Genomic DNA, 55,396 nt, shown 5'->3' with positions numbered 1-55,396 from the left:
GGCGGAATCACCAGTACTTCGAGGCGTGAATCGTTCAGCGCCGTGATGGTCTCGCCAATCGAGGGCTCGAAGTTCCAGCCCAGCACCACCACACGGTCCCAGCCGCCCAGCAGGTTGTCGCGCTGGGCGATGGCTTTCTTGAGCGTGGCCGCACCGGTGAGCTTGTTCGGCGAATCGGCCAGCACCAGCGTCTTGCTGCTCTTGCCCGAGCCACCAAACGCCATGCCAGCAATCTGCCCCAGATTGCGCTGCGGGTTGACGTCCGGCGGCAGCGGCAGCGCGCCGTACAGCGACAGCACGATCTGCGACAGGTCGCCGATGCGAAAATCGCGCCCCAGCGTGGCCTTGGCTGCTTCCACCTGGTAGTCGCCGATGGCCTGATAGAGAAAGGGCTTGGCGTCCTGGTCGATCAGCCGCTTGCGCATGATCATGCAGGCGGGCTTGCCGAGGTCGGTGGTGATCCAGCGGCGGTTGAGCTTTTCGGCTACTGCGGCTGTGGTGCCGGAACCGCCGAAGAAATCTGCGACTAAGGCCCCTTCCTGAGTACTCAGAGACAGTACGCGCTCAAGTAGAGCCTTGGGCTTTTGCGTGTCGAAGTCAAGCCGCTCATTTGCTACGGGATTGATAACAAAAACGTCAGTCCACAAGTTTTGAACCGGCTGCCCTTCATACTCATCAAGAAATATTTTTCTGTAAATCCGATCACCTTGATCACGTGGCGGAAAGTAGAGTTTTCCTCGCGCGTCCCATTCCTGCATCACATCAAGAGCTATCGACCAACCATTTTTTGGTGGTGTGTAGCCTTTGTAATCGTAAATAAGGTTAGGTCTTGGATTCGGACTCACGATGGGCGATTTCATGTATCGCTTACCCGTGGCCTCATCGATGTTCGTAAACCGCTCCTCAATGTATCTTTTGACGTCTGGCGTATCTCTTGCATAAATTGGATTGACGGTATAGGAGTCACTTTTCGCATACCAATACAAGTAGTCTGTCACTACGCCAAGGCGGTTTGACGGATTCGCGCTACCGCCTTTGCGTTTCCAGATAATTTCATTAATCAAGTGATCTCTGCCAAATACCTCATCCATCACCATCTTCACGTAATGCCCCACATGCCAGTCCAGATGCACATAAATCGAGCCGGTATCTGCCAGCAGCTCGCGCATCAGGATCAGCCGAGGCGTGATCATGGCCAGGTAGGAGGCCGTGCCGTCGCTCCAAGTGTCGGAGTAAGCGAACTGCTCGATCACCGTGGGCTTTTGCTCCAACTCTACGCCGGGTAATGTGACCTTGGTGCGGTAGTCGGCCTTGCTGTCAAACGGCGGGTCGATATAGATCAGATCGACCTTGCCGCGCAGGCTGGGCGTGTGCTCGTCGCCCGCCAGCAGCGCGGCCATGGCCAGCAGGTTGTCGCCGTAGATCAGGCGGTTGGTCCAAGGCTGCCCTTCGATCAGTTCAGGGCGAACGGATACATCATCCAGCAGGGGCTGTGGGTTGGCCAGCAGGCTGGCCTGGCCGGGTGCAAATACTTCCCGCTGTGCTGCGCGGCCCTGGGCCGTGACCCAGTCCTGCGCCGCGCTGTCTTTGGCGGGCAGTACCACTTCACGTGTTTGCAGCGTGACGCGCTGGCGGCTTTCAATGCTTTCAAGGATGCGCTCGGCGGTCTTGCGTCCTGTGGCGACGATCTCGGGTAGTTGTTCGAGCAGGGATTTGGGCATGAAAGCGGAATGATTCAGATGAGCGTGACTGAAAAGTACGTTTAAAACGTAACTATCAGTTCATGTTACCTGAACGAGCACAAGGATCACTAGCGTGACTACATGGATGACGCCAAGGCTCAATTTGCGGAACGGTTACGTGAGGCCATGACGGCTGCGGGCTACGACCCCAAACCCGCGGTGCTGGAGCGCGAGTTCAACACCCGTTACTGGGGACGGCCGATGACGCTGCATGGCGTGCGGCGCTGGCTACGCGGCGAAACACTGCCCAGCCAGGAAAAACTGTTGGTGCTGGCCGAGTGGCTGGGGGTGCCGCCGCAACGGTTGCGCTTTGGTGAGGATGTGACGAGCCAGATACAGCGCCGCCGTGCGCGCTGGGATAGTGGTATCGGTTACCAGGATCGTGACATTTTTGAGGCGTTTCTCAAGCTGCCGGTGCCGCAGCGCAAACTCATCCGCGAGGTGATCCTGACCTTTGCCAAGGTGCACGCCGCACAGAATTCCGCGAAGGCCGATGCCGCTGTGTGAATTGACGGGGTTTGTGCCGAGGTTACTCACGTTTCGATAGCAAGAGGCCTATGTTTGGTATGGGCTTGAATCGTTTTTTAGTTCAAAATTGCAGGCAGGAGTAAAGTCCGGACTGAAGCCCTAAAATCCCTTTATTCATGGAAGCCCAACGCATTACTGTTGCATTGATCGACCGCTCGGCTGGTTTTGAAACCAGTCCCGAGCGTGTACGTCTGGGCGATTTGGCGAATTTTTCTGCCGATGTCGCCACTTTTTTGCGCGGGGAGGGCAAGGAGATAGACACAAGCGCACTGGAGGTGGCCATCAAACATGGTTCGCTGGCCATTGAAACCGCGCCCGTGCCGATGGCTCCCCGGTTGTTCAGTGATTTGCGCGCCTTATTGAATAGCGAGTTGCTGGACGGCGTGGATGTCAAGCGGCGCGAGGTCATGGAACGCTGGCAGAAGGCCGCCCGCCATACGCGCGAACTGGCCTATCGCATCGCAGCCCCTTTTCTGGATCGCCCCATCTTGGTGAGCGCTGAGTCTGACTATCACGCCGACGACGCGGACCAGTGGGTACAGGTGGAGCGTTACGTTCGCGGCGAGATTCAGGATTTGGGCGGCGTGACGAAGGCTAACGCGCATGTGCGGCTCCCCGATGGCAGCACTCTAAAAGTGACGGCTGAGCGTGAAGTCTTGCGTGATGACACGGTGAACCGCCTATACAAGACGGCCATGTTGCGCATTCGGGCTGAATACAACGTGCTTACGCGCGAATTGCGCAACGCCAGACTCGTGGCGTTTGTGGAGTACACCACGCATGTTGATGAAGAGGCGCTGTCGCGTCTCACACGCCGCGGAGCTCAAGCCTGGAAAGATGTGCCCGATGCAACGGCCTGGGTCGATGAGTTGCGCGGGGGTGCTCATTGAACAGCGTCTTGCTGGATACGAGCTTCTTGATCAGCTTCAGCGATCCGGCGCGTGCCCACCACACGGTTGCGGTTCAGTACTACCGTGAATGTGTGCAAAGGCAGGTGCCGATGTACCTGTCCACCATCGTGATTTCAGAATTTCAGGTCAAGCAGGCCATCAACGATCTGCCTTTACGCAATTTTGTAGTGCTGCCGTTCAATGTGGACCATGCCATGAGGTGCGGGCTCCTGATTCGTGATCTGGCCCGAGACCCTTCCGACGATCGCGTGCGGGTCAAGGACGACTTCAAGTTGATGGCGCAATGTGACTGCGAGGGAATCGGTCACGTGATTAGTGAAGATGCGAGCACCTTGGCCAAGTATCTTGACCGTTCCCGCGAGAGTGGCGCTGTTTCCGCAAAAGTAGTTTTACTACGCAACGGGTTTGATTCAACGTGGTTTGAAAACGGCCAGACGCGGCTGGTGCCCTGACATCTGGAATGAGTTTTTGCTATTGAATAAATAGCTATCTGTCTTCGCCCCGCATGGGCTTCTGGTTGATTTGATGCTGAACTTCAGCTGCCAGCCACCCCCTGTACCTCGCGCTGCGCCTGCTGCTCGCGTTGCGCCTGCTGCGCGCGCTCCGCGGCCAGCTGTTCCTCGAACTGCTGGCGCCCGCGCTTGACCACCGCGATCAGCTTGGCGCGATCCTTGTAGTACGGGTGCATCTCCTCGAACAGCGCCAGGTTGTGCTCGCGAAAGCGCCGGGCGCTCTGGCGCGCCGCCTCTGAAGTCTGACCCAGCAGTTCCAGCACGGTGCGCGCGCTGCGCAGGCTGGACTCGAACAGCTCGCGCTCGACCCGCATCACGCCGCGGTCGCGCAACTGGTTCCAGTGGGTGACATCTCTGGCACGGGCCACCACTTCCAGCTGCGGGAAGTGCTCGTGCAGCAGATCGACAATTTCCAGCGACTGCTCCACCCCATCGACCGCCAGCACGAAAATTTTGGCCTGGGCCGCGCCGGCGGTGCGCAGCAGGTCGAGCCGGGTCGCGTCGCCATAGAACACCTTGGAGCCGAAGGCGCGCGCCGCCTCGATCATCTCGGCATCGTGGTCCAGCACGGTGGCGGGGATGCCTTCGGCGGCCAGCACGCGCCCGACGATCTGCCCGTAACGGCCGAAGCCCGCGATGATGATGGGCGCGCTCTGCGGCTCCGAGATTTCTTCCAGCACCGGCACATTGCAGTTCGCGTAGCGCGGCAGCAGCCATTTGTCGACAGCCACCAGCAACAGCGGACTCAGCAGCATGGATAGCGCCACGGCGCCGATCAGGAGCGAGGCGGTCTCGGGCGCAAACACGTGGGCACCGGCCGCGGCCTGGAACACGACGAAGGCAAACTCGCCGCCCTGCGCCAGAAGGAGCGTGAACACCGGGCGCTCCTGGAACGGCACGTCCATGGCACGCGCCAGTGCCCAAATCACCACCAGCTTGAGCGCCAGAAAGCCGAACAGGATGGCCGCCATCAGGCCCGGTGACTTGAGCAGCACGCCAAAGTCGATGCTCATGCCCACCGCCATGAAGAACAGCCCGAGCAGCAGGCCCTTGAACGGCTCGAGGTCGGTTTCCAGCTCACGCCGGTACTCGCTCTCGGCCAGCAGCACGCCGGCCAGAAAGGCGCCCAGCGCCATGGACAGGCCCACGAACTGCATCAGGGCCGCGATGCCGACGACCAGCAGCAGCGAGGCCGCGGTAAAAATCTCGGGCGTCTCGCTGCGCGCGATCCAGCGCAACAGCGGGCGCAGCAGCAACCGGCCACCGAGGATGATGCCGCCGATGACGGCTACGATTTTGATAGCCTCCAGTGTCCGGTGGGTCACGGCGACTGCCTCATTGGGCTCCGTCACCACGGCGAGCAGCGGCAGCAGCGCCAGGATCGGAATGGCGGCCACGTCCTGGAACAGCAGGATGGAGAAGCCGGCCTGCCCGCTGCTGGTGCGCAGCAGGTTGCGCTCGCCCATCACCTGTAGCGCAATCGCGGTGCTGGACAGCGCCAGTCCGAGCCCGATCACCACGGCCGTCTGCCAGCGCACGCCGAAGGCCACGGCCGTGGCGCCGATGGCCAGCGCACAGATCAGCACCTGGGCGCTGCCCCAGCCAAAAATCGGGCGGCGCAGGCTCCACAGGCGATCCGGTTCGAGCTCCAGCCCGACCAGGAACAGCATCAGCACCACGCCGAATTCGGCAAAGTGCAGGATGTCCTGCACATTCGTCACCAGCCCCAGTCCCCAGGGGCCGATCGCGATGCCCGCGACCAGGTAACCGATGATGGCGCCCAGGCCCAGCGCGCGCGACAGCGGCACCACCACAACGGCGGCGGCCAGGTAGATGAAGCTGTTGGTGAGCCAGGCGGGCGCGTGTTCCATGGTGGTGTTCCGGTCTTGTGGTGGTGGACGCTATGAGTGCGGATTAAGCCACCGCCCGACCCGGCGTGTCACGGGCTGGACATCGCGGGCACGCCCCAGCCCTTACAGTGACGCCATGAAAACCTTTCAAACCCTTTCCGAACTGGCGTCCCTGGTGGGCCAGGAAGTCGCGGTCAGCGACTGGATCACCATTACGCAGCAGCAGGTCAACCTGTTCGCCGAGGCGACGGGCGATCACCAGTGGATTCATGTGGACGTGGAAAAAGCCAAGGCGGGCCCGTTCGGCGGCCCGATTGCGCACGGGTTTTTGACGCTGTCGCTGCTGCCGAGGTTTTTCGAGTCCTCGTTCGAGGTCGTGCAGTCGCGCATGGGCGTGAATTACGGGCTCAACAAGGTGCGCTTCATGGCGCCGGTGCCGGTCGGCAGCCGCCTGCGCGCGCGCATGAAGTTGCTGTCCAGCACGCCAATCGACAACGACGGCATCCAGATGACCTGGGAAGTGGCGATCGAGCGCGAGGGGCACGCCAAGCCGGTGTGCGTGGCCGAGTCGCTGTCGCGGCGCTATCCCTGAACGATCAACGCAGGCCCGGCTACCTGTAGCCGGAAAGAAAAAACCCGCAGCGGTTTCCCGCGCGGGCTTTTTTGCTGGCATGCGGGCTTCGGCACGCGCGGTCGGCTGACTACATCGAAGCTTCGCCGTGGGGGATCTGGCCAGCGCGCAGCGCCGCGATCGTCTGAGCGCGCACCGTGGCGCGGGCCAGCTCGGAGGTTGCCTTGGGGGCCTGTGCGGCGACGCGGTCGACTTCGCCGTTGTTGGGGTTGCGGGCCGCTGCAATGGCCTCAGCCTTGACTTCGGCCTTGACTTCAGCCGCGGGGCGCGTGGACTGGAACGGGCTGCGGTTCTGCAGGTTGAAGTCGGCGGGGCCGGCATGAGCGCCGATGCTGGCCAAGGCGGCAAAAGCGGTAGCGGTGAAAAGTTTGGTGGCGTTCATGATGAATTTCCTTTGGCAATGGTTAGACATTTCCGGGCAGGGCGGGCTCTGTTGAATGTCCCGTCTCGTCCAGCCTCGGTGAGTCGTCTCGTGGTTTCGGCTCATCGATGGCTGAACTATAGGGTAATTACTGACATCAATAAACGGCATGGTTATCAATTAACTATTCCCAATAATGAAATAATAGATGTCTTGAAACAACCCTGCAAAGGCACATATGGACCGACTTTTATCGATGCGGGTGTTCCAGCAGGTGGTTGATCAGGAGGGCTTCGCAGCAGCGGCACGCTCCCTGGGCATGTCGGCCGCCGCCGTGACCCGGCTGATCACCGATCTCGAGCAGCACCTGGGCACCCGGCTGCTGCAGCGCACCACGCGCAAGCTCTCGCTGACCGACGCGGGCCAGTCCTATCTCACGCGGGTGCGCAACATCCTGAGCGCCGTGGATGAGGCGGAGGCGTCCACGCGCGAGCAAACGGACGAGATGGCCGGGCTGCTGCGCGTGCACACCCAGCCGGTGATGGCCGTGTACATCCTGGCGCCGCTGGTGACCGAGTTCCGCCGCCGCTACCCGAAGGTGGTGCTGGACATCACGGTCGATTCGGTCGCGATGCCGCCGATTGAAGATTTCGACCTGACGATTCTGGGCGCTGGCGCCCATTACGACGCCAATGTGGTGGCGCGGCCCGTGATCGTGTCCGAAGGGCTGCTGTGCGCCTCAACGGACTATTTGCGCCGTGCCGGTACGCCGCGCGAGCCCGAGGACTTGCAGCACCACGCCTGCCTGCGGCTGCGCCAGACGGGCGACCGGCAACGCGAATGGCGGCTGATCAATCCGCAGGAGGCAGACCGTGAGGTGAACGTCGAGGTCACCCCGGCGCTGGTGGCAAATCACACCGACACCTTGCTGCGTGCGATGCTGGACGGGGCGGGCATCAGCGCGCAGCCGCTGGACCTGGTGGCGAACTACCTTCGCGACGGCCAGTTGCAGCGCGTGCTGGCGCCCTGGATCACCGGCCGCTTCACCCTGTATGCGGCGCTGCCCAGCCGCAAGTATGTGCCGGCCCGCGCCCGGGCCTTCATGGAGTTCCTGATCGAGCAGACGCGTCTGAAGGCCGCGCAGGCCGAGCAGAGCCGGCCCGCGGAGTCGGTTGAGCCAGCGCCATGACATAGGCGGCTGGGATGTGGCGACAGCCGTGTGGGGTGGCTGGCGCATGTCAGCCGCTGTCAACCCCCGGCGGCCGGGGCGAAGCGGTTTTGCCGCCAGGCCTCGAACACTGTCACCGCCACGGCGTTTGAGAGGTTCAGGCTGCGCTGGCCGACTTGCATGGGCAGCCGCAGGCACTGCGCAGGGTCAAAGGATGCCCGCAATGTCGGCGCCAGGCCCCGTGTTTCCGAGCCGAACACGAGCCAGTCGCCGGGCGCGAAAGCCACGTCGTAGGGGCTGCACGTAGCGTGCGTGGTCAGCGCGAACATGCGCTCGGGCGCCGGCCGTTCTGCGGCCACGAAGCTCGCCCAGTCGGCGTGCCGGCGCACCTGTGCGTACTCGTGGTAATCCAGCCCAGCGCGCCGCAGCAGCTTGTCGTCCATCGAAAACCCCAGCGGCTCGACCAGATGCAAGGTGCAGCCGGTGTTGGCCGCCAGCCGGATGATGTTGCCGGTGTTGGGCGGAATTTCGGGCTCGACCAGGACGATGTGAAACATGCGGTGATGTTAAGCCGCCGCCGGCCGCCGCGACGGGCCGCCCCGAGCAAGGCCAGCCCCCTCGGGGGGCAGCGCAGTACGCGAAGCGACAAGCGTGGGGGCCACCTTCAGCCCGGGTCATCGGTGCGGGCAACCACCAGCGCCGTGATGTGGGCGGCACCGGCCTGGCGCAGGACGTGCGCTGCGGCGTAAAGCGAGGCGCCGCTGGTCATCACGTCGTCGACCAGCACCACCCTCTGGTCGTGCACGCGCGCAGCGCGCAGGGGGTCCAGCGCGAACGCGCCCGCGACGTTGCGCTGGCGCTCGGCGCGCCCCAGCGGGCGTTGCGACGGCGTATCGCGAATGCGCAGCAGCAGCGCGCTATCGGTCTTGCCCGGCGCGAGCTCGCGCGCGAGTGCCAGCGCCTGGTTGAAGCCGCGTTCGCGCAGGCGCTCGCTCGACAGCGGCATGGGCAGCAGCAAATCGCAGCGCTCGAGCGCGGGCTCCACCCAGGGCGCGCTGCGCAAGAGCGTGGCAAGCGCCGCCGACAATCCAGGGTTGCTATTGAATTTATAGCTTGTGATGCAGTCCGACCAGGGGTAAGCGTAGGAAACGGCGGCGAAACAGGCATCCAGCGGGGGTGGCGATTTGAGGCATTCGCCGCATTCACGTGGTGCCCCGTCCCGGTACGGCGGCACGGGCAGCGCACAGGTGGGGCAGCGCGGCACCGGCTGGGCGAATCGCACCACGCAGGCTTCGCAGACTGGCTGCGCGGGCCACGCGCGGCACACCATGCACTGGCTCGGCAGTGTGGTCATTGCCCTGGTCAGCAAGTCGCGAAACATCAAGTCAATATACTCGCGACGCTGCCGCCTGCACGGCGCCCACGCTGCCATGTCTCAAGAACAATCACGCCCCCCCACGATCGACCCGCCCGCCGCCGCGCGCTGGGCCAGGGCCGCCCCGGCGCTGTCGCCCTGGCTGCACGAAGAGGTGGGGCGCCGCATGGAAGACCGCCTGCAGTGGATCAAGCTGCAGCCCACCCGGTGGGTGCACTGGGCGCCGGTGCGCGGTGGCCTGCAGACGCACGCGCTGCTCGCCCGCCGCTACCCGGGTGCTGAATGTTTTGTGGTTGAAGCCCAGGAACGGCGGGCGCAGGTGGCTATTAAATCAATAGTAAAGCCATGGTGGAATCCCGCCGGCTGGGCGGCCGCGCCCACCCGCTTCGAGATGCCGTCCGACGCCAGCGTGCAAATGCTCTGGGCCAACATGGCGCTGCACGACGCCGCCGCGCCCGAGGCGCTGATCGCGCAGTGGCATCGCGCGCTGGCGACCGACGGGTTCCTGATGTTTTCCTGTCTCGGGCCGGACACCCTGCGCGAACTGCGCGGCCTGTACCAGGCGCTGGGCTGGCCCCCCGCGGGCCACGAGTTCACCGATATGCACGACTGGGGCGACATGCTGGTGCATGCCGGCTTTGCCGAGCCGGTGATGGACATGGAGCGCATCACGCTCACCTACGAGACCCCGGCGCGACTGTTGCAGGACTTGCGCGAACTCGGCCGCAATCTGCATCCACAGCGTTTTGCGGCGCTGCGGGGACGGCGCTGGCAGCAACAGCTGGAGCGCGAGATGGCTGCGCGGCTGGCCGATCCGCAGCAAGAGGGCCGGCTGGCGCTGACCTTCGAGATCATCTACGGCCATGCCCTCAAGCCGGCGCCGCGCCTGACGATCCGGCCGGAAACCTCCCTCTCGCTCGATGAAATGCGCGCGGCGCTGCAGCAGCGCAAAAGGGCGGCCCAGGCTTGACCGCAGCGCGCTCTACCGACGCAGGGGTTACAAGTGTGTCGGCTACAATCGTCGCGAGTTGATTTTTAAGGGAATGTCCCCGGATTTCCTGCTGCGCTGGCGGTATCTGGCGAGGCGGCAGGCAGATGGACTTGGCGCGTGTCAAACTTGGTGTTTCGCTTCGCAACGATTCAGGGCCAGAACATCCACTGGTTCCTGAAACGCAACTGCTCGGTGTCCCCGGCCCAACTGGCTTGGGTGTACCTGTCGTTATGCGTGGTGTCGCTGGGTATCGGTGCGGTGTTCTGGTTCCAGGGCGCCACACTGGTCATGCCGTTTGCCTGGGTCGAGTTGCTGGTGGTGGGGGTTTCTTTTAGGGTTTACGCGCGTCATGCCACCGATGGCGAGAAGATCTCGCTGCAGGGTGCGCAACTGGTGGTTGAACTGGAGAGTGCCGGCAAGCTGGAGCGCGCTGAGTTCAATCGCGAGTGGGTGCGGGTTGAGCCCCGCACCGGTGACAGGTCGTTGATCGAGGTGTCGGGTCAGGGGCGGACGGTTCAGGTGGGGCGCTACGTGCGCCCCGAATTGCGTCCGGCGCTGGCGCGCGAGATCAGGATGGCGTTGCGTGGTGCTTGAATCGGGTCCGCTGGAGCCCGCAAGCCGGCCAGGCGCGGCAGACATGGCGTCAGGGCAAGAGAAAACAAGATTGGTTTAATTGAGGCAATGAAGAAGTGAACATGATCAAGAACATTTTCAGCAAGTTGGCTTCAGGCCTTCGAATCCCCGGCCTCTGGCTGGCAGCCTGGGCCAGCACGGCGGCTTATGCGGCCAAAGATCTCCCGGGTGGCCCGTCACTGTGGGAGTTGAACCTGCAGCCCGCGGTCACCAGCATTGCCGAAGAACAGCGCTGGCTCCATGACGGCTTGATGATCGTGTGCGCCGTGGTCTTCGTGGGCGTGTTCGGCGTCATGTTCTATTCCATCTGGAAGCACCGCAAGTCCGTGGGACACAAGGCCGCAAGTTTCCACGAGTCGGTCACGGTCGAAATGGCCTGGACGATCATCCCGTTCGTCATCCTCATCCTGGTAGCGCTGCCGGCGACCAAGGTGATTGTGGCGGAAAAAGACACCACCAATGCCGACCTGACCGTCAAGGCCACGGGGTACCAGTGGAAGTGGGGTTATGACTACCTCAACGGGGAAGGCGAGGGCATTGGGTTTCTCTCCACACTGAATCCGACGCACCGCGAGATGTCGAGCAATGGCGCCAAGGGCGTGATGCCGGACGACTACCTGCTCGATGTGGACAACCCGCTGGTGGTGCCGGTCAACAAGAAGATCCGCATCATCACCACGGCGAATGACGTGATTCACTCGTTCTCGGTGCCGGCTTTCGGCATCAAGCAGGATGCCATCCCTGGTTTTGTCCGCGACACCTGGTTCCGGGCTAACAAGGTCGGCACCTACTACGGCGAATGCACCGAATTGTGCGGCAAGGAACACGCCTACATGCCGATCCAGGTGAAAGTCGTGAGCGCGCAGGATTATTCCAAATGGGTCGACGGCGAGAAAAAGAAGATGGCCGCAGCGGCGGACGATCCGAACAAGGTCTGGACGCTGGCCGATCTCGTGAGCCGGGGCGAAAAGGTGTACACCGCCAACTGCGCGGCCTGCCACCAGGCCAACGGCAAGGGTGCCGGGCCGATCAAGCCGCTGGACGGCTCACCCGTGGTGCTCGACGCCGACAAGAACGCCCAGATCAAGACGGTGCTGGAAGGCCGCCTGAATGGCGCCATGCCTTCATGGAAGGCGCTCAGCGACACCGATATCGCCGCCGTGATCACGTATACCAAGAACCACTGGTCGAACAAGACCGGGCAGGTGGTGCAGCCGACTGACATCAAGGCCGACCGTAGCTGAAGTCGCCGGAAATCATTGAAGAAGTATTGAGAAGGAAATCCCGATGAGTGCAGTTCTTGACAATCACGGACACGGCGACCACACGCTTGACGATCACCACGCTCATGTCCCGACGGGCTGGCGCCGCTGGGTCTTTGCCACCAATCACAAGGACATCGGCACGATGTACCTGCTGTTTGCTTCCACCATGCTGCTGGTGGGCGGCGCGATGGCCATGGTAATCCGCGCCGAGTTGTTCGAACCGGGCCTGCAATTCGTCACCCCCGAGTTTTTCAACCAGCTCACCACCATGCATGGCCTGATCATGATTTTCGGTGCCATCATGCCGGCCTTTGTGGGTTTTGCGAACTGGATGGTGCCGCTGGAAATCGGTGCTTCCGACATGGCGTTTGCGCGCATGAACAACTTCAGCTTCTGGCTGTTGGTGCCGGCCGCCGTGATGCTCGTGGGAGGGTTCTTCATGCCCGGCGGTGCGCCGTCGACGGGCTGGACGATGTATGCCCCGCTGTCGCTGCAGATGGGCATGTCCATGGACTCCACCATTTTGGCGATACACCTGATGGGCGCCTCGTCCATCATGGGTTCGATCAATATCATCGTGACCATCCTGAACATGCGCGCGCCGGGCATGACACTCATGAAGCTGCCGATGTTCTGCTGGGCCTGGCTGATCACTGCCTATCTGCTGGTTGCCGTGATGCCGGTGTTGGCCGGGGCTGTCACCATGACGCTGATGGACCGGCATTTCGGCACCAGTTTCTTCAACTCGGCCAACGGCGGCGACCCGATCATGTACCAGCATATCTTCTGGTTCTTCGGCCACCCCGAGGTTTACATCATGATCCTGCCGGCCTTCGGCATCATCAGCATGGTGATACCGGCGTTCGCGCGCAAGAAGCTGTTTGGCTACGCGTCGATGGTGTACGCCATCGCGTCGATCGCGATCTTGAGCTTCATCGTCTGGGCGCACCACATGTTTGCCACCGGCATGCCGGTCACGGGGCAGTTGTTCTTCATGTACGCCACCATGCTCATCGCGGTGCCCACGGCGGTCAAGGTGTTCAACTGGACCGCCACCATGTGGCGCGGCTCGATGACTTTCGAGACACCGATGCTGTTTGCCGTGGGATTCATTTTCGTGTTCGTCCTCGGGGGCTTCAGCGGCCTGATTCTGGCGCTGGCACCGGTCGACCTGCAGTTGCATGGCACTTACTATGTGGTGGCCCATTTCCACTACGTCCTGGTGGCGGCCGCCCTGTTCGCCATGTTCGCCGGCTACTACTACTGGTGCCCCAAGTGGACCGGCGTGATGTACAACGAAACGCGCGGCAAGATTCATTTCTGGTGGTCGCTGATCTCGTTCAACGTGGCGTTTTTCCCGATGCACTTCCTGGGGCTGGCGGGCATGCCGCGCCGCTATGCGGACTACCCGATGCAGTTTGCCGACTTCAACATGGTGGTTTCCATCGGCGCGCTCTTCTTCGGTGTCGCACAGGTGTATTTCTTCTTCTTCATCGTATTGCCGACCATGCGCGGCAAGGGTGAAAAAGCGCCGCAAAATCCGTGGGAAGGCGCCGAAGGCCTCGAGTGGGAAGTTCCCTCTCCCGCCCCGTTCCACACCTTCGAGACACCGCCCAAGCTCGATGCGACGGCGACCCGCATCATCGGTTGAGTGACGAGTCATGACGCCTGAGCAAAAGAAAAACAACCTGCGCCTGGGGCTGATCCTGGCGACGGTCGCTTTGGCGTTTTTCGTCGGCTTGCTCGTCAAGACCGCATATTTCTGACGTAGCGCGCCACCCGCCATGAGCATTCGACGTGAAAACCTCAAGATGATGGCCAAGCTGGCCGTCGTCACGGCGGTGATGTTCGGCTTTGGCTTTGCGCTGGTGCCCTTGTACAAGGCCATCTGCGAGGCCACGGGCGTCAATATCCTGGCGCGCGGCGAAAATGATGTGCCCACTCCCCTGAATGCCGGCGGCAAGGGTGCTAGGGCGCTGTCGAACAGCCAGGCCGACCTGAGCCGCACCATTACCGTGGAGTTCGACGCGAATGCGCGCGGACCATGGTCGTTCAAGCCGGCCGAGCGTTCGATGCAGGTGCACCCGGGCATCCTGACCACCGTGATGTACGAGTTCCAGAACACGCAGGACCGGCGCATGTCGGCGCAGGCCATTCCCAGTTATGCGCCGCGCCAGGCTGCCGCGTACTTCAACAAGATCGAGTGTTTCTGCTTCAGCCAGTGGACCCTGAATGCGGGCGAAAAGAAGGACTGGCCGGTGGTCTTTGTGATCGATCCCAAGCTGTCGAAGGACGTGACCACCATCACCCTGTCGTACACGTTTTTCGAGGTGGGCGCGAAAACGCCCCCGCCTCCGGCGGATTCCGCCGATGCCACCGGGCAGATCGATGTGAGGCCGAAAAACTCATGAGCTCCCCCGTCGTCAAGCCTGCTGCGCCGCGCAAAGGTTCGTTCTGGCACAGCGTCAAAACCATCGGCTGGGCGTTCCTGGGCATCCGCAAGAAAAGCGGCTACCAGGAAGACCTGGCCAGAGCCAACCCCTTTCACATCGTTGCGGTGGCGATCGGGGCGGTCGCGATCTTCGTCATCGTGCTGATCAGCATCATCAAATGGGTCGTGCTCAAGTAGTCCGGCCCGATCATTTAAAGTCCAAAGAAAACTCGAGAGATTCAGGAGCAGACATGAGTTCAACACCCACCAGCACAGCCCCTTATTACTTTGTGCCGGCGCCTTCGCGTCATCCGGCCATGGCCGCGCTTGGCCTGTTCTTTGTGATTCTGGGGGGCAGCCAGTGGCTCAATGCTCATACTTGGGGGATGTACCTGTTCATTTTCGGCATTCTCTGGTGGCTGGGCGTGCTGTACCAGTGGTTCCACGACGCCGTCCATGAGAGCGAAGGCGGCAGTTATGGCCACAAGGTGGACTTGTCTTTCCGCTGGAGCATGAGCTGGTTCATTTTCTCGGAAGTGATGTTCTTCGGCGCCTTCTTTACCGCCCTGTGGTGGGCGCGCGCGCACTCGGTGCCGGCGCTGGGCAATGTGGAAAATGCCCTGTTGTGGCCCGACTTCAAGGCGGTCTGGCCCAGCATGGCGGCGGGCACCACGGCGTCTCCGGCGAACCTCGTCGCCCCCTTTGCCACCATGACGCCATTCTGGCTGCCGACCATCAATACCGCGCTGCTGCTATCGTCGGCCGTCACGGTGACCATTGCCCACCATGCGCTGCGCGCCGGCCATCGCGGACGCACCATTGCGTTCATGTGGGTCACCGTGCTGCTGGGCGCAACCTTCCTGTGCGTGCAGGGCTACGAGTACTTTCATGCCTATACCGAGATGAACCTCAAGCTGACGTCCGGTGTCTATGGGTCGACCTTTTTCATGCTCACGGGTTTCCACGGCTTCCACGTGTTTGTGGGGATGCTGATGCTGCTGTTCATTACCTTGCGTCTGATGAAGGGCCATTTCACTGCGGAGCGGCACTTCGGCTTCGAAGGAGCGGCCTGGTACTGGCACTTCGTTGACGTAGTCTGGCTCGGCCTGTACACGCTGGTGTACTGGCTGTAACGCGCGCCAGTCGAAAAAAGCGCCGTGAGGCGCTTTTCTGCTTTGCTGGGGGGCGGTCAATTATTGGCCGGCAGCGATGCCGGTAGGCTGGATGTACCCGAGCTTCCAGGCAAGCAAAATGCAGAGGAACAAAAGGATGGAAAACCCGATGCGAAACGCCAGCGCGCGCGCCATGTTGCGGCCCCGGCGCTTGTCGTCTTGCGCCGTTCCCCCGCGCATCATGAAAAATAGCGCGGAGCCCAAGCTGCCAAGAATGGCGACGAATGCAAGGATGACAAGGTATTTCATGGAGTCCATTATCCTGTGACGGCACGCTCTTCGCTGCTGCGATTCTGGCTGTTGAGCCTGTGCGCCCTGATCGGCATCGGCGTCACGCTGTCGCTTGGCCGCTGGCAATTGTCCAGGGCGGCCCAGAAGGAGGAGCTGCAGAGACAAATTCACCAAGGGAAAATCCGTGAAACCATTGATACACGGGAGCTTCTAGCTACGAAAAATATAGCATCCGAGTTATACCGGCCGGTCACACTGCGCGGTACCTGGCTGGCGCACCGGACGGTATTTCTCGACAACCGGGAGATGGATGAAAAAGCCGGTTTTTTTGTGATCACCCCCTTGCAGCTGGAGCACAGCGAGGCGGTGATTCTGGTGCAGCGGGGCTGGGCCCTGCGCAACTTCCTCGACCGCACCGCGCTGCCCCGGGTTGATACACCGGCCGGCCCGGTGCAGGTGAGCGGCCGGATTGCCCCGCCGCCTTCCAAGCTTTTCGAGTTCAAGGGTGCCGATACGGGTGTCATACGGCAAAATCTGGATCTGCCGCAGTTTCGTATTGAAACCGGCCTGCGGCTGCTGGACGTCACGGTACTGCAGACCGGTGCCCCGAGCGAGGGTTTGCAGCGTAACTGGCCGCCGGTCAATTCGGGGGTTGAAACCAACTACGGTTACGCATTTCAATGGTTTTCCCTGAGTGGCCTGATTGCAATTCTTTATGTCTGGTTCCAAATTGTCCGACGCTTTATCGCCCCCACACGCCGGCGCCCCCCGGTCTGAGTCCCATGACCAGCCGCTGGGGCTGACCGTGCACTCGATGCCGGCGCCACAGGAGTCGATGCTGGCCGACGCACAGCGCACCAGGCGCGGCCGCTGGCAAATGATTGCCGTCATGCTCGTGTGCGCGGCGCCGGTGATCGCTTCCTACTTCACCTACTACGTGGTCCGCCCCCAAGGCCGGGTCAACTTCGGCGCGTTGATCGAGCCGCAGCGCCCGATTCCTGCGGTAACCGCCCGCACGCTGGCCGGCCAGAGTGTGCCGCTGCGCTCGCTCGAGGGCCAGTGGCTGCTGCTGAGTGTGGCCGATGCTGCATGTAACGCCGACTGCCAGCAGCGGCTGTACCTGCAGCACCAGATGCGCGTGAGCCTGGGCAAGAACATGGACCGTGTGGACTGGGTCTGGCTGGTGGCCGACGACGCGCCGGTGCCTGCAGTCTTGCTTCCGGCCCTGGCGGACGCGACCGTGCTGCGTGTTCCGCCGGCGACGCTGTCGCAATGGTTGCCGCCGGCCGCCGGGCATGACCTGCGTGAGCATTTATATGTGGTCGACCCGATGGGCAACCTCATGATGCGGTTTCCGGCGCATCTGGAAATTGCCAACGCCGGCAAGGCCAAAGGCGACCTGGACCGGCTGCTGCGCGCTTCCGCGGCGTGGGACAAGGCCGCGCGCTGAGGCGCGTGACGAAGGCACACCCATGGCTGCTCAACCGCTGTACGACCTGTCACCACTGGCGCAACTGCTGCTGGCGGGCATCCTGGCAGCCCTGGGGCCGCTGGTGTGGGTCTGGCTGCGCAACCGGCAATCCTCCAGTGCGCGCTGGCTGCAGGCCTTGACGTTGCTGACCCTGTTCCTCACGTTCGATCTGGTGCTGTTTGGCGCGTTCACGCGGCTCACGGACTCCGGCCTGGGCTGCCCCGACTGGCCGGGCTGCTATGGCAATGCCAGCCCGGTCGGCGCCACCGCCGCCATCACGGCCGCGCAGACTGCCATGCCCACCGGTCCGGTGACCCACGGCAAGGCCTGGGTCGAGATGATCCACCGCTACCTGGCCACTGGCGTCGGCGTGCTCATCCTGACGCTGACCGTCACCGGCTGGGTGCAACGGCGCCGCGCTGCCCGCGCGGGCGGTTCCGCTGCGAGTTCCACCATCAATCCCTGGTGGCCCACGGTGACCCTCTTGTGGGTTTGTCTGCAGGGCGCGTTTGGTGCGCTCACCGTGACCATGAAACTGTTCCCCGCCATCGTGACGCTGCATTTGCTGGGCGGCATGGTGCTGCTGGCCCTGCTGTGCGCGCAGGCGGTGCGCGCGACGCAGGCACTGGAGGGCGGCGCTGCTGCGGCGCTGCCCATCTCAACGCGCCTGCTGCTCGGGCTGACCTGTGCGCTGACTGCCTGCCAGATTGCGCTGGGCGGCTGGGTCAGCACCAACTATGCGGTGCTCGCATGCACCCAGTTCCCCATGTGCCAGAACAGCTGGTGGCCTGCCATGAATTTTCATCAGGGGTTTCAGATCTGGCGCGGCCTGGGCCTGACGCCGGACGGCGGCCATATTGATTTTTCCGCGTTGACCGCGATTCACTTCACGCATCGTTTGTTTTCGTATGCCGTGTTCCTGGCCCTGGGCTTGCTGGCCTGGCGCCTGCGCCGCACCGCCCTGCGCCCGCAGGCGCGCTGGATCGCCGCCCTGGCGCTGTGCCAGTTTGCCACGGGCCTGAGCAACGTGGTGCTGGGCTGGCCGCTGGTGGCCGCGGTGTCGCACACGGGTGGCGCCGCGGCGCTGGTGGTGGTGCTCACGTGGTCCTGGTTCGCCAGCCGCAGCGCGCCTCGCCCAGCGGCGGACGCGGCCCTCAATCCCGCCACGGCGTCCCAACGTTCTCCCTCAACAAGGCTATCCGCATGAATACCGTGGCCAGCGCGACCCCGATGTCGCATTTCAAACAGTATTACGCGCTGACCAAGCCGCGCGTGATTCAGCTCATCGTGTTTTGTGCATTGATCGGCATGCTGCTGGCGGTTCCCGGCCTGCCGTCGGCCGCCGATGTGCAGCGCGCCCTCATTGCCTGCGTGGGCATCTGGCTGGTGGCCGCGGCCGCCGCCGCATTCAATTGCCTGGTCGAGCACAACATCGACGCCAAGATGAAGCGCACCGCGTGGCGCCCCACGGCCAAGGGCGAACTCGGTGACGGGCAGGCCCTGTTGTTTTCGGCAGTGCTGTGCTCGCTGGGCTCGTGGGTGCTGTATGTGTGGATCAACCCGCTGACGATGTGGCTGACCTTTGCCACGTTTGTCGGCTACGCGGTGATCTACACCGTGATCCTCAAGCCGCGCACCCCGCAAAACATCGTCATCGGCGGGGCCTCGGGCGCGATGCCGCCACTGCTGGGCTGGGCCGCCATGCGCGGCGACGTGGGGCCGGAGGCGCTGATCCTGTTCCTGATCATTTTTCTGTGGACGCCGCCGCACTTCTGGGCGCTGGCGCTGTACCGTGTGGACGACTACCGCAAGTCGGGCCTGCCCATGCTGCCGGTCACGCATGGCAACGCCTTCACCCGCTTGCAGGTGTTTTTGTACACGCTGATTTTATTTGCCGGCTGCCTGATGCCGTTCATCTACGGCATGAGCTCCTGGCTTTACCTTGCCGCCGCGGTGATTTTGTGCACCGGTTTTTGCGCCTACGGTTTTCGGCTCTGGCGCAATTATTCGGACGCGCTGGCGCGCAAGACTTTCCGGTTTTCCCTGATTCACCTGAGCCTGCTGTTCGCGGCGCTGCTGGTGGATCACTACGTACTCTGATCGATCATGCATAAACGGGACGCTATTAGATTGATAGCTGTTAGTGCTTTGTTGGTGGGGGCCACAGGCCTTATTTCTGCTTGCTCGCAGGACAAGCCGCAGTTTAAGAACATCGACATCACGGGCGCCGACTATGCCAAAAACTTCCAGCTGACCGACCAGAACGGCCAGCTGCGCAGCCTGAAGGATTTCAGGGGCAAGGTGGTGATCCTGTTCTTCGGCTACACCCAGTGCCCCGATGTGTGCCCAACCACCATGGCCGAGCTGGCCGAAGTCAAGAAGGCGCTCGGCAAGGACGGCGACAAGCTGCAGGTGCTGTTCGTTACGGTCGATCCCGAGCGTGATACGCCGCAGGTGCTCAAGGGCTACATGACCAACTTCGACCCGAGCTTTCTGGCGCTGCGCCCCACGCCCGACAAGCTCGCCGAGGTCGCGAAGGACTACAAGGTGTATTACAAAAAGGTCGATGGCAAGACGCCCACCAGCTACACCATGGACCATTCGGCAGGCAGCTACGTGTACGACCCGCAGGGCAACCTGAGGCTGTACTACCGCTACGGCAGCGGCACGCAGGCGCTGGTGTCGGACATCGAGTTGCTGCTCAAGGCCTGATCCCGAATTGCTTAAAATTGCGGCAACCCCAAGGATTTCAAACCATGCAAGTCAACAAAGAACTCGACACCCGCGGCCTGAACTGTCCGCTGCCTATCCTGAAGGCCAAAAAGGCGCTGACCGATATGCAGAGCGGCCAGCTGCTCAAGGTGGTGGCGACCGATGCGGGCTCGGTGCGAGACTTTCAGGCCTTTGCCAAGCAGACCGGCAACGAGCTGGTCGAGCAGCAGACCGTGGGCGCCGACTTCATCCACATCCTGCGCCGGCGCTGATCAAATCTTGAGGCCCTGCAGGTAGCTGCGGAAGTCCTCACCCACCTCGGGGTGCTGCAGTGCGAGCTCCACGGTGGCCTGCAGAAACCCCTGCTTGCTGCCGCAGTCGTAACGCTTGCCCTCGTATTGCAGCGCGTACACCGCCTCGGATTGCATCAGGCGTGCAATACCGTCGGTGAGCTGGATTTCCCCGCCGACACCGCGCGGCTGATTGCGTATCTGCTCGAAAACGCCGGGCGTGAGAATGTAGCGCCCGGCCACGCCCATGCGTGACGGCGCGGTCTCGGGGCTGGGTTTCTCCACCATGCTGCTGACCTTCAGCACGCGCTCGTTGTGGAGCCCGGCGACAGGGTCGCCCGCCACGATGCCGTAACGGCGCACCTGGTCCAGCGGCACTTCCTGCACCGCGAGCAGCGAGCCTCCGAGCCGCCCGAAGACGTCGACCATCTGGGTCAATACGGGCGGCCCGCCCGCGGGCCCGACCATCAGGTCGTCTGCCAGCAGCACCGCAAACGGCTCGTTGCCGACCAGGTGTTCGGCGCACAGCACTGCATGCCCCAGTCCGAGCGAACGCGGCTGGCGCACGTAGGACAGATGCATGTCGTCCGGCTGCAGGGAGCGCACCAGCGCCAGCAGCTCGTCCTTGTGACTGGCCTCTAACTCGCTTTCCAATTCGTAAGCGGTGTCGAAATGGTCCTCGATGGCGCGCTTGTTGCGCCCCGTCACGAAGATCATGTGGCGGATGCCGGCCGCGTACGCCTCTTCCACGGCGTACTGGATCAGCGGCTTGTCCACCACCGGCATCATTTCCTTGGGCTGGGCCTTGGTGGCTGGCAGAAAGCGCGTCCCCAGACCGGCGACAGGGAAGACGGCTTTCCTGATGGGCGTGATTTTTTGCATCGACATGAAAACCGTTCGTAGTTAAAGTATTGAAGCACGGCGAATGCCGTACCCCATGTGCAGCGCTTGGCGCGGCGTCAAAAAATGAGAATGAGACAAAGGCAGGCTCGTTGGACATCTTACTTCTAGAGACGTTGATACCGCAGGCCAGGCAATGGCTCGAGGCGCGCCACACTGTGAGCTACCAGCCGCAACTCGCCGACGACCCGAGCGCGCTGCGCCGCGCCGTGTACAAGACGCAGGCCCTGCTGGTGACGCCCAAGGTCGCCGTCACCCGGGAGTTGCTGGACTTCGCACCCCGCCTCAAGGTCATTGCCTGCCTGTTCGATGACACCGACAACATGGATCTGGAGGCTTGCTATGAGCGCGGCATCCGCATGATCCGGCCCGCCAGCGCCCCTGTGCGGGCCCAGGCCGAATACCTTCTCGGCGGCCTTTTGATGCTGCTGCGCCGCGGCTTCGGCGTCTCGCTGGGTGGCAGTCGCCGTCCCGACATTCGCCTGGGCCGCGAGCTGGGCGACAGCGTGATCGGCATCCTGGGCCTCACGCCGGCCGCCCACACCCTGGCGCACATGCTGGCGCCGCTGGGCGCCAAATTGATCGGTTACGAGCCGGCGCTGCATCACAGCGCCGCCATCTGGGAGCGCCTGCACATCCAGCCGGTCGGGCTGGCGGAGCTGATGGCGCAGGCCGATGCGGTCTCGCTGCAAATGCTGTACGCCTCGCGCTATGCCGGCTTCATCAATGACGCCGCGCTAATGCACTGCAAGCCCGGACAGGCCTGGGTCAGTATCAGCCGCTCGGCGCTGTTCGAGCCGCAGGCGCTGGCCAGTGCTTTGAGGGACGGGCGCATCGATGCCTGCCTGCTCGATGGTGTCGATTACCGTCTTGTCTCGGAGGGCGCGCCGCTGCACGGCCTGAACAACCTGATCGTCACACCGCGCGTGGCCGCGCATACGCGCGAGTCGCGGCTGCGTGCCAACTGGTATCTGGTGGACCGCATGCATGAAGCGGCGCCCACCACTGCCGGCATGGCGCCGGCCGGGCTATCCAGCGTGGCCGTGGCGGCGGGTTAGCGCGCCATCCCGCACCGACGCCGTGTGGGTCAGCCCAAGCGCGCGAGCTGCTCCTGCACCTTGGCCAGCGTGGCCGTGAAATCCGCCAGGCGTTTGCGCTCCTGATCGATCACGGCCGGCGGCGCCTTGGCGACGAAGGCCTCGTTGCCCAGCTTGCCCCGGGTCTTGGCAATTTCGCCTTCCAGGCGCGCGGCTTCCTTGCCCAGACGGGCTTTCTCGGCGGTGACGTCGATCTCCATGTGCAGGCAGAGGCGCGTCTCGCCGACCACGGCCACCGGCGCGGCCTGGGCGGCGCCGGCCCACGCGGCCTCGTCGTCGAACACCTTCACTTCGCTGAGCTTGGCCAGCGCGCGCAGTACCGGCGCCACCTGCTGCATGAAGGCGGTCTCGCCAGCGTTGTGCGCCAGCGCGTAGAGCGGTAGCCGCGTCGCGGGCGACACCTTCATTTCGCCGCGCAAATTGCGGCAGGCATCGACCAGCGACTTGAGTTTGGCGACATGCGCGATCGCGGCCTCGTCGATCTTGTTCGGCTGGCTGATGGGGTAGGGCGCGATGCTGACCGACTCGCCGCCTATGCCGGCCACCGGCGCCACTTTTTGCCAGAGCTCTTCCGAGATGAACGGGATGAGCGGATGCGCCAGCCGCAGGATCGCCTCGAGTGTGCGGATCAGCGTGCGTCGCGTCGCGCGCTGCTGCGCGGCATCACCCGTCTGGATCTGGACCTTGGCAATTTCCAGGTACCAGTCGCAAAATTCGTCCCAGACAAACTGGTAGATGGCGCCGGCCACGTTGTCGAGACGGTAGTCTTCGAAGCCCCGGGCCACCTCGGCCTCGACCTTTTGCAGCAGCGAGGCGATCCAGCGGTCGGCCTGGCTAAAGCGCAGGTAGCCGTGGAATGGCTGGCCCGGCGCGCATTGCGCCTTGGTGTGCTCTTCGAGACCGCAGTCCTGGCCCTCGCAGTTCATCAGCACGAAGCGCGTCGCGTTCCAGAGCTTGTTGCAGAAGTTGCGGTAGCCCTCGCAGCGCTTGGGATCAAAATTGATGCTTCGCCCCAGCGTGGCGAGCGCGGCAAAGGTGAAGCGCAGTGCGTCGGCGCCAAACGCCGGAATGCCGTCGGGGAATTCCTTCTCGGTGTTCTTGCGCACTTGGGGCGCCGTCTCGGGCTTGCGCAGGCCGGTGGTGCGCTTGTCGAGCAGCGGAGGGAGCGCAATGCCGTCGATCAGATCCACCGGATCGAGCACATTGCCCTCCGACTTGCTCATCTTCTGGCCGTGCGAGTCGCGCACCAGGCCGTGGATATAGACGTGCTTGAATGGCACGCGGCCGGTGAAGTGGGTCGTCATCATGATCATGCGTGCGACCCAGAAGAAGATGATGTCGTAGCCGGTGACCAGCACGGAGGAGGGCAGGTACAGGTTGTAGTCGTCGGTGGGCGCGTCGCCCTGGTTCGGCCAGCCCATGGTGGAAAAGGGCACCAGCGCCGACGAGTACCAGGTGTCGAGCACATCTTCGTCGCGCGTGAGCTTTTTGCCGGGCGCCTGGGTCTGCGCCTCGGCCTCGTTGCGCGCCACATAGACCTTGCCGTCCTCGTCGTACCAGGCCGGAATCTGGTGGCCCCACCAGAGCTGGCGGCTGATGCACCAGTCCTGGATGTTGTTCATCCACTGGTTGTAGGTGTTGACCCATTGCTCGGGGACGAAGCGCACTGCGCCGCTGTCCACTGCATCGATGGCCTTTTGCGCGATGCTCTTGCCGCTCGGATCCTGCTCGCTGACCTTGCTCATCGCCACGAACCATTGGTCGGTCAACATGGGCTCGATCACCTGGCCGGTGCGGGCGCAGCGCGGCACCATGAGCTTGTGCTTCTTCATTTCCACCAGCGCACCGGCGGCCTCCAGATCGGCAACGACCTGATTGCGCGCCACGAACCGGTCGAGTCCGCGGTATTTCTGCGGCGCGTTGTCGTTGATGGCGGCGTCCAGTGTGAGCACGCCGATGATCGGCAGGCCATGGCGCTGGCCCACGGCGTAGTCGTTCACATCGTGCGCGGGCGTGACCTTGACCACGCCGGTGCCGAAGGCCTTGTCCACGTAGTCGTCGGCAATCACGGGAATCTTGCGGTCGCACAGCGGCAACACGACTTCCTTGCCGATCAGATGCCGGTAGCGCTCGTCCTCCGGATGCACCATCACGGCCACGTCGCCGAGCATGGTTTCGGGTCGTGTAGTGGCGACGGTCAGGGAGCCCGAGCCATCGGCCAGCGGGTAGGCGATGTGCCACAGAAAACCGTCTTCTTCCTCGCTCTCGACTTCAAGGTCGCTCACCGCGGTTTTCAGCACCGGGTCCCAGTTCACCAGGCGCTTGCCGCGGTAGATCAGGCCCTGCTCGTAGAGCCGCACGAAGGTCTCGGTCACCACGGAGGACAGTTTCGGGTCCATGGTGAAGTACTCGCGGCTCCAGTCCACGCTGTCCCCCATGCGGCGCATCTGGGTGGTGATGGTGTTGCCGGACTGCTCCTTCCACTCCCAGACCTTGGCGACGAAGTTCTTGCGCGCCACATCGGGCGTGGGGCCCATGTCATGCCGGCTGATGCCCTGTTCCTGCAGCTGGCGCTCGACCACGATTTGCGTGGCAATCCCCGCATGGTCGGTGCCGGGCACCCAGACCGTGTTCGCGCCCTTCATTCGGTGGTAGCGCGTCAGGCTGTCCATGATGGTCTGGTTGAACGCATGGCCCATGTGCAGCGTGCCCGTCACGTTGGGCGGCGGCAGCTGGATCGCGAACGCGGGCTCGCCGGCCTTCGGCGCCTTCGTGCCGCGATAGCCGGCGACCGCATAGCCGCGGCGCTCCCACTCGGGGCCCCAGTGGGCTTCCAGGGCGGCGGGCTCGAAAGACTTGGAAAGGCTGTTGAGGCCGGGTTGTTGCAGCGTGTCGGTCATGTGGGGCTTCAGGGAAACGGAAAACGGCACCCGTGAGGTGCCGTTTGCGAGCTGGTTGCGGGAGGCCCTGATTTTACTTCGGGGTCGCCCTGGCCGCCGCGATGCATTCCGCCAGCACGCGGTCGTCGCCCACCTGGTTCGCCAGCAGCAGGATCAGGCGCGCGTTGAGCAGCTGTGAGTCTTCCGGACTCAGGCCCGTGTGGGCGTCGAGCAGTTGCTCGTAAAAGGTATCTGCATCGTGGAAATTGAGAGTGGTTTTCATGGTGATGTGGTCGCTTGTTTACACGTGGCCCAGGCATTTTTCAATCGCGTGGACCAACTGGTCGTCCACCGCCTCGCCGGTGGCGGCCAGGTAGCCGTCGGGGCGCACCAGCGCCCAGGCGTGGCCAAACACGTGGCAGGCGCCCTGCAGGTGGCCTTTCGGGTCGCGCACGTGTTCGCGTGCCTGCGGCTGGCCGTCGGTGCCCACCACCTGCACGCTGCGCACCGGGGTGCCGTTCCCGAGCTGGCGCAGGCGCTGGCTCGCGGCGGCAGAAACATCACCGAACACCAGCACCAGTAAATGGCCCTGGGCCCAGGTCAACAGGTCGTTCACCACGCCCTGCGAGCCGGGCCGGGTGCCATTGCTCCCGGCTTCGCCATCGGCCCAGTTGAACGCCACGTTCTGCACCGACAGGCCACCCGTGGGCCCGCAAATGGATGAGCGCGTGTAGCTGTTGGCCACCGCCATGCGGCCGGTGTTGATCAGGCTGCGCGCAAACACATACTGCTTGGCCAGGCTGATGGCGGCGCTGCGAAACAGCCGCTCCACGCCATCGGCCGGGCGCAAAAAGCGCGCCGTGCGGTTCGTGACCAGCACGTTCTGCCGGGCCGCCTCGTGGCGCTCGTCGTGGTAGCTGTCCAGGAGCGCCGGCGTGGCCTGGCCGCGCAGCACGGCGGCGAGCTTCCAGGCCAGGTTGTCCGCATCGGCCACGCCGGTGTTGCCGCCGCGCGCGCCGAAGGGGCTGACGACCTTGGCGGTGTCGCCCATGAAAAACACGCGTCCGACGCGCATCCGGTCGACGCACTGGCTGCGGTAGGCGTAGGGGCCGACCCAGACGATGTCCACGCCCACGTCCGGTCCGAACTGGTGCGCCAGGCGCTCGCGCACCACGTCTTCGCGGCTCACATAGCTGGGATCGGCGTTCGGCGCCATCTGGTAGTCGATGCGCCACACGTCGTCGGCCATCAGGTGCTGCCAGACTGCACGGTTCTCGTTGAACGGGGCCTCGATCCAGGTGTGGCGCTCCGCCGGGGGATGCTTGGTGAAGCGCACGTCGGCAATGCACCAGCGGTCGTCGCCGCGCTTGGTCTGCAGCGTGGCGGCGCACCACTGGTGGAACGGCGTGTTGCAGCCCGTGGCATCGATCACGTGATCGGCCTCGATGCGGTAGCTGCCGGCCGGGGTTTCCACGGTGAGCGTGGCGAATTCATCGTTCTGTGTGAAGGCCGTGACGCGGTTCTTCCAGCGGAGGTCCACATGGCCCAGCTCGTAGATTCGCTCGACCAGAAAGCCCTCAATGTAGAACTGCTGGATGTTGATGAACGGCGGCTGCGTCGAGAGGTTGAAGTTGCTCTGCTGGCGCAGGTCGAACGAATACACCTCGTCGTGGCCCGCGAAGGTGCGGCCCACGCTCCACTGGACGCCCTTTTTGGCGATGCGCTCGTAAATGCCCAGGCGGTGGAAAATTTCCAGCGACTTTTGCGTGTAGCAGATGCCGCGCGAGGATGCGCCCTTCACGCCCACGGTGTTGTCCTCGTCCAGCAGCACGGCGTCAACGCCCAGGCGCGCCAGCGCGCAGGCCAGCGTCAGGCCGGTGATGCCGCCGCCGACGATGACCACCGGATGGCGCACCACGGCGCCGCTCTGGAGTTCGGGCGGCACCACAAACGGGTATTCGGGCAACGCGTAGCCGGCGCCGCCAGTGAATTCGTAGCCGTGGGTCGGGACGATCTCGCGCCAGGCGGGGTGGGTCGGGGTATTTGTCTCTGGCATGGCGTGCAATGCTCAAGTGTTGTGGTTGCTAACAAAAACCGGCGCAAGCCCATATTGGCAATACGCCAGAAGCTATCAAAAACAGAGTAAACGCTACCGGCGCACGCTGTCCTTGAGGAACTCCGGACGGTCATTTTGCTGCGGTTTGAGTGCGGCCGGGGCATTGCCGGCGGCGCGCTCGCGGCGCCACTGCTCCTTGCGCGCCGTCCACTCGGCCAGGCGCGCGTGCGCGGTCTTGCTCTCCTGCAGCATCTGGAACTCGTCGGCCAGCTGCGCGCTGAGCTCGAGCCGCACGCCGTTGGGATCGAAAAAATAAATGCTGTGGAAGATGTGGTGGTCGGTGATGCCCAGAACTTCCACGCCGTGGGCCTCGAGCCGGGTCTTCATGTCCTTGAGTGTCTGCACCGAGTCCACCCGAAACGAAATGTGGTTGACCCACAGCGGGTTGTTTGGGCTGGGGGCAGCCGCCTCGTCGTTGCCCAGATCGAAGAAGGCGATGAACGAGCCGTCCTGCAGACGGAAGAAAAAATGCGTGTACGGGCAGTATTCGCCGGTGCTCGGCACCACGTCGCTCTGGATGATGTGGTACAGCGGCAACCCGAGGATGTCCTCGTAGAAGTGCCGTGTTTCCTCGGCGTCCTTCGCGCGGTAGGCCACGTGGTGCAACTGGCGAATCGGCGCGGGGGCGGGCAGGTGGGCAAGGTCTTTCAAAACGGCAGCCATAAGTGTCTCCGGGTTAAATGGAATTTACCAATGCGTAACGCGTTTACTATAACGTAACTCCTGCTTCGCGCCAATCATGGCGCGCATGGGGTGGCTTTGGTATCGAGAATGCTTATTAACGCTATCGATGCAATAGTCACCCGCAATACGGGGCATTGATTCAGCCAATTAGACGTGCGCCCCTATCGGGGCTAACCTTGGGGTGTCTTTGACATGAACCGTTCAAAGCGACAGGGTCAATTTGTTCAACCCATTTAGGAGAAACCCATGGCAGCACTCAAAGGCTCCAAGACGGAGCAAAACCTGAAAGACGCCTTCTCAGGCGAATCCCAGGCCAACCGCCGTTATCTGTATTTCGCAAACAAGGCCGACGTGGAAGGCCAGAACGACGTGGCGGCGCTGTTCCGCTCGACCGCGGAAGGTGAAACCGGTCATGCGCACGGCCACCTCGAGTTTCTCGAACATGGCTCCGGCGACCCGGCCACCGGCCTGCCGATCGGCCCGACCCGTGACAACCTCAAGTCGGCCGTGGCCGGCGAAACCCACGAGTACACCGATATGTACCCCGGCATGGCCAAGACCGCGCGCAGCGAAGGCTTCGACGAGATCGCCGACTGGTTCGAGACACTGGCCAAGGCCGAGCGCTCGCACGCCAACCGCTACGTCAAGGCGCTGGCCGAACTCGTTGACTGATCCCTGAGTTTTGCGTGTTGGGCATTGCTTTGGCAGTGCCCAATGCAGAAGATTCCGTACCCGCCCGAGAAAAAGGAAGGATCCCTCATGGCCACCGAAGGCAACCTGCAAGCCCCCACGCGCCACGCCATCGACTGGAAAAATCCCGGGTTCTACAACGAAGACGCCGCATTGCAGGAAATGGAGCGCATCTTCGATATCTGCCATGGTTGCCGCCGCTGTGTAAGCCTGTGCGGCGCGTTTCCCCTGCTGTTCGACCTGATCGACGAAAACAAGACCATGGACGTCGAGGGTGTCGATAAAAAAGACTACTGGAAGGTGGTCGACCAGTGCTACCTGTGCGACCTGTGCTACATGACCAAGTGCCCCTACGTGCCACCGCATCCGTGGAACGTGGACTTCCCGCACACCATGCTGCGCGGCAAGGCCATCAAGTTCAAAAAAGGCGGGGTCGGCCTGGGCGAGAAGTTCCTCGCTTCCACCGACGTGCATGGTCAACTGGCCGGCATCCCGGTCGTGGTGCAGATCGCCAATGCGGTGAACCAGACCAAGGTGGCGCGCGGCCTGATGGAAAAAACCCTGGGCGTGGACAAGGATGCGTGGCTGCCGGCGCTGGCCACGCGCAAATTCCGCTCGCACACGCCGGTGTCGAAAAACTACCCCGTGCGCGATGGCGACAAGACACCCGGCAAGGTGGCAATTTTTGCCACCTGCTACATCAACTACAACGAGCCGGGCATCGGCCACGACCTGCTCAAAATCCTCGACCACAACGAGGTGCCGTATGTGCTCGTCGAAAAGGAAAAATGCTGTGGCATGCCCAAGCTGGAGCTGGGCGATCTCGATGGCGTCGATACGCACAAGCAGGCCAACATCCCGGTGCTGGCGAAGTATGCGAGAGAGGGCTACGCGATCCTCGCGGCCGTGCCCAGTTGCGCGCTGATGTTCAAGCAGGAACTGCCGCTGATGTACCCCGATGAGGCCGATGTGCAACTGGTCAAGGAGCACATGTGGGATCCGTTCGAGTACCTCATGGCGCGCAAGCGCGACGGGCTGTTGAAGACCGAATTCAGCACGCCGCTGGGGAGAATCAGCTACCAGATTCCGTGCCACGGCCGGGTGCAGAACATCGGCAAGAAGACCGAGGAAATGCTCAAGATGGTGCCCGGCACCAGCGTGCAGACGCATGAGCGCTGCTCGGGCCACGCGGGCACCTTTGGCGTGAAGAAGGCCACGCACCAGCAGGCCCTGAAAATCGGCAAGCCCCTGTTCAAGGCGATGGCCAACCACAAGGACGGCGGCCTGCCCGATGTGATCAGCAGCGACTGCCCGCTGGGCGGCCACCACATCGCGCAGGGCTTTGACGTCAACAACCTGGGCGCGCCGCCGCAAAAGCACCCGCTGACCCTGATCCGAATGGCCTACGGGCTGGAGTAAGAAAACATGCAACTGACCGGAAAAATCACCCCCGACAGCCTCATGAGCCTGGAGGCCTACAGCAAGTGGCGCAAGGCGCACAAGGCCGAGGTGATGGCGCACCGCCAACTGCGCTCGGTGCACCTGGGCGAGCACATCAACCTGCAGTTCGAGAGCGAGACCACGATCCGCTACCAGATCCAGGAAATGCTGCGTGTCGAAAAAATCTTTGAGGAAGAGGGGATCGCGCAGGAGATCGAGGCCTACGCGCCGCTGGTGCCCGACGGCAGCAACTGGAAGGCCACGATGATGCTAGCGTACACCGACATCAACGAGCGCCAGCGCGAACTGGCGCGCCTGATCGGCGTGGAAGACCGCCTGTTCGTGGAGGTCGAAGGCCACGACCGCGTCTACGCGATTGCCGACGAAGACATGGATCGCGAGAACGACGAGAAAACCTCGGCCGTGCACTTCGTGCGCTTCGAGCTGACGCCCGAAATGTGCGCCTCGGTCAAGGCGGGCGCCGGCGTCAAGCTTGGCTGCGACCACACGCACTATCCCGCGCACACGCAGGTCGCGCCCGAGACACTGGCCTCGCTGGCCGGAGACCTTCGATAGCCAGCCGGTTTCGTCAATAACGATAATGAAGGCTTCCACTGCGGAGCCTTTTTATTTTGAAGGGCACTTTTATAAATGGCACTGTCATCCCCGCGGAGACGGGGATCCACTGTGTCCTTGCAAGTCAACTGCGTTTGCGACATGGATTCCCGCCTTCGCGGGAATGACAAATGTTTGTATTATTTTTCCTGAAGTTTGAGCCATGCTGTTTTTGTTGTCCCCTGCCAAAGCCCTCGACTACGACACTTCGGTGGGAGACGACGTGCCGCACACGCAGCCGCAATTTGTGCGCCAGTCGACGGAACTGATCAAGGTGCTGGCGCAAAAGTCGCCGCAGCAGGTGGCCGAACTCATGCACCTGAGTGATGCGCTCTCCAGCCTGAACGTGGCGCGCTACCAGGCCTGGGTGCCGCGCTTCACGGCCCAAAATTCGCGCCAGGCGGCGCTCGCGTTCAACGGCGATGGGTACAAAGGGCTCGATGCCAGAACGCTCAAGCCGCCCCAACTGGCGTGGGCGCAGGACCATCTGTGCATCCTGAGCGGCCTGTATGGCGTGCTGCGCCCGCTCGACCGGATGCAGCCGTATCGGCTGGAGATGGGCACCCAGCTGCCGACCGAAAAGGGCAAGAATCTGTACCAGTTCTGGGGCACGCAGATCGCGGAGCACCTGAACGAGCGGCTGCAGTCCGACAGGACGCCGGTGGTCGTGAACCTGGCATCAACGGAGTACTTCAAGTCGGTGCACCGCAAGGCTCTCAAGGCGCGTGTCGTGGAGTGCGTCTTTGAAGAGTTCAAAAACGGCCGCTACAAGGTCATCAGCTTCTTCGCCAAGCGGGCGCGCGGCCTGATGGCGCGCTACGCCGCCACGCACCGCATCAGCACGCCCAGGCGGCTCGAAGCTTTCAACCTCGAAGGCTATGCATTCGACGCGGGCGTATCGGGTCCCGAGCGGCTGGTGTTTCGCCGCAGGGCGGTGTGAGCGACATCATGATTGACAGCCCGCAGCACATCACTCTAGAGCTGCGCGAGTGGATCGTGGCGCAGGCCGCGTCCGGACAGCCCCCGCAGACCATGGTCGAATCCATGGTGGCCTCCGGCTGGCGCGAGGACGTGGCGCTGGCGGCGCTGCAAAAGGTCCTGAGCGAGTACCTTGCCAGGGAGGCGGCGCGGGCCGAGGAGGACGAGCTGCCGCTGGCCGTGCCGGTGCCCGAGCCGGCGCTGGCCGAGTCGCCCTTGTATCTGGAGGCGGGCGACCGGCGCGTGCATGTGCTGCAGGCCATGCTGGACCCGCGCCTGGTGGTGTTCGGCAACCTGCTGGGCGACGACGAATGCGATGCCCTGATCGCGGCGGCCCGCCCGCGCATGGCGCGCTCGCTCACCGTGGCCACCCAGGAACACGGTGAGGCGCCGAATGACGATCGCACCAGCCGCGGCATGTTTTTCGAACGCGGCGAAAACGAACTGGTGGCGCGCATCGAGGCGCGCATTGCGCGGCTCGTCAACTGGCCCGTGGAAAATGGCGAGGGCCTGCAGATCCTGCGCTACCCGCCAGGCGCGGAGTACAAGCCGCACTACGACTATTTCGACCCGGATGAACCCGGCACGGCCGCGATTCTCAAGCGCGGCGGCCAGCGCGTGGCCACGCTGGTGATCTACCTGAGCGAGCCCGAGAAGGGCGGCGGCACCACGTTTCCGAACGTGCATCTGGAAGTCGCCCCGAAACGCGGCAACGCGGTGTTTTTCAGCTACGAGCGGCCGCACCCCAGCACCTATACCCTGCACGGCGGCGCGCCCGTGATCGCCGGCGAGAAGTGGATCGCCACGAAGTGGCTGCGCGAGCGGGAATTTACATAAAAGAGGGCTGTAGCCCATACAGGACATTGGCAATATGCTATGAAAATAAGAGCAAACGGCATTGACGTCGAAGTCGAAGACAGCGGCCCCGGCGCGAGCGGCGAGGCGCGCCCGGCGGTGCTGCTGATCATGGGTTTGGGCATGCAGCTGGTGGCCTGGCCGCCCGCGCTGGTGCAGGCGCTGGTGGACGCCGGCTACCGCGTGATCCGGTTTGACAACCGCGACATCGGCCTGTCCCAGCATTTCGACCAGCTCGGCAAACCCAACCTGCTGTGGCAGGGGCTCAAGCTCAAGCTCGGCCTCACGCCGCGCGCGCCCTACAGCCTGGCCGACATGGCGCTGGATGCGGTCGGCGTGCTCGATGCGCTGCATATCGACAAGGCGCATGTGGTCGGCGTCAGCATGGGCGGCATGATTGCCCAGCGCGTTGCCATTGCGGCGCCCGAGCGGGTGCTCAGCCTGACCAGCATCATGAGCTCGAGCGGCGCACGTGGCTTGCCGCAAGCCCGCCCCGAGGTGATGCGCGCCATGCTGGGCCAGCCCGCGAGCAACGCGCTGGCGGATGTGGCCGACTACTACGTCCAACTGTTCCGGACGATCGGCAGTCCAGGCTTCCCGATGACCGATGCGCAGATGCGCGAGCGCATCCTGCTCGGCATCCAGCGCAGCTTTCATCCGGTCGGCACGCTGCGCCAGATGCTGGCCATCGTGGCCGATGTCACGCGCGCGGCCGATCTTGCGCGCGTGCAAAGCCCGACGCTGGTGCTGCACGGCAAGGCCGATCCGCTGGTGCCCTACGCCTGCGGCGAAGACACGGCGCGGCGCATCCGCGGCGCCCGGCTGGTCGGCGTGGAAGGCATGGGCCACGACCTGCCGCCCGGCGTGGTCGAACGCCTGCTCGAACCCTTGATCCCGCACCTCAAAACAGCATGAATAGCCCTGAAGACTCCCTGCTCGGCAAGCCGGCCAGTTACGTCGATCATTACGACGCCTCGCAGCTGTTCCCGATTGCGCGCGCCGCCAAGCGCGCGGAGATCGGGGTGGTCGGTGCGCCGCCCTTTTTTGGCGCCGACCTGTGGACCGCGTTCGAACTCAGCTGGCTCAACCTGCGCGGCAAGCCGCAGGTGGCGCTGGCCCACATCATGGTGCCGTGCGAGTCGCCGAACATCGTGGAGAGCAAGTCGTTCAAGCTCTACCTGGGCAGCTTCAGCAACACGAAGTTCGCCGACGCCGAGGCCGTGCGCGCCTGCATCCGCGCCGACATCAACGAGGCCGTCTGGCGCGGCGGCCCGGTGCAGTCCTCGGTTGGCGTGAAGGTGTTGCTGCCCGAGATGTTCGACCGCGAGCCGGTGCATGAGCTCGACGGCCTGAGCCTGGACCGGCTCGACGTCGAGTGCAGCCAGTACACGCCGGCGCCCGAGCTGTTGATGGCCGCGTTTGACGAGCAGCCCGTGACCGAGGTGCTGACCAGCAATCTGCTCAAGAGCAACTGCCTGGTGACCGGCCAGCCCGACTGGGGCAGCGTACAGATCAGCTACAGTGGCCCGCAGATCGAGCAGGGCGGCCTGCTGCAGTACCTGGTCAGCTTTCGCAACCACAACGAGTTTCACGAGCAGTGCGTCGAGCGCATCTTCATGGACCTGTGGACGCGCTGCCGGCCCACGAAGCTGGCGGTGTACGCGCGCTACACGCGCCGCGGCGGGCTCGACATCAACCCGTTTCGCACCAGCTACCCGCAGACGCTGCCGCCGAACATCCGCACCGCGCGGCAATAATTTCAAGTGCTGTCATTCCCGCGTCCTCTCTGTCATTCCCGCGAAGGCGGGAATCCAAGGCCTTTGCACACGCAAGGTGGAATTTCTGGATTCCCGCCTTCGCGGGAATGACGACGCTTACGGTAAAGGCTACAGGCCGATTTCTCTAAAAGACTGAAGTTCGGACAAAGCCGTGAAGTTGCCCGCGCGTTTCTCTCTCGTTGCAGTCACGGCCTCGCGCACATGGGCGTTGCTCCAGATCGCGCCCTGGACCCAGCCCATCTGTTTGAGCGCGTCGTCCACCGTGTGATCGCGGGCATAGTGGATGACCTGCTTGGTGCCCCAGATGGCGACCGGCGGCTTGGCGGCGATTTCCTTCGCGCATTGCAGCGCGGCGGCGAGAAGGGCCTCTGGCGAATCGAAGACCTCGTTGACCAGGCCGTAGCCCAGCGCCTTCTGCGCGGACAGGCGCCGGCCGGTGTAGGCCAGCTCCTTCACCACGCCGAGCGGGATCAGTTTCGGTAAGCGCTGCAGCGTACCGACGTCGGCGACCATGCCGATGTTGATTTCCTGGATGCAGAAGAAGGCGTCCTTTGTTGCGTAGCGGATGCAGCAGGCCGTCACCATGTCGACCGCGCCGCCGATGCAGCCACCCTGGATCGCGGCAATCACGGGGATGCGCAGCGTCTCCAGCTTGGTGAAGGTGGCTTGCATGTCGGTCAGCAGATCGAAGATGGCGGCGCGCCCCTCGGCGCTGCGGTCGTCCATGGCGATGGCGCCGCCAAAAGTCTCCAGCGCCATGCCGGCCGAAAAATGCTTGCCGGTGCTGGAGATCACCAGTGCGCGCGCCGTGCCGTCTTTGTGCAGCGAGGTCAGCACCTGATCGAGCTCACGCCAGAAGGCCGGGTTCATGGTGTTCAGCGCCTCGGGGCGATTCAGCACCAGGTGCGCCACATGATCTGTTGTCGTGAGGGAGAAGCAGCTGAGGCTGGAAGCAATCGTGGGGTTTGCGGTGTTCATGCCTGCACTGTAGTTCAGCCGGCGGCGTCCAGCCAGTCGCACCTGAGACGCTGCGCCTCGTGCGCCCGGATGCGCCAGCCCACGTACAGGCGCGGCGACCAGATCGCCAGCAGGCATAGCGGATAGGCCCACGGTGCGTCGAACGCAAAGGCCGGCACCCAGCCCACCCAGCCCATGACCCACAGCGTCAACACCGCATCCCACAACTGGTACTCCAGCGGATGGTCGGCCTTGTGCGCGACATGCCATCGCTTGATGCGCTGGAGTCTGGCCAGCGTCAGAGGGTGACTTGGGGGATGCGTCGGATGGTGGTTCATGAAAGCCTCCGGTAGCTTTTTCAGAGTAAGTTACGCGTAAGCCTATGTCAATGCCATCGCGCGCGCTACGCAGGCAGCCGGCCGCTGGATTCAAATTCCTGATGCCCGACAAAACTCGAGGGGCAAGCTGAATCCGTTGTTGCGCGCTGCCGCGTAAGGCAGGTGTCGCAACCATTTCAGCGACGGCAACCCACAAGGAGATTCACATGCAACTCATCACCCCCACTGCGGCATCGCGTCGTTCATTCCTGGGCACCACCGGCGGCCTGTCCGCCGTGGCCGTGGCCATGCTCGCCGGCAAGGAAGCACTGGCACAAGGCATGGGCGGCGACATGTCCAAGGACGTGTCCATCCTCAACGTGGCGCTCGGCCTCGAATTCGAGGCCATCGGCGCCTATCAGCTCGGCGCCACCAGCGGCCTGCTGCAACCGGGCCCGCTCAAGGTGGCCGTGCTGTTCCAGAGCCAGCACAAGGGGCACCGCGACGCGCTCATCGCCACCATCAACAAACTGGGCGGCAAACCCGTGGCCGAGAAAACGCTGGCCCAGTACGCCGCCGAACTGCACGCCAACACGCTGAAGAACCAGACCGACGTGCTGGAGCTGGCGACCCGGCTCGAACTCGGCGCGGTCAATGCCTACCTTGGCGTGATCCCGGCCTTCGGCAACCGCGACCTGGCCAAGGTGGCAGGCCGCCTGGCGGCGGACGAGACCATGCACTACACCGCGCTGCTCGGTGCGCTGGGCCGGCCGCTGCCGAACGACGCGCTGAGCTTCGGGGCCTGAGAATGGCGCGCGGCAAGCGGCCGCGGCGGACGGCGGCTGTGATGGGCGCGCTGCTGCTCGCCATCGGCGCCACGTCTGCCGTGGCGCAGGACAGCGGTTCGGCCACGCGCGGCCAGGCCTTGTACGAGTCCCGCTGCGGTGCCTGCCACAGCGTGGACGCCAACCGCGTGGGCCCCATGCACAAGGGCGTGCTGGGGCGCGTGTCCGGCAGCGCGGCGGGCTACGACTACTCGCCAGCACTGGCGCAAAGTCATTTCGTCTGGACGCGCGAGAAGCTGCTGCTCTGGCTGAAGAATCCCGAAGGCCTGGTGCCGGGCCAGAAGATGAACTACCAGGTGGACAACGCCCAGGACCGCGCCGATCTGGTGGCCTACCTGGCCACCTTGAAATAGCGGGAGCCGATGCCTCCCGCTATTTCTCAACGATCGATGTCCCGATACCAGTAGGTTCTTTTCTTCTTAACATTGACGGGAATAACCGGCTTTGTCGCGCCAAGGCTCGATTGCTGGTCGGCGGCGTTCGAACCCGCCCCGCTGCCAATCATGAAAGGAAGCTGCCGCGGCTTGCCATCGACGTTTACCGTGACGACGCCGAATACTGGTGAAGGAGCCAGCCCTCCGCCAGCGAATTTGACCGAACTTGATTGCCCGCTGAACAAGTTCACCGCATAGGCAAGCGCCGTGCCGAGATTGCCCTGGCAACTGGTGGTGCTGGGGGCGGTAGGTGTGTTCGTGCCGAAGTAGACCGTACCGGCGAACGCCTGTGGTGCGTTCACGCCTTTTTCCCCCGCCCCCAGCAAGGTGATGTAGAAGCCGCTGAGGGTCTGGTTGTAAGGCGTTGATGTGGCATTGAACAGCATGGGTGGCTGGGCGTTGGCCGTGCTGCTGGTGTCGTCGTGCACGGTGGTCCAGCCCGCGGCGCTCATGCCGACATTTGTGTCCTTGATCATGTAGAAGCGGTTCACGATGCTTTGGGCCTGCTGAATGTACAGGGGGTGCTCGCGATCCCCGGTGCTTGCGACGACCGCGTCGTAGTTTTTCGTCAGAACGACGTCAGGCGGGAAAAACATCTTGCGTTTGGTGGTGCCCGTCCCACCCAGGGCCGCGAGCAGCGTAACCCGTGCATCGCCAAGATCAGTGGATCCCGACACGGGTTCGAGGTCCACGCGCCAGATGTTGCCGCCGACATCGGCGGCATAGAGCCGGTCGATGTAGCCGTCGAAGTTGCGGTCGACCAGGGTGATGTCGGCCGGCATGGCATAGGTCATGCTCTGAAGCTGGCAGGGATTCACATTGCATGTGTTGGAACTGCCTCCCGGCCCCGCCCTCCACAACAATTGGCCGGTCACAGCATCGAGGATGAAGATGCCGCGGCCCATGGTATCGGTATTCGGCGACTCGGCGTCCTCGTTGGGGTCGTACCCGGCGCCGAAGATCAGCACGGGATTGGCGTTGCCTTTGATGAGGGCCACCTTGGGTTGCGACCAGGTCTGCCCGAGCTCGGAGAAGCCCGGGTCCGCGTTGGTGTGCTTCCACATGAATTTCGGTTTGGTGGGGTCGCTCACATCCAGGGCGTAGAGCAACTGCCCACCACGGCGCGCGGACAGGAAAATGTAGGCCTTGCCGGTCGCCTGGTTCTGATATACGCCCGGCGTGCCGTCGAAGAAGTAGTCCTTGGGCTGCGGCGTCGGAACGAGGCCGGCGGGCGTGGTGGCGAGCTTCACGACGGGGCTGTTGTTATAGAGCCGCTGAAGCTTGGGGTAAAACTCGGACGGCACGAAGCTCCACAGCTCCCCGCCCGGAGGAGTGCCCCCGATGGCGCACGTGCTGTTGCCGGGCAAGACGCAAGAGCCCATCGGCGCGGGCGAAGTGTTGGTGGCTGGCGGCTGATTGCCGTTGATGGCGCGGAACATGCCGTCGTTGGCGCCATAGAAGACGACGACGCCGGTCGAGCCGCCGTAGTTGATGACGGCCGGGCGCGAGTGCAATACATCGCCGTGCACCGACGGGCGGATCGTGATGCCGCCGCCGGGGCTGGGCTCGTCGCCGACGTTGTCGCTGCCGCGCACCCAGTTGATCAGCGCGTCCTTGGCGACGCCCTGCGCCGATGCGGTCATGCCCGAGGAGGAATCGGTGCAGTTCGTGGCATTTCCGGGGCTTGTCTGAATGTTATAGGTGAAGTTGTAGGGTGCGCTGGTTTTGACGCTGACGACATTGAAGCTGCCTACGTACGCACTTTCGCTGGCCGCGACCGTTCCTCCGATACTGACGACACTGCCCGCCGAAAAATTGGGCGCCAAAGAAGTCGTTGCGGTGACGAGAGCCGTGGAATTTGCAGAACAGGTGCCAGCGGTGTACGAGAGCCCCGTGATGGCGAGGGGGCTGGTTCCACCATCCGCGGTGATTGTGGAGCTTGAGTCTGGCGACGCCGGGGTGCTGTTGATATTGAAGCAGAAGCTGGTGGGCTGGTTCCCTGACTTGGTTCCCCCGGGGCAACTCGTCCCCGTGTTGGTGATCGTCCAGCTGCCGTTGTAGGCGCTGACGCCGCCCGTGCCTGCACCGCTGATGGTGACAGTGTTCCCTGCGCTGAACGTGATGGTTGAGCCGAGCGTTACCGTCACGTTGGAAACATTGCTCGCGTTGCTCGGGCTGCGCGCGATGCTGCCAGCAGGAATAGTGTATGAAGTGGAACCGACCTTGGCCGTACCGCCTCCGTCCGGCGTGGCAGGGCCATCGGTAATGGTGTACGTGAAGGTATTGGTGCCTGTCGTTGTCACCACGTAGCTGCCGTTGTATCTTGAACCAGTCGCCCCTGCGATTGTGACCGTTTGTCCTGTCACATAGCCATGGGCAGCCGAGGACGTCGCGGTAACGGTCGTGCCGGATCGTGTCAGCGATATGGCGATCGGGTGGGAGGGCACACTGGCGCTATAGACGCCAGACGACGGACTAGGTGGGTCTATCGTGATGGGATAAGTGAAGGTCGTCGTGGTCAACGGGGTGATGGAGAAGGTCCCGTTGAACTCTGGGTATTTCGATCCTGCGATCGTCACGGACTGTCCTGCAGCCAGTGCCGGGCTGGGCGCTTGAGAGAGTGTGACGGTCGCGGTGCTGCTGCTGCGCGTGATCGATGTGATGCCCATCGCCGGACCGTTCGTTCCGAGGATGGCCGCCGTGATACTCGAATTGCTTGTGCTGAAGCTAAAGGGGTAGCCGGCAGGCGTCGTCGACAAGTCGGCGCCGCTCGCGCAGCTTGATCCAAGACAGGTGTAGACATTGCGCGGCCCCGTCGGATTTGTCGTGTAGTTGTCCTTCAGGTTCGCCAGCCTGATCTGCTGGCCCACGCCGCCTTTTTCTACCACTTCGCCGTCCGGTGAGTCGAAGGCACCCCCTGTGCTTTCGGGATTGTTGACCCAGAACCCATTGGTGCCCGTGGGTGGAGCGGCATCTGGCGACTTGCTCGTGTCCTTGCCGGTCCAGAAGCTGACGGCCGTGGAGCTGATGAAGCCGGTGCCCGCCGCACTTAGGGCGGCTTTGCCCGTCGCGTCGGCCAGGAAGATCTGCGGCGACGCGGGGTTTGTCGCGTCGACGCCGAACTGGTATTGCTTCAGGTTTCCCCGCCAGCGCGGAGCACCGGTCGGGTCGGGCCGGAAACTGCCCATGAACACCTGATTGAGGTAGGTGCCCTGGGCACTCGCGCTGACCGGCAGGCTGGCCGAAGCGAAGACGCTGTTGACGGCCTGCACCTCGTTGAAGATCTGCAGCAGGGCATTGACCATCGATTGGGCATCCGTCACTACAAATTTTTTACCTCCTCCATAGAAGGCGGTACTCGTGAGGGTTTGATCGTAGTCGGCATTGAACTGCTTGCCGCCGAAATTTGCCGCGATCGTGTAGGTGACAATATTCTGCGAGCCACTCGACGACCCCGAAAGATCGTTTCGACTCAAAAATCTGGACCATTCATCCATCCATGAGCTCGAGTCATACTTTGTATTTGGGCCGAAGTTTGGGTTGCCATTTGAATTGATGCTTGATGTGACCAGCGGAATAGTGCCGCCTGTTGCGGTATTTGTGGTGGTGATTGCGGAATTTAATTCAGTGACCCCGGAATCAGTGCCGCTAGAGGGCGTGGATGAATTCGTGGAAACCGAGCCGATGTAGATGATGAAGCTTTTTTGGCAGACCTGATTGATATGGTCGGAGTAGGTATGAGTCGAAAGCCCCGTGTTGCCGGTATAAAACGCCCATGATTCCTGAAATGCAGAGGCGGCAAAAGCACCGCCCGACTTGAGGGTTGCCAGCGTGTTAGTGGCAATCGTGTTTTCCGCAGCTGCAATACCCGGGCCATCCATGACGGGCAGGCTGGACGGATAGGGGTTGGGGTTCAGCCAAAGACCAATCTTGTTATTGCCCGAACCGAAACCCATGAGCCCAATATTCAGCTTGCCGACCAGCGACGGAGTCTTGCTGATGGTATCGAGTGCCGTGTAAAGCGCACACCGTGTCGCATCGAAGCCTTGAGTGGTCGCTCCGATGACTCCATACGAACATGTGTTGTTATAGCTCGCATCATTGGAGGCGTCCGTATCGAGGATGATGATGACGTTGGGGTTGGGACCGTTGGCTGCAGCACCGCTGTAGATATCGATGTCGTCGGCGCGCGCGCCCAGGCACGCCAGGGCGAGCGCCGCCAATGCGGCCCATTTCAAAAAATGCGTGGCTTTCATCTTCAACTCCTTCTCGCCTCATCAGCGGCCTCACGTTTGCTCGGATAGATCACGATTGGCGCGCTTAGCAGTTGGCACCGACGACCACGCGCACCGCAACGCCCTGATGCGTGGTGGTGCTGGTTGTCGCAACGCTGGGGGCCGTGGCGGTGGCGCTGATATCCCAGTTCGAGTTCGAGCACAGCGAGTTGCCGCCTGTACCGGCCCCCACGATGCCGGTGTTTTGCGCCGCTCCGCTGGCGTAGCAATACTGGTCAGCCGTGTTGGCGGGGTCCAGTTCGGTGATCTTGATCGGCTTGACGCTGGTGCAGGTTGGCTTCGGCACGGTGACCGTGTAGGTGGAGGCTGCTTGGCCGCTGTCGTTGATGTCGATTGGTGGCACGATGGGGGGCGCCGTGAGTTGTGTGAAATCGGTGCTGATGACGGCCTCGATCGCCTGCTGCGCCGCCGCTTCTGATTCCTTCTGGATCTGCATGTTGCCGACGACCTTGGTGTTGACGTTGGTCGCCTTGATGGCGGAAATCACGATCAACGTCAGCAGCACCAGGAAGATCATTGCGATCAGCAGTGTGGCACCGACCTGCGCCCGCATACTGCGCGGATGAAACGGGTTCTTTTTCATGGCTACTCCCGCTGGCCGGAGCCGTTGTACAGGCGCACCACAGCGCTGTACACGTGGCGCTTGACGGTGTCGCTGAAGGGTCCGACCTGGCCGATGGCCAGACCCATGTCGTATTTTTTGGCATCCACCCAACCCGCGCTTGCCTCGGTGTTGCGCGCCAGCACATGGACGCGCACCGCCATCACGTTGGACCAGTTGGTGGTGGCATTAGCTGCGCTGGTCGTCCAGTCGTACGCGGGGGTGGCAGCGGGACAGGCCGCGGTTTCGGTGGTCGACGGGGCGTTCGGATTACTGATGTAGCAATCGGGCGCGCCGTCGCCATCCATGTCCACGCCATAGTCGAACTGCAGGTTCTCGATGCCCTCGACCAGCGGCGTGATGGTCATCGCGCCGTTGACGTATTCGGCCATCTTGAGAGTAGGCGTCGTGTCAGTGCCGGCACCGCTGCACACATCGCATGTGGCGACGAAGTAGATGTGCTGCACGACCTTGTGCAGGAACTCGGGCGTGGTGCAGTTCTTTTGCGTCAACGGAAACGTTGCCGTACCGGCGCCGATTGCGAATGGCATGGTGTCGGTGGCGCAACTGGATACCTGAAGGTAGGTCTCGGTGGACACCTTCGCCGTTGTCGCGACAGCGTTGGTATTGACGCGGGACACGACGAGCATCGCGGTGTTTGGCTGGACATTGATGATGCCGGCGCAACCAGTCGGCACTGCCGTCAGCGCGTACAGCGGCAGCGGTACGGTCGAAGTGCCCGGACTAGTCTGGGGCACGTAACCCAGGTTCGCGATCGCGGCGGGGCACGCTGTCGGGTTGACGCCGGCGAAGGTGCTACTCCCCGAGGCGCCGACATAACCTGCGTTTTGCAGATCTTCGCTGAGCAACTGGATGGCGTAGCGGCCGCTCTCGATCTGGCGCGACGATTTGTCGAGTTCCGAGCGCGAGACGACGTTGGATACCAGCAGGCTGATCAGGCCGATCAGGATAAAAAGCCCGAGCGTGATGGCGACCATCAACTCGACGAGCGTAAAGCCGCGGCTGGCACGCCCGCTAATTCGGCGATGGGTGTGGCGGATCGATGCGGTGGTGCGGCTCACTACAGTGTTCCAATCTGGACCTTGGTGGTCACGACGCGATGCAGCTTCTCATCGCTGTACTTGCCGTTGCCACAGGGGAAAGGCGTGGTTCCGTCGGCCAGCTTGGGGGCGTAGGTCGCCGCCAGGCCCTGCCAGGACACGGCGATCATGTAGATGTTGTTGGCGGCGTCGTCCAGGGTCACGCAGCCCACCGCGCCGATCATGGCGCCGCGCTTGGCACCCGACAGGTCTTCCGACTGGCCCTTGAGCATGCCGTCCCAGGCGGTGAGATCGGCCACGGCTTGGGCGTTCTGCAGTGCGGTGCCCGATGTGCAGGCGGGGATGCTCGTACTGCTGGTGCCCAATTGAACGCCGGTGGCGCCATTGGAATAGCAACTCGCCGCCTTGCGGTTGGCGTTGAGGCGATCACTCATGTCCTGTAGCAGCTGCAAGGCCTGCACGCGCTGATAGGACTCCATTTCGGTCAGGGTGGCCCGGCTGCTCACGCCGGCAAGGCCGAGCAGGCCGAACAGCAGGATCACCAGCGTGACCAGGATTTCGATCAGGCCGACTCCGGACTGTCGGGTTGCTCCGGGGAAAGAGCGACTTTTCGGCTGGACTGACATAGTTAACACGCTCCCACGCGGGTGCTGGGCACGCCGCTGAGGCCGAGCGCGACGCAGCGCGACGTGACGCCCGCCATGGCCGTGGCCGGTGCGATGGTGAAATTGGTGCTCGCGGTGGTGGCGCGGCCGTCCTTGCCGTAGGTGATCTTGCTGAGGCTGGCGGAATCGGTGATCGACAAGCCGCTGTAAGACTGCTGGTTCAGCAGGACCGTCGCTCCACCGCCCGCAGAGACCGTCCAGCCGCCGTCCCATGTGCTTTGTGTCCGCACGAGGTCGACATTGGCGTTGCGCGTAATCGCCTCGCTGCGCGCGAGTGTCAGCGCCGTCATCAGGTCGAACGATGTGTTCCTGAGGCGCTGTGTGGCAATGAACTCACGAAATGAAGGCGCCGCCAAGGTAGCGAGCACCGCCATGACAGCAACGGTAACCATCAGCTCGACCAGGGTGAAGCCGCGCATTCCGCGAAGAGGCCTGTCGCCCCGCCGCGGTTGTGACCAGGGTTCCGGTTTCACCAGCATTTCGAGCCCGTACCCGATGCCGTCTTTGTGCCCGCCTGGTCGACGGTCAGGGTCCCGCAGGCGGTGTCTCTGGTGAGCTGTGCGTTGATCGGCGTCGCCGTGACCGTAAAACCGGGGGCGCTCGCAGCGGGACTGGGCGCGGTGGCGACGGCGTAATTCGGTGCCACGTTCGCCGGCGCCGTCGTGTTCAGGGTGGTGAGGTCGGGGGCGTAGGCCCGGGCGTCCAGCAGATAGCGCTGCTGCAAGCCGCTGACCTCCAGCATGTATCCTTCGGCCGCAGCCCGGTTGGAACGAACGATATAGCTTATGTAGGATGGGTAGGCAATCGCGGCCAGGATCGCAACGATGGCAACCGTGATCATCAATTCGATCAGGGTGAATCCGGTGTTTTTCTTCATCGATTTCCCGTTTGTTCAGGTATCCAACCAAGCCTCTACGATTGTTGTTTTTTGTAATTATTCAGAGCAAATGTGAATTTATCACATGCAAATTTCGGGCACTCCGGGGTTCCGACGAGCGGGCGTTATCGGGCGACAAGCGGTAAATGGCCTTGCTTTGAGTCAAGGCGCGGTGACTGTCGCCAGTGCGCTGGCGGCCGGTGCGTCATGCCTGTCGTGACGCGCAAAACGGATCGATGGCGGTTACCGGCGGTTTCTTTCTTGATGCGATGCTGACCCCAAGAGCGTCAACCCATGCCATGTAATGGCGTTGTTGACGAGGTCACAACCCGAATAAAAAAGGTCGCAAAGACGTTGCCTGTTCGGACAGACAATCGGGGCGCTGTCTTACAGCGTGCCGCAGGTGCCAACCCTAAGCTTTCTCTTCAATGGGATGAAGTCACATTCAATCCTGTTGCCTTACCGACGAATAATTTTAAAGAGGTGTTCCATGAAGCTGTTCCGAAATCTGAAATTGGCCCTGGGTGGTTTTTTGGTGGCGGGTCTCGCGGCCTGCGGCGGCGGCGGTGGCGGCTCTGCCGCCGGCACCGGTACCCTGAACATGTCACTGACCGATGCACCGGCCTGCGGCTATGACGCCGTCAATGTGACGATCCAGAAGATCCGCGTGAACCAGAGCAGCAGCGCCGGCGACACCGATGCCGGCTGGTCCGAGATCGTTCTGAACCCCGCCCTGCGCGTGAATCTGCTGACCCTGACCAATGGGGTGCTGGCCAATCTCGGCCAGACGCCGCTGCCGGCAGGCAAGTACACCCAGCTCCGGCTGGTGCTGGCCGACAACACCGGCGCCGCGCCGCTGGCCAATTCCGTGGTGCCAACGGGCGGCACCGAGGTGGCCCTGAAGACGCCGAGCGGCCAGCAAACTGGCCTCAAGGCCAACATCGACATCGACATCGCCGCCAACAAGATGGCCGACTTCGTGCTCGACTTCGACGCCTGCAAATCGGTCGTGGTCGCGGGCAACTCGGGGCAGTACCTGCTCAAGCCGGTGGTCAGCGTGATTCCGCACTATGTCTCCGGGGTTACCGGATTTGTGGGCTCCGCTTTGTTGACCAATGGCAACGCCAGCGTGTCGTTGCAGCAGGGGGGCGCGATCGTCAAGGCCACCTCGCCAGACAGCACCGGCAAGTTCCTGCTGCAGCCGGTCGCGCCGGGTAGCTACTCGCTGGTGTTGACGGCGCCCGGCTTCACCACGGAGGTCGTGACCAACGTGGTGGTGACGACCGACACCGTGACCTCTCTTAACGCGTCCGGGACGCCGCTCAATCCGCCGGCTTCCGCCGTCGGGACCGTGAAGGGCACCGCGCCGCTGGATACCCTGGTGCGCGTGCTGCAGCCGCTGACAGGTGGAACCCCCGTGGAAGTCGCAGGCCGGTTCGTCGATGGCATCACAGGTGCTTACAGCTACTCGCTGGCCGTGAATGCGCCGCTGGTGGCGCCTTTTGTTGCGATGCCGAACTCGCTCGTGTTTGCTGCTGACACGGCTGCGGCGGGCAAGTACACACTCGATGCCAGCTTGAGCGGGTTTGCCGACAAGACCGCGACGCTCGGGGCGCTAGCATCGGGCGCCACGATCACGACCAACTTCACGTTCCCTTGAGTGCCGCGGCCACTGGACTCAAAACAGTTGGTCCGTGGCTGCTATTGAATCCGTAGCTAGATGTGTAGATACAGTATGGGCTACAGGCACATTTGACTCAAGTTCGCGGGCTTCTGCAGCTTTCAAAAGCGAGCCCACGCGCACGCCCAGCAGGCGCAGCCGCTGCGCCAGCGGCACTCGCTTGAGGCACAGGCCGGCGGTGTGCCGGATGGTCTTGGCATCCGCCGTGTAGTGGGCGATGGTCTGGTCGCGCGTTACGCCCTTGAAGTCGTCATAGCGCAGCTTGATGCCGATGGTCTTGCCCACGTAGCCTTTGCGCTGCAGGTCGCCGGCCAGCTTTTCACACAGCGCGGTGAAGATCGCGCCCAGCTCGGCCCGGTCGCGCACGGCATGCAGGTCGCGGTCGAACGTGGTCTCGCGGCTGATGGAGACCGGCTCGCTCTCCAGCGCCACAGGCCGATCGTCGCGGCCGTTCGCGGCCTCGTGCATCCAGGCGCCCGTGGCCTTGCCGAAGTGCTCGATCAGCCATTCGCGGCTTTGCGCCGCGAGATCGCCGATGGTGTGGATGTGCAGCCGCGCCAGCTTCTCGTCCGCCTTGGGCCCGATGCCGTTGATCCTGCGGCAGGCCAGCGGCCAGATCAGGCTTTGCAGGTCGGCCTCGTGCACGACGGAGATGCCGTTGGGTTTGTTGAACTCGCTGGCCATCTTGGCGATCAGCTTGTTGGGTGCCACACCGATCGAACAGGTCAGGCCGGTCCGGTCGAACACGGCCTTCTGGATCAGCCGCGCCAGCACGCGTCCGCCCTCGCGCTGGCCGCCAGGCACCTCGGTGAAGTCGATGTACACCTCGTCGACGCCGCGGTCTTCCATCAGCGGGGCGATCTCCAGGATGGTGGCCTTGAACAGGCGCGAGTACTTGCGGTACTCGTCGAAGTCCACCGGCAGGAGGATGGCCTGCGGGCACAGCCGGGCCGCTTTCATCAGGCCCAGTGCCGAGCCCACGCCGAATTGGCGCGCGGCATAGGTGGCGGTGGTAATGACGCCGCGGCCCGTGTAGTCCCGCAGCACCGGAAAGGCTTCGACCGGGATGCCGGCCAGGCCCCGTTCGTCCTGCAGCGCGCGCAGGGCTTCGTCGGCGGCGCGTCGGCCTCCGCCGATGACCACCGGCAAGCCCTTGAGCTGCGGATAGCGCAGCAGCTCGACCGAGGCGTAAAACGCGTCCATGTCGAGGTGGGCAATGCGGCGGATCGGGGCACTCATGCGCAGCAGGATAGCAAGTGGTGGCGCTTTGTTTTGACAAGGCGTCAGGCGAAGTCTAAAGTGCGCGAATGTAAAGTTAAGTAAAAAAGATCGATATCCCGATCCAGGAGGAGACTCGTATGAAACGCTGGCTCAAATGGGTGGCCTGGATTTTGGCTGCGTTGGCCCTGCTGGTGGTAGCGACCGCCGTGCTCGGTACGCAACTGGCCGAGCGCAAACGGGCGCGCCAGATTCCTGTGGCGGTCCAGGCCGTTGCGTTGCCGACCGATGCGGCCAGCCTGCAGCACGGCCGCTATCTCTTCATGTCGCGCGGCTGCGCCGAGTGCCACGGTGCCAATGGAGGTGGGCGCGACTTCATCAACGACGGCAAGGGCATGCACATTGCCGGCCCCAACATCACCCCCGGCGGCGTGGTGGCCCACTACCAAGCCGAAGACTGGGTGCGCACCATCCGCCAGGGCATCAAGCCGGATGGCCGGGCAGTCTTCATCATGCCGGCAGAGGATTACAACCGGTTCACCGACGCTGATCTGGGCGCGCTCATCGCCTATCTGAAGAGCCAACCGCCTCTTTCAGGCGGGGCCGCCGTGGTGGAGCTCCCCTTGCCGGTCAAGGTTTTGTACGGCTTTGGCGCCATCCAGGATGCCGCCGAGAAGATCAACCATTCATTGCCGCCCGCGCAGCCGGTCCCCGTCGCTGCCTCGGTGGCGCACGGTGCATACGTGGCGAACATGTGCATCGGCTGCCACGGTGCCGGGCTGTCGGGTGGCAAGATTCCCGGTGGCCCACCCGACTGGCCCGCCGCCGCCAACCTGACGCCGGGCGAGGGCAGCGTCATGAGCCGCTATCCGGACGCCGCGCATTTCATCGCCATGCTGCGCAGCGGCAAGCGCCCGGACGGCAGCGCCATTGCCGTGATGCCGTTTGAGTCGCTGGGCCAACTCGACGACACCGATGCGCAGGCGGTGTACGCGTTCCTCAAGACCGTCCCCGCAAAGCCGCATGGGCAACGCTGACAAGGCTGGCGGCGCAGAATCGGACCTGCCGCCGAACGTACGCCAGAAAGGGGAAGTAATGCCATCTCAACAGGAAAAAGCCGACCGGTTTCGCGCGCTGCACCAGCAGGACCACGCCTTCATCATTCCCAACCCGTGGGATGTGGGCACGGCGCGGCTGCTGGCCTCGCTGGGCTTCGAGGCGCTGGCCAGCACCAGTGCCGGCTACGCGTTCTCAACGGGCCGGCGCGATGGCGCGGTTGGTCGTGACCAGATGATGCTGCACCTGGCGGAGCTGGCGTCGGCCACGGAGCTGCCGCTCAGCGCCGATCTCGAAAACGGCTTTGGCGATGAGCCAGAGGCGGTCACGCAAACCATTTCGCGCGCGGCAGCGGCAGGGGTGGTTGGCGGCTCCATCGAGGACTCGACCGGACGTCCTGGCGATCCGATTTACCCCCTGGATGTGGCGGTCGGGCGCATCCGCGCGGCCGCCTGCGCGGCGCGCGCGCTGCCGTTTGCGTTCACACTGACGGCGCGCGCGGAAAACTACCTGCACGGCCGCCCGGACCTCAAGGACACCATAGCGCGATTGCAGGCCTACCAGGAAGCGGGGGCCGACGTGTTGTATGCACCGGGCCTCAAGACCCGCGAGGACATCGCCGCCGTGGTCAGTTCGGTGGATCGCCCCGTCAACGTGCTTGCGGGACTGCAGGGCATGGACCTGACGCTGGAGGCACTCTCGAAGCTGGGCGTCCGGCGCGTCAGCATTGGCGGCTCCCTCGCGCGCGCCGCCTTCGGCGCCATGCTGCGCGCCGGGCGCGAGATGCGCGAACACGGCACCTTCGGCTTCACCCAGGGCGCCGTGAGCCACGCCGACATCAGCGCGATGTTGCCGCCTTGACCGACATGCGGCGGCTGTTGCCGAACAGGCCCGCCCCGGGCGCCTCGGGAATGCCTGCCACGCCTTCGCCAAGGTTTAGCCAGTCAATGCAGACCGCATCGATAGCCTGGCGGGCGGCAGTATAATTGCCTCCCGCTGCGGGGAGCGATGGGCGTCGTTTGCGCGAGTGACACCTGGAGTCGTTTGGGCCCTGTCGGCGCGTCGGCGACGCTGGTCCTTCGTGCCGGAGCTGTCCGATCTTGCGTGGCATTGGAGGGGCAGCCCTTCAGTTTTCCCTGCCGCCAGTACAACACCCCGCTTATACCTTTGTGAAGAATCCATGACGCCACCCAATGACAAGCTGGCCGGGCACCTTAACGTGCGCACTCTTGGCAGCACCGACGCCTTACCGGTAGCGCCGGCACTCGGCGTATCGCTGGATGCGGCGCACATGCCCCGCGAGTCAACCCTGGTGACGCACCGCATATTGCTGATCAGCGCGCTGGCCGTCATATTGGGCGCCGCTGCAGCATGGGTCGCGCAATTATTGATGTTGCTGATCAATTTGATTACCGACATCTGCTTTTACGGCCGGGTGTCCGATGTGCTGGGTCCCCATGCGAGGCAGGGTTCGTTTGTATTGTCCCCAGCAGACAATCATTTGGGCGCGTGGGTCATCCTGCTGCCGGCGGTCGGCGGTCTGGCTGCCGGTGTCATGGCGCGTTGGGGGTCGCGCGCGATTCAGGGTCATGGCATTCCCGAGGCGATGGAGCAAATCCTCACCAACGAGTCGAAAATTCCCGCGCGCATTACCTGGCTCAAGCCGCTGTCGGCAGCCTTCACGATTGGTACCGGTGGCCCGTTCGGCGCCGAGGGGCCGATCATCTCCACCGGGGGCGCGCTGGGCTCACTCATTGGGCAGTTGCTGCGGGTGACAGCCAACGAGCGCAAGGTGCTGCTGGCCGCCGGTGCGGCCGCTGGCATGGCGGCGGTGTTCGGCGCACCGCTCGCCGCGCTGGTTTTGGCCGTGGAATTGCTGCTGTTCGAACTGCGCCCGAGCTCATTGATCCCGGTGGCTTTGGCGACCGTGACGGCGGTGGGCGTGCGCTATGCCACCTATGGCGCTGCCCCGGTATTTCCCATGCCCAACGTGATCGAGCCCGGGGGCTGGGCGCTGGCCACCTATGTCATGGTTGGCGGCGTCGTCGGCTTTGCCTCGGTATGGGTGACCAAGGCGGTGTATGGCGTCGAGGACCTGTTTGAGAAGCTGCCGATCCACTGGATGTGGTGGCCGGCGCTGGGCGCCCTCGTAGCCGGGGTCATCGGCTGGATCGAGCCCCGGACCCTGGGTGTGGGCTACGACAATATCGACGCACTGGTGCAGGGCCGTTTTGGGGCTCTCTTGCTGTTCACCTTTGGCACGCTCAAGTTTGTGTCGTGGGTCATCTCGCTGGGCAGTGGCACTTCAGGTGGTACGCTGGCACCGCTGTTCATGATTGGTGGCTCCCTCGGTGCGCTGCTCGGCGGGGGTGTCATTGATGTGCTGCCCTGGTTTCACGTTGACATTCGCATTGCGGCATTGGTGGGCATGGCGGCCATTTTTGCCGGCTCCTCGCGGGCATTCTTGACAGCGATCGTGTTCTCCTTCGAGACCACCCGGCAAGCCGCCTGCCTGTTGCCTTTACTCGGCGGCTGCACGGCGGCCTATCTGATTTCCGCGCTGTTGATGCGCAACACGATCATGACGGAGAAGATTGCCCGGCGTGGTGTGCGCGTGCCGTCCGAGTACGCAGCCGACTATCTGGACCAAATCACCGTGGGGAAGGTGTGCTCGCGCGGGGTGCATTCACTGCGTGCGGATCAGACCCTGGAGGATGTCCGGCGCTGGCTCAGCGAGGGCTCATCGCAGTCTCGGCATTATGGGTTCCCGGTGATGGACGAGGCGGGCCAGGTGAAGGGTTTGGTGACCTTGCGCGCGTTGCTGAACCCGCAGTTGCACGGCACTGCCACCGTTGCCGAGTTGGCGACTCGCGCGCCTGTCATGGTCAATGAGAACCATTCGCTGCGCGCCGCCGCCGATTTGATGGTGGCGCAGCGGGTGGGCCGGCTGATGGTGATCACCCAGACCGCACCGCATGAGCTGGTTGGCATGCTCACGCGCGGCGACATCATTGCCGCGCATGGCAAGCGTTTGCGCGAGGGGAGTCGCAGCCGGAGGCATATCCGGTTCGGCAAGCCGCGCAAGCCGACACGGCGCGCGTAAGCTGGCAGGAGCCTTGCGCGCGTATCGGGGCGTGGGCGGCGGACGGCCTACACCACCCTACTGGATCAACATGGGAGCCGTGGTCACCTCCACGCTGGCCGGCTCGCTACTGATCGCCAACGCACCCGGTGCGAAGGTCGCTACTCAGTTGTGCATTGACCTGACATAGATCAACAACCCGCCACGGCCGGTGCGCTCCAGGCAGCCACCCTCCACTATATTGCGAGCATGAGCTTGCATGTACGGCCGCAACCATGAGTGCGCCAGCACGAACCGCCCCACAGCACAGGCGTCTGGCGAATCAACGTCTGGCAGGCCTGGCCGGTCTGTCGCCCGCCTATTTCGCCATGGTCATGGCGACCGGTGTTGTGTCACTGGCGGCATACCAGCAAGGGCTTGAGCTTGTCGCGCGGGCGCTGTTTGGGCTCAATGTGGTGATCTGGCTCCTGCTGTCGCTGCTCAATGGAATTCGCCTGCTACGCTACCCGCGGGCGTTCTTCGGTGACATGGTCGATCATCTGCGCGGGCCGGGGTTTTTCACTTCGGTGGCCGCCACCGCGCTGCTGGGCATCCAGTTCGTGATGCTGGTGGGCGGCGGCGAACGGATTGCGCTCGCCTTGTGGGTGCTGGCGCTGGTGCTGTGGGCAGGTCTGACTTACACCATCTTCACGGCCTTCACCATCAAGGAAGTCAAGCCCACGCTGGACAAGGGTATCAGTGGCGCCTGGCTGCTGGCGGTGGTGGCGACACAGTCGCTGGCGGTGCTCGGCGCGCTGCTGGCAGCGCATATCCCTCAGCCATGGCGGCTGGAGTTGAATTTTTTCGCGCTGTCAATGTGGCTGTGGGGCGGCATGCTGTACATCTGGATGATGTCGCTGATCTTCTATCGCTACACGTTTTTTCATTTCTCCCCGGACGACCTGACGCCGCCCTACTGGATCAACATGGGCGCGATGGCCATCTCCACGCTGGCGGGCTCGCTGCTGATCGTGAATGCGCCCGATGCGCCGTTTTTGCAGTCGCTGGTGCCGTTCCTCAAGGGCTTCACGGTTTTTTACTGGGCCACCGGCACCTGGTGGGTGCCTATGCTGCTGGTGCTGGGCGTCTGGCGCTATGTGTACAAGCGCTTTCCGTTCGAATACGACCCGCTGTACTGGGGCGCGGTATTCCCGCTGGGGATGTATTCAGCGTGCACCTTCCGGATGGCGCAGGCCATGTCGTTTGGTTTCCTGAGTGTCCTTTCGAGCGCTTTCCTGGCGGCGGCGCTGGCTGCCTGGGCCGTTACCTTTGCAGGTCTGCTGCATGAGCTGGCGCGCCGGCTCATGGGTGTAAACCGGCGCCGCTGACCGATCAGTATGTTCCCGGCAGCAGGATGCCTTTGTCCACCGAATTGATGTCGGTGTGGCCGCAAAACGCCATGGTCAGGTCCAGCTCGTTGTGGATGATCTCCAGTGCGCGCGTCACGCCGGCTTCGCCCATCGCGCCCAGGCCGTAGAGCATCGAGCGTCCGATGTAGGTGCCCCGCGCACCCAGGGCCCAAGCCTTGAGCACGTCCTGCCCGGAGCGAACGCCGCCATCCATGTGCACCTCGATCTGGTGCCCCACGGCCTCGACGATGGCCGGCAGCGCCGAGATGGAGGAAGGCGCGCCGTCGAGCTGGCGCCCGCCGTGGTTCGAGACGATCAGCGCGTCCGCGCCGCTGTCCACGGCCAGGCGCGCATCCTCCACGTCCTGGATGCCCTTGAGAATCAGCTTGCCGCCCCAGCGCTTCTTGATCCACTCCACGTCGCCCCAGCTCAAGGCCGGGTCGAACTGCTTGGCGGTCCATTCCGACAGCGATCCCATGTTCTCCACGCCCTTGACGTGGCCGACGATGTTGCCGAACTGCCGGTGGCGGGTAGCGAGCATGCCCAGGCACCAGCGTGGCTTGGTCATCATGTTGAGGATGTTGGCCAGCGTCAGCTTGGGCGGCGCCGACAGGCCGTTCTTCAGATCCTTGTGGCGCTGGCCGATGATCTGCAGGTCCAGTGTGAGCACCAGCGCGCCGCAGTTCGCCGCCTTGGCGCGGTCGATCAGCCGCTCGATGAAGTCGCGGTCCCGCATCACGTAGAGCTGGAACCAGAACGGCGCCTTGGTGTGGGCCGCAATGTCCTCGATCGAGCAGATGCTCATGGTGGACAGCGTGAACGGGATGCCGAACTTCTCGGCCGCGCGCGCCGCCAGGATTTCGCCGTCGGCGTGTTGCATGCCAGTCAGGCCGGTCGGTGCAATGGCCACCGGCATCGCCGCGTCCACACCGAGCATCTTCGTGCGGGTGCTGCGGCCCTCCATGTTGATCGCCACGCGCTGGCGCAGCTTGATGCCCTGGAAGTCAGCCTCGTTGGCGCGGTAGGTGCCCTCGGTCCACGAGCCGGAATCGGCATAGTCGTAGAACATGCGCGGCACACGCTTTTGCGCCAGTACGCGCAGGTCTTCAATGTTGGTGATCACGGTCACGAAAGTCTCCTCGGTGTGACCGCAATGGTAACGGGAGTGGGGGCCGGCCTGCGCCGGCCCTTTTCTGTGCGTGGGTCAACCCAGTTGTACCGGGACAAAAATCTTGTCGTCACCGCGCTGGATCAACAAGGCAACCGACTTGCCCGATTTGACCAGCGCCGAGCGCACCTGCTCGACACTCTTGACGGGCGTGCCATTGACCGCCAGCAGCACGTCACCGGACTGGATGCCCGCCATGGCCGCCGGGCCGCTGGCGTCTTCGATCAGAACGCCGTGGTCAGCACCGGCTTGCTGCTTTTCATCGCCCTGCAGGGGCCGCAGTACCAGCCCGAGCTGGCCGTGGCCGGCCACATTGGCGCTGCTGGCCACCGTCGCAGTTTTTTCGTCGGCATCGCCGAGCTTGGCCGTGAGCGTTGTCGCGCTGCCGTTGCGCCAGACTCCGAGCTTGACCGTGTCGCCGGGGGCGTCCATGCTGATGATGGGAGGCAGGTCGCCGGACGACACGATGGGCTGGCCATTCACGCTCTGGATCACGTCGCCCGATTGCAGGCCGGCCTTGTCGGCCGGGCTGCCTTTTTCCACGCTGGAGACCAGCGCGCCTTCGGGCGTGGCAAGCTTGAAGGAATTTGCCAGCGTCTGGTTGACGTCCTGCACAGAGACCCCTAGCCGGGCATGCTCGACCTTGCCGGTGGCCGCCAGTTTTTGCTCGATCTTGAGTGCCGTGTCGATCGGAATGGCAAACGACAGCCCTTCGAAACCTCCAGTCTGGCTGTAGATTTGCGAGTTGATGCCAATCACCTGGCCGCGCGTGTTGAACAGCGGGCCGCCCGAATTGCCGGGATTGACGGCCACGTCGGTCTGGATGAACGGAACGGCGCTGTCGCCCGGCAACGAGCGGCCCTTGGCGCTCACCACCCCGGCGGTCACGGAGTTTTCAAAGCCGAACGGTGAGCCAATGGCCAGCACCCACTCGCCTACCCGGAGGTCGCGGGAACTGCCCAGCGCCACCACGGGCAGGTTCCTGGCGTCGATCTTGAGCACCGCCACATCGGTCTTCGGGTCCGCGCCCAGCACCTTGGCGCGAAACTCACGGTGATCGGTGAGCTTGACAATCACTTCCTTCGCGTTGCGCACCACGTGCGCATTGGTCAGGATGATGCCGTTCGGATTGATGATGAAGCCCGAACCCTCGGCTCGCGAGGGAACTTCGCGCGGCACCCCCTGGCCACCCTGTCCCTGCTGGAAGCGGCGGAAGAACTCAAAGAAAGGGTCGTTGCCAAACGGATCGTCCTGCCCGTTGCGCCCGGCCATGGGTAGCTCATTGGAAGTCTTGGTCAGGCCGGTAACGGTGATGTTGACCACCGCCGGGCCGTAGCGCTGGGTAATTTGCGCAAAGTCCGGCAAGGCCGTCGGGGTGATGCTCGATGGGGACAGGCTGGTGGCGACCACCGGCGCCGGCGCCGCATGAGCGCGCTCGGCGTGGA

56 protein-coding genes (2 of these 56 cut by a window edge) are annotated in these 55,396 nt (G+C 63.4%); 34 read left to right on the top strand and 22 right to left on the bottom strand.

From position 1 onward, the window contains the following. A protein-coding gene (locus tag EUB48_RS17920; protein WP_142820391.1) for a site-specific DNA-methyltransferase crosses the window boundary here: on the bottom strand, window positions 1-1,721 show its 5' portion. 490 nt of this gene lie to the left of the window's left edge; the window shows 1,721 of its 2,211 coding nt (coding positions 1-1,721); it begins with the start codon at window positions 1,719-1,721; its stop codon lies off the left edge, out of view. A gap of 102 nt (window positions 1,722-1,823) precedes the next feature. Between EUB48_RS17920 and EUB48_RS17915 the strand changes: the two genes are divergently transcribed. The 3 genes from EUB48_RS17915 (at window position 1,824) to EUB48_RS17905 (ending at window position 3,633) form a co-directional block, all read left to right on the top strand. Continuing rightward, on the top strand, window positions 1,824-2,249 hold the full coding sequence (locus EUB48_RS17915; protein WP_142820390.1) for an XRE family transcriptional regulator: 426 nt from the start codon (window positions 1,824-1,826) through the stop codon (window positions 2,247-2,249). Between the two features lie 137 nt (window positions 2,250-2,386). Further along, on the top strand, window positions 2,387-3,160 hold the full coding sequence (locus EUB48_RS17910) for a hypothetical protein (protein WP_142820389.1): 774 nt from the start codon (window positions 2,387-2,389) through the stop codon (window positions 3,158-3,160). Between the two features lie 26 nt (window positions 3,161-3,186). After that, window positions 3,187-3,633 (top strand): hypothetical protein, encoded by a 447-nt coding sequence (locus tag EUB48_RS17905; protein ID WP_210411659.1) that lies wholly within the window; start codon window positions 3,187-3,189, stop codon window positions 3,631-3,633. Between the two features lie 83 nt (window positions 3,634-3,716). Here EUB48_RS17905 and kefC read toward each other — a convergent pair whose 3' ends face one another. Further along, window positions 3,717-5,564, bottom strand: a complete 1,848-nt coding sequence (gene kefC / locus EUB48_RS17900; protein ID WP_142820387.1) for a glutathione-regulated potassium-efflux system protein KefC — start codon at window positions 5,562-5,564, stop codon at window positions 3,717-3,719. Between the two features lie 115 nt (window positions 5,565-5,679). Here kefC and EUB48_RS17895 point away from each other — a divergent pair, with 115 nt between their 5' ends. Further along, entirely contained in the window at window positions 5,680-6,135 is a 456-nt protein-coding gene (locus EUB48_RS17895) for a MaoC family dehydratase (protein WP_142820386.1), read from the top strand. Window positions 6,136-6,244: 109 nt separating this feature from the next. Here the strand turns inward: EUB48_RS17895 and EUB48_RS17890 are convergent, their stop codons facing one another. Further along, the gene (locus tag EUB48_RS17890; RefSeq protein ID WP_142820385.1) at window positions 6,245-6,556 is read right to left on the bottom strand and encodes a DUF4148 domain-containing protein; all 312 of its coding nucleotides are present in this window, start codon (window positions 6,554-6,556) and stop codon (window positions 6,245-6,247) included. A 217-nt stretch (window positions 6,557-6,773) separates the two neighbouring features. Here EUB48_RS17890 and EUB48_RS17885 point away from each other — a divergent pair, with 217 nt between their 5' ends. Then, complete coding sequence (locus EUB48_RS17885; RefSeq protein WP_142820384.1) at window positions 6,774-7,724, top strand: LysR family transcriptional regulator; 951 nt, start codon at window positions 6,774-6,776, stop codon at window positions 7,722-7,724. A 59-nt stretch (window positions 7,725-7,783) separates the two neighbouring features. On the opposite strand, the gene EUB48_RS17880 is transcribed toward EUB48_RS17885, so the two are convergent. Next, on the bottom strand, window positions 7,784-8,260 hold the full coding sequence (locus tag EUB48_RS17880; protein ID WP_142820383.1) for a tRNA (cytidine(34)-2'-O)-methyltransferase: 477 nt from the start codon (window positions 8,258-8,260) through the stop codon (window positions 7,784-7,786). Window positions 8,261-8,367: 107 nt separating this feature from the next. After that, entirely contained in the window at window positions 8,368-9,057 is a 690-nt protein-coding gene (locus tag EUB48_RS17875; protein WP_244618260.1) for a ComF family protein, read from the bottom strand. Window positions 9,058-9,133: 76 nt separating this feature from the next. Between EUB48_RS17875 and EUB48_RS17870 the strand changes: the two genes are divergently transcribed. The 8 genes from EUB48_RS17870 to EUB48_RS17840 all read left to right on the top strand — a co-directional run bounded on the left by EUB48_RS17870 (window position 9,134) and on the right by EUB48_RS17840 (window position 15,531). Next, on the top strand, window positions 9,134-10,048 hold the full coding sequence (locus tag EUB48_RS17870; protein ID WP_142820381.1) for a methyltransferase domain-containing protein: 915 nt from the start codon (window positions 9,134-9,136) through the stop codon (window positions 10,046-10,048). 138 nt (window positions 10,049-10,186) lie between these two features. Further along, window positions 10,187-10,663, top strand: coding sequence for a DUF2244 domain-containing protein (locus EUB48_RS17865; protein WP_142820380.1), 477 nt, complete (start codon window positions 10,187-10,189; stop codon window positions 10,661-10,663). Between the two features lie 104 nt (window positions 10,664-10,767). Further along, window positions 10,768-11,946 carry a cytochrome c oxidase subunit II gene (coxB, locus tag EUB48_RS17860; RefSeq protein ID WP_142821396.1) on the top strand — a complete coding sequence of 393 codons (1,179 nt, stop codon included), beginning with the start codon at window positions 10,768-10,770 and terminating at the stop codon, window positions 11,944-11,946. A 43-nt stretch (window positions 11,947-11,989) separates the two neighbouring features. Continuing rightward, complete coding sequence (gene ctaD / locus EUB48_RS17855; RefSeq protein WP_142820379.1) at window positions 11,990-13,618, top strand: cytochrome c oxidase subunit I; 1,629 nt, start codon at window positions 11,990-11,992, stop codon at window positions 13,616-13,618. Between the two features lie 10 nt (window positions 13,619-13,628). Then, a complete protein-coding gene (locus EUB48_RS21530; protein ID WP_210411658.1) occupies window positions 13,629-13,733 on the top strand; it encodes a cytochrome oxidase small assembly protein in 105 nt (34 codons plus the stop codon). A gap of 18 nt (window positions 13,734-13,751) precedes the next feature. Beyond that, entirely contained in the window at window positions 13,752-14,378 is a 627-nt protein-coding gene (locus tag EUB48_RS17850) for a cytochrome c oxidase assembly protein (RefSeq protein WP_142820378.1), read from the top strand. Then, the gene (locus EUB48_RS17845; RefSeq protein ID WP_142820377.1) at window positions 14,375-14,596 is read left to right on the top strand and encodes a DUF2970 domain-containing protein; all 222 of its coding nucleotides are present in this window, start codon (window positions 14,375-14,377) and stop codon (window positions 14,594-14,596) included. The genes EUB48_RS17850 and EUB48_RS17845 overlap by 4 nt, the downstream gene beginning before the upstream one ends. Before the next feature lie 53 nt (window positions 14,597-14,649). Continuing rightward, window positions 14,650-15,531 carry a cytochrome c oxidase subunit 3 gene (locus tag EUB48_RS17840; protein ID WP_077564094.1) on the top strand — a complete coding sequence of 294 codons (882 nt, stop codon included), beginning with the start codon at window positions 14,650-14,652 and terminating at the stop codon, window positions 15,529-15,531. Window positions 15,532-15,591: 60 nt separating this feature from the next. On the opposite strand, the gene EUB48_RS17835 is transcribed toward EUB48_RS17840, so the two are convergent. After that, the gene (locus EUB48_RS17835; protein WP_210411657.1) at window positions 15,592-15,819 is read right to left on the bottom strand and encodes a twin transmembrane helix small protein; all 228 of its coding nucleotides are present in this window, start codon (window positions 15,817-15,819) and stop codon (window positions 15,592-15,594) included. A 51-nt stretch (window positions 15,820-15,870) separates the two neighbouring features. On the opposite strand from EUB48_RS17835, the gene EUB48_RS17830 reads away from it, so the two are divergent. From EUB48_RS17830 to EUB48_RS17805, 6 genes are read left to right on the top strand one after another with little or no spacing between them, the layout of a single operon-like run. After that, window positions 15,871-16,578, top strand: coding sequence for an SURF1 family protein (locus EUB48_RS17830; protein WP_244618259.1), 708 nt, complete (start codon window positions 15,871-15,873; stop codon window positions 16,576-16,578). Continuing rightward, window positions 16,517-17,251, top strand: a complete 735-nt coding sequence (locus EUB48_RS17825; protein ID WP_142820374.1) for a hypothetical protein — start codon at window positions 16,517-16,519, stop codon at window positions 17,249-17,251. Before EUB48_RS17830 ends, EUB48_RS17825 begins: the two co-directional genes overlap by 62 nt. A 22-nt stretch (window positions 17,252-17,273) precedes the next feature. Continuing rightward, window positions 17,274-18,479, top strand: coding sequence for a COX15/CtaA family protein (locus EUB48_RS17820; protein ID WP_142820373.1), 1,206 nt, complete (start codon window positions 17,274-17,276; stop codon window positions 18,477-18,479). Next, window positions 18,476-19,372 (top strand): heme o synthase, encoded by an 897-nt coding sequence (gene cyoE / locus EUB48_RS17815; protein WP_142820372.1) that lies wholly within the window; start codon window positions 18,476-18,478, stop codon window positions 19,370-19,372. Before EUB48_RS17820 ends, cyoE begins: the two co-directional genes overlap by 4 nt. Window positions 19,373-19,378: 6 nt before the next feature. Continuing rightward, a complete protein-coding gene (locus tag EUB48_RS17810; RefSeq protein WP_142820371.1) occupies window positions 19,379-19,984 on the top strand; it encodes an SCO family protein in 606 nt (201 codons plus the stop codon). A 44-nt stretch (window positions 19,985-20,028) separates the two neighbouring features. Further along, window positions 20,029-20,256 carry a sulfurtransferase TusA family protein gene (locus EUB48_RS17805; RefSeq protein WP_142820370.1) on the top strand — a complete coding sequence of 76 codons (228 nt, stop codon included), beginning with the start codon at window positions 20,029-20,031 and terminating at the stop codon, window positions 20,254-20,256. Here EUB48_RS17805 and galU read toward each other — a convergent pair whose 3' ends face one another. Then, window positions 20,257-21,156 carry a UTP--glucose-1-phosphate uridylyltransferase GalU gene (gene galU / locus EUB48_RS17800; RefSeq protein ID WP_142821395.1) on the bottom strand — a complete coding sequence of 300 codons (900 nt, stop codon included), beginning with the start codon at window positions 21,154-21,156 and terminating at the stop codon, window positions 20,257-20,259. It abuts the gene before it with no gap. 110 nt (window positions 21,157-21,266) lie between these two features. Here galU and EUB48_RS17795 point away from each other — a divergent pair, with 110 nt between their 5' ends. Continuing rightward, window positions 21,267-22,232 (top strand): NAD(P)-dependent oxidoreductase, encoded by a 966-nt coding sequence (locus EUB48_RS17795; RefSeq protein ID WP_142820369.1) that lies wholly within the window; start codon window positions 21,267-21,269, stop codon window positions 22,230-22,232. 29 nt (window positions 22,233-22,261) lie between these two features. On the opposite strand, the gene EUB48_RS17790 is transcribed toward EUB48_RS17795, so the two are convergent. The 4 genes from EUB48_RS17790 to EUB48_RS17775 form a co-directional block, all read right to left on the bottom strand. Beyond that, window positions 22,262-25,171, bottom strand: coding sequence for a valine--tRNA ligase (locus tag EUB48_RS17790; protein ID WP_142820368.1), 2,910 nt, complete (start codon window positions 25,169-25,171; stop codon window positions 22,262-22,264). Window positions 25,172-25,244: 73 nt separating this feature from the next. Next, window positions 25,245-25,433, bottom strand: a complete 189-nt coding sequence (locus tag EUB48_RS17785) for a DUF2783 domain-containing protein (protein ID WP_077564105.1) — start codon at window positions 25,431-25,433, stop codon at window positions 25,245-25,247. 18 nt (window positions 25,434-25,451) lie between these two features. Continuing rightward, the gene (locus EUB48_RS17780; RefSeq protein ID WP_142820367.1) at window positions 25,452-27,206 is read right to left on the bottom strand and encodes an FAD-dependent oxidoreductase; all 1,755 of its coding nucleotides are present in this window, start codon (window positions 27,204-27,206) and stop codon (window positions 25,452-25,454) included. Between the two features lie 93 nt (window positions 27,207-27,299). Further along, on the bottom strand, window positions 27,300-27,929 hold the full coding sequence (locus EUB48_RS17775; RefSeq protein WP_142820366.1) for a VOC family protein: 630 nt from the start codon (window positions 27,927-27,929) through the stop codon (window positions 27,300-27,302). 267 nt (window positions 27,930-28,196) lie between these two features. On the opposite strand from EUB48_RS17775, the gene EUB48_RS17770 reads away from it, so the two are divergent. From EUB48_RS17770 to queF, 7 genes are all read left to right on the top strand, one after another. Further along, window positions 28,197-28,622 carry a rubrerythrin family protein gene (locus tag EUB48_RS17770; RefSeq protein ID WP_142820365.1) on the top strand — a complete coding sequence of 142 codons (426 nt, stop codon included), beginning with the start codon at window positions 28,197-28,199 and terminating at the stop codon, window positions 28,620-28,622. An 87-nt stretch (window positions 28,623-28,709) separates the two neighbouring features. Next, complete coding sequence (locus EUB48_RS17765; RefSeq protein WP_142820364.1) at window positions 28,710-30,059, top strand: (Fe-S)-binding protein; 1,350 nt, start codon at window positions 28,710-28,712, stop codon at window positions 30,057-30,059. Window positions 30,060-30,065: 6 nt separating this feature from the next. Then, window positions 30,066-30,656 carry a DUF3501 family protein gene (locus EUB48_RS17760; RefSeq protein ID WP_142820363.1) on the top strand — a complete coding sequence of 197 codons (591 nt, stop codon included), beginning with the start codon at window positions 30,066-30,068 and terminating at the stop codon, window positions 30,654-30,656. Between the two features lie 202 nt (window positions 30,657-30,858). Further along, window positions 30,859-31,635 carry a peroxide stress protein YaaA gene (yaaA, locus tag EUB48_RS17755; RefSeq protein ID WP_142820362.1) on the top strand — a complete coding sequence of 259 codons (777 nt, stop codon included), beginning with the start codon at window positions 30,859-30,861 and terminating at the stop codon, window positions 31,633-31,635. An 8-nt stretch (window positions 31,636-31,643) separates the two neighbouring features. Further along, window positions 31,644-32,510 (top strand): 2OG-Fe(II) oxygenase, encoded by an 867-nt coding sequence (locus EUB48_RS17750; RefSeq protein ID WP_142820361.1) that lies wholly within the window; start codon window positions 31,644-31,646, stop codon window positions 32,508-32,510. Window positions 32,511-32,549: 39 nt separating this feature from the next. Then, window positions 32,550-33,443, top strand: coding sequence for an alpha/beta fold hydrolase (locus tag EUB48_RS17745; RefSeq protein ID WP_142820360.1), 894 nt, complete (start codon window positions 32,550-32,552; stop codon window positions 33,441-33,443). After that, window positions 33,440-34,285: an NADPH-dependent 7-cyano-7-deazaguanine reductase QueF gene (gene queF, locus EUB48_RS17740; protein WP_142820359.1), complete on the top strand. Its 846-nt coding sequence runs from the start codon at window positions 33,440-33,442 to the stop codon at window positions 34,283-34,285. The genes EUB48_RS17745 and queF overlap by 4 nt, the downstream gene beginning before the upstream one ends. A gap of 129 nt (window positions 34,286-34,414) precedes the next feature. On the opposite strand, the gene EUB48_RS17735 is transcribed toward queF, so the two are convergent. Together EUB48_RS17735 and EUB48_RS17730 are read right to left on the bottom strand one after the other, a co-directional pair. Further along, on the bottom strand, window positions 34,415-35,284 hold the full coding sequence (locus EUB48_RS17735; RefSeq protein WP_142820358.1) for an enoyl-CoA hydratase-related protein: 870 nt from the start codon (window positions 35,282-35,284) through the stop codon (window positions 34,415-34,417). A 14-nt stretch (window positions 35,285-35,298) separates the two neighbouring features. Then, window positions 35,299-35,601 (bottom strand): hypothetical protein, encoded by a 303-nt coding sequence (locus EUB48_RS17730; protein WP_244618258.1) that lies wholly within the window; start codon window positions 35,599-35,601, stop codon window positions 35,299-35,301. Between the two features lie 206 nt (window positions 35,602-35,807). On the opposite strand from EUB48_RS17730, the gene EUB48_RS17725 reads away from it, so the two are divergent. Together EUB48_RS17725 and EUB48_RS17720 are read left to right on the top strand one after the other, a co-directional pair. After that, window positions 35,808-36,386, top strand: coding sequence for a ferritin-like domain-containing protein (locus tag EUB48_RS17725; RefSeq protein WP_142820357.1), 579 nt, complete (start codon window positions 35,808-35,810; stop codon window positions 36,384-36,386). 41 nt (window positions 36,387-36,427) lie between these two features. After that, window positions 36,428-36,778, top strand: a complete 351-nt coding sequence (locus tag EUB48_RS17720) for a c-type cytochrome (protein ID WP_210411656.1) — start codon at window positions 36,428-36,430, stop codon at window positions 36,776-36,778. Between the two features lie 26 nt (window positions 36,779-36,804). Here EUB48_RS17720 and EUB48_RS17715 read toward each other — a convergent pair whose 3' ends face one another. The 6 genes from EUB48_RS17715 to EUB48_RS17690 form a co-directional block, all read right to left on the bottom strand. Further along, entirely contained in the window at window positions 36,805-41,115 is a 4,311-nt protein-coding gene (locus EUB48_RS17715) for a PilC/PilY family type IV pilus protein (protein ID WP_142820355.1), read from the bottom strand. A 64-nt stretch (window positions 41,116-41,179) separates the two neighbouring features. Beyond that, window positions 41,180-41,737 (bottom strand): pilus assembly PilX family protein, encoded by a 558-nt coding sequence (locus EUB48_RS17710; protein ID WP_142820354.1) that lies wholly within the window; start codon window positions 41,735-41,737, stop codon window positions 41,180-41,182. Between the two features lie 2 nt (window positions 41,738-41,739). Next, the gene (locus EUB48_RS17705) at window positions 41,740-42,837 is read right to left on the bottom strand and encodes a PilW family protein (protein WP_142820353.1); all 1,098 of its coding nucleotides are present in this window, start codon (window positions 42,835-42,837) and stop codon (window positions 41,740-41,742) included. Continuing rightward, on the bottom strand, window positions 42,837-43,442 hold the full coding sequence (gene pilV / locus EUB48_RS17700) for a type IV pilus modification protein PilV (protein WP_142820352.1): 606 nt from the start codon (window positions 43,440-43,442) through the stop codon (window positions 42,837-42,839). Before pilV ends, EUB48_RS17705 begins: the two co-directional genes overlap by 1 nt. Window positions 43,443-43,444: 2 nt before the next feature. Further along, window positions 43,445-43,900 (bottom strand): GspH/FimT family pseudopilin, encoded by a 456-nt coding sequence (locus EUB48_RS17695; RefSeq protein ID WP_168226807.1) that lies wholly within the window; start codon window positions 43,898-43,900, stop codon window positions 43,445-43,447. Window positions 43,901-43,950: 50 nt separating this feature from the next. Further along, the gene (locus tag EUB48_RS17690; RefSeq protein WP_142820350.1) at window positions 43,951-44,358 is read right to left on the bottom strand and encodes a type IV pilin protein; all 408 of its coding nucleotides are present in this window, start codon (window positions 44,356-44,358) and stop codon (window positions 43,951-43,953) included. Window positions 44,359-44,848: 490 nt separating this feature from the next. On the opposite strand from EUB48_RS17690, the gene EUB48_RS17685 reads away from it, so the two are divergent. Beyond that, a complete protein-coding gene (locus EUB48_RS17685) occupies window positions 44,849-46,018 on the top strand; it encodes a DUF4382 domain-containing protein (RefSeq protein WP_142820349.1) in 1,170 nt (389 codons plus the stop codon). Between the two features lie 18 nt (window positions 46,019-46,036). On the opposite strand, the gene EUB48_RS17680 is transcribed toward EUB48_RS17685, so the two are convergent. Then, window positions 46,037-47,278, bottom strand: coding sequence for a Y-family DNA polymerase (locus tag EUB48_RS17680; RefSeq protein ID WP_142820348.1), 1,242 nt, complete (start codon window positions 47,276-47,278; stop codon window positions 46,037-46,039). Window positions 47,279-47,397: 119 nt separating this feature from the next. On the opposite strand from EUB48_RS17680, the gene EUB48_RS17675 reads away from it, so the two are divergent. From EUB48_RS17675 to EUB48_RS17660, 4 genes are all read left to right on the top strand, one after another. Next, window positions 47,398-48,294, top strand: a complete 897-nt coding sequence (locus EUB48_RS17675) for a c-type cytochrome (RefSeq protein ID WP_142820347.1) — start codon at window positions 47,398-47,400, stop codon at window positions 48,292-48,294. 58 nt (window positions 48,295-48,352) lie between these two features. Next, window positions 48,353-49,174: an isocitrate lyase/PEP mutase family protein gene (locus EUB48_RS17670; RefSeq protein ID WP_142820346.1), complete on the top strand. Its 822-nt coding sequence runs from the start codon at window positions 48,353-48,355 to the stop codon at window positions 49,172-49,174. Between the two features lie 319 nt (window positions 49,175-49,493). After that, a complete protein-coding gene (locus tag EUB48_RS17665) occupies window positions 49,494-51,416 on the top strand; it encodes a chloride channel protein (protein WP_142820345.1) in 1,923 nt (640 codons plus the stop codon). 254 nt (window positions 51,417-51,670) lie between these two features. After that, window positions 51,671-52,762 (top strand): tellurite resistance/C4-dicarboxylate transporter family protein, encoded by a 1,092-nt coding sequence (locus EUB48_RS17660; protein ID WP_142820344.1) that lies wholly within the window; start codon window positions 51,671-51,673, stop codon window positions 52,760-52,762. Between the two features lie 4 nt (window positions 52,763-52,766). Here the strand turns inward: EUB48_RS17660 and EUB48_RS17655 are convergent, their stop codons facing one another. Both EUB48_RS17655 and EUB48_RS17650 read right to left on the bottom strand, forming a co-directional pair. After that, the gene (locus tag EUB48_RS17655; protein WP_142820343.1) at window positions 52,767-53,912 is read right to left on the bottom strand and encodes an alpha-hydroxy acid oxidase; all 1,146 of its coding nucleotides are present in this window, start codon (window positions 53,910-53,912) and stop codon (window positions 52,767-52,769) included. A gap of 75 nt (window positions 53,913-53,987) precedes the next feature. Next, window positions 53,988-55,396, bottom strand: the 3' portion of a protein-coding gene (locus tag EUB48_RS17650) for a Do family serine endopeptidase (RefSeq protein ID WP_142820342.1). 85 nt of this gene lie beyond the right edge of the window; 1,409 of the gene's 1,494 nt are visible here — the last part of the coding sequence; its start codon lies beyond the right edge, outside the window — the gene reads right to left on this strand; the stop codon is at window positions 53,988-53,990.

The sequence above is a fragment of the Rhodoferax sediminis genome (genome assembly GCF_006970865.1).
Lineage (GTDB): Bacteria > Pseudomonadota > Gammaproteobacteria > Burkholderiales > Burkholderiaceae_C > Rhodoferax_A > Rhodoferax_A sediminis.
This window is presented reverse-complemented; position numbering and strand designations above follow the sequence as displayed.

What these genes read in the sequence shown, in the direction of transcription:
- EUB48_RS17810 (WP_142820371.1), top strand. Translation starts at nt 19,379, where the DNA reads ATGCATAAACGGGACGCTATTAGATTGATAGCTGTTAGTGCTTTGTTG.
- EUB48_RS17770 (WP_142820365.1), top strand. Translation starts at nt 28,197, where the DNA reads ATGGCAGCACTCAAAGGCTCCAAGACGGAGCAAAACCTGAAAGACGCC.
- EUB48_RS17805 (WP_142820370.1), top strand. Translation starts at nt 20,029, where the DNA reads ATGCAAGTCAACAAAGAACTCGACACCCGCGGCCTGAACTGTCCGCTG.
- EUB48_RS17915 (WP_142820390.1), top strand. Translation starts at nt 1,824, where the DNA reads ATGGATGACGCCAAGGCTCAATTTGCGGAACGGTTACGTGAGGCCATG.
- EUB48_RS17765 (WP_142820364.1), top strand. Translation starts at nt 28,710, where the DNA reads ATGGCCACCGAAGGCAACCTGCAAGCCCCCACGCGCCACGCCATCGAC.
- EUB48_RS17730 (WP_244618258.1), bottom strand. Translation starts at nt 35,601, where the DNA reads ATGAACCACCATCCGACGCATCCCCCAAGTCACCCTCTGACGCTGGCC.
- EUB48_RS17790 (WP_142820368.1), bottom strand. Translation starts at nt 25,171, where the DNA reads ATGACCGACACGCTGCAACAACCCGGCCTCAACAGCCTTTCCAAGTCT.
- EUB48_RS17890 (WP_142820385.1), bottom strand. Translation starts at nt 6,556, where the DNA reads ATGAACGCCACCAAACTTTTCACCGCTACCGCTTTTGCCGCCTTGGCC.
- EUB48_RS17745 (WP_142820360.1), top strand. Translation starts at nt 32,550, where the DNA reads ATGAAAATAAGAGCAAACGGCATTGACGTCGAAGTCGAAGACAGCGGC.
- EUB48_RS17675 (WP_142820347.1), top strand. Translation starts at nt 47,398, where the DNA reads ATGAAACGCTGGCTCAAATGGGTGGCCTGGATTTTGGCTGCGTTGGCC.
- EUB48_RS17735 (WP_142820358.1), bottom strand. Translation starts at nt 35,284, where the DNA reads ATGAACACCGCAAACCCCACGATTGCTTCCAGCCTCAGCTGCTTCTCC.
- EUB48_RS17845 (WP_142820377.1), top strand. Translation starts at nt 14,375, where the DNA reads ATGAGCTCCCCCGTCGTCAAGCCTGCTGCGCCGCGCAAAGGTTCGTTC.
- EUB48_RS17785 (WP_077564105.1), bottom strand. Translation starts at nt 25,433, where the DNA reads ATGAAAACCACTCTCAATTTCCACGATGCAGATACCTTTTACGAGCAA.
- EUB48_RS17710 (WP_142820354.1), bottom strand. Translation starts at nt 41,737, where the DNA reads ATGAAAAAGAACCCGTTTCATCCGCGCAGTATGCGGGCGCAGGTCGGT.
- EUB48_RS17885 (WP_142820384.1), top strand. Translation starts at nt 6,774, where the DNA reads ATGGACCGACTTTTATCGATGCGGGTGTTCCAGCAGGTGGTTGATCAG.
- EUB48_RS17665 (WP_142820345.1), top strand. Translation starts at nt 49,494, where the DNA reads ATGACGCCACCCAATGACAAGCTGGCCGGGCACCTTAACGTGCGCACT.
- EUB48_RS17825 (WP_142820374.1), top strand. Translation starts at nt 16,517, where the DNA reads ATGTCTGGTTCCAAATTGTCCGACGCTTTATCGCCCCCACACGCCGGC.
- cyoE (WP_142820372.1), top strand. Translation starts at nt 18,476, where the DNA reads ATGAATACCGTGGCCAGCGCGACCCCGATGTCGCATTTCAAACAGTAT.
- EUB48_RS17760 (WP_142820363.1), top strand. Translation starts at nt 30,066, where the DNA reads ATGCAACTGACCGGAAAAATCACCCCCGACAGCCTCATGAGCCTGGAG.
- EUB48_RS17750 (WP_142820361.1), top strand. Translation starts at nt 31,644, where the DNA reads ATGATTGACAGCCCGCAGCACATCACTCTAGAGCTGCGCGAGTGGATC.
- EUB48_RS17670 (WP_142820346.1), top strand. Translation starts at nt 48,353, where the DNA reads ATGCCATCTCAACAGGAAAAAGCCGACCGGTTTCGCGCGCTGCACCAG.
- EUB48_RS17895 (WP_142820386.1), top strand. Translation starts at nt 5,680, where the DNA reads ATGAAAACCTTTCAAACCCTTTCCGAACTGGCGTCCCTGGTGGGCCAG.
- EUB48_RS17780 (WP_142820367.1), bottom strand. Translation starts at nt 27,206, where the DNA reads ATGCCAGAGACAAATACCCCGACCCACCCCGCCTGGCGCGAGATCGTC.
- EUB48_RS17840 (WP_077564094.1), top strand. Translation starts at nt 14,650, where the DNA reads ATGAGTTCAACACCCACCAGCACAGCCCCTTATTACTTTGTGCCGGCG.
- EUB48_RS17715 (WP_142820355.1), bottom strand. Translation starts at nt 41,115, where the DNA reads ATGAAAGCCACGCATTTTTTGAAATGGGCCGCATTGGCGGCGCTCGCC.
- EUB48_RS17875 (WP_244618260.1), bottom strand. Translation starts at nt 9,057, where the DNA reads ATGACCACACTGCCGAGCCAGTGCATGGTGTGCCGCGCGTGGCCCGCG.
- yaaA (WP_142820362.1), top strand. Translation starts at nt 30,859, where the DNA reads ATGCTGTTTTTGTTGTCCCCTGCCAAAGCCCTCGACTACGACACTTCG.
- EUB48_RS17835 (WP_210411657.1), bottom strand. Translation starts at nt 15,819, where the DNA reads ATGAAATACCTTGTCATCCTTGCATTCGTCGCCATTCTTGGCAGCTTG.
- EUB48_RS17850 (WP_142820378.1), top strand. Translation starts at nt 13,752, where the DNA reads ATGAGCATTCGACGTGAAAACCTCAAGATGATGGCCAAGCTGGCCGTC.
- EUB48_RS17880 (WP_142820383.1), bottom strand. Translation starts at nt 8,260, where the DNA reads ATGTTTCACATCGTCCTGGTCGAGCCCGAAATTCCGCCCAACACCGGC.
- EUB48_RS17720 (WP_210411656.1), top strand. Translation starts at nt 36,428, where the DNA reads ATGGGCGCGCTGCTGCTCGCCATCGGCGCCACGTCTGCCGTGGCGCAG.
- EUB48_RS17695 (WP_168226807.1), bottom strand. Translation starts at nt 43,900, where the DNA reads ATGCGCGGCTTCACCCTGGTCGAGCTGATGGTTACCGTTGCTGTCATG.
- ctaD (WP_142820379.1), top strand. Translation starts at nt 11,990, where the DNA reads ATGAGTGCAGTTCTTGACAATCACGGACACGGCGACCACACGCTTGAC.
- EUB48_RS17680 (WP_142820348.1), bottom strand. Translation starts at nt 47,278, where the DNA reads ATGAGTGCCCCGATCCGCCGCATTGCCCACCTCGACATGGACGCGTTT.
- EUB48_RS17910 (WP_142820389.1), top strand. Translation starts at nt 2,387, where the DNA reads ATGGAAGCCCAACGCATTACTGTTGCATTGATCGACCGCTCGGCTGGT.
- EUB48_RS17690 (WP_142820350.1), bottom strand. Translation starts at nt 44,358, where the DNA reads ATGAAGAAAAACACCGGATTCACCCTGATCGAATTGATGATCACGGTT.
- EUB48_RS17820 (WP_142820373.1), top strand. Translation starts at nt 17,274, where the DNA reads ATGGCTGCTCAACCGCTGTACGACCTGTCACCACTGGCGCAACTGCTG.
- galU (WP_142821395.1), bottom strand. Translation starts at nt 21,156, where the DNA reads ATGCAAAAAATCACGCCCATCAGGAAAGCCGTCTTCCCTGTCGCCGGT.
- EUB48_RS17725 (WP_142820357.1), top strand. Translation starts at nt 35,808, where the DNA reads ATGCAACTCATCACCCCCACTGCGGCATCGCGTCGTTCATTCCTGGGC.
- EUB48_RS17685 (WP_142820349.1), top strand. Translation starts at nt 44,849, where the DNA reads ATGAAGCTGTTCCGAAATCTGAAATTGGCCCTGGGTGGTTTTTTGGTG.
- EUB48_RS21530 (WP_210411658.1), top strand. Translation starts at nt 13,629, where the DNA reads ATGACGCCTGAGCAAAAGAAAAACAACCTGCGCCTGGGGCTGATCCTG.
- EUB48_RS17870 (WP_142820381.1), top strand. Translation starts at nt 9,134, where the DNA reads ATGTCTCAAGAACAATCACGCCCCCCCACGATCGACCCGCCCGCCGCC.
- kefC (WP_142820387.1), bottom strand. Translation starts at nt 5,564, where the DNA reads ATGGAACACGCGCCCGCCTGGCTCACCAACAGCTTCATCTACCTGGCC.
- EUB48_RS17660 (WP_142820344.1), top strand. Translation starts at nt 51,671, where the DNA reads ATGAGTGCGCCAGCACGAACCGCCCCACAGCACAGGCGTCTGGCGAAT.
- pilV (WP_142820352.1), bottom strand. Translation starts at nt 43,442, where the DNA reads ATGTCAGTCCAGCCGAAAAGTCGCTCTTTCCCCGGAGCAACCCGACAG.
- EUB48_RS17775 (WP_142820366.1), bottom strand. Translation starts at nt 27,929, where the DNA reads ATGGCTGCCGTTTTGAAAGACCTTGCCCACCTGCCCGCCCCCGCGCCG.
- queF (WP_142820359.1), top strand. Translation starts at nt 33,440, where the DNA reads ATGAATAGCCCTGAAGACTCCCTGCTCGGCAAGCCGGCCAGTTACGTC.